Source organism: Brevibacterium yomogidense (genome assembly GCF_900163715.1).
Classification (GTDB): domain Bacteria; phylum Actinomycetota; class Actinomycetes; order Actinomycetales; family Brevibacteriaceae; genus Brevibacterium; species Brevibacterium yomogidense_A.
This window is the reverse complement of the sequence record NZ_FWFF01000017.1, coordinates 575,958-616,989: the sequence shown is the minus strand read 5'-3', so window position 1 is coordinate 616,989 and position 41,032 is coordinate 575,958. Positions and strand designations below refer to the sequence as shown.

At 69.6% G+C, this 41,032-nt stretch carries 39 protein-coding genes; 7 read left to right on the top strand and 32 right to left on the bottom strand.

What is annotated here, in order from left to right; genetic code table 11:
* Positions 1-386 precede the first annotated feature (386 nt).
* The 10 genes from FM105_RS11730 to argC all read right to left on the bottom strand — a co-directional run bounded on the left by FM105_RS11730 (position 387) and on the right by argC (position 11,698).
* The gene (locus FM105_RS11730) at positions 387-1,397 is read right to left on the bottom strand and encodes a CPBP family intramembrane glutamic endopeptidase (protein ID WP_087008348.1); all 1,011 of its coding nucleotides are present in this window, start codon (positions 1,395-1,397) and stop codon (positions 387-389) included.
* A gap of 12 nt (positions 1,398-1,409) precedes the next feature.
* Positions 1,410-2,699, bottom strand: coding sequence for a tyrosine--tRNA ligase (tyrS, locus tag FM105_RS11725; protein ID WP_087008346.1), 1,290 nt, complete (start codon positions 2,697-2,699; stop codon positions 1,410-1,412).
* A gap of 296 nt (positions 2,700-2,995) precedes the next feature.
* Positions 2,996-4,465 carry an argininosuccinate lyase gene (gene argH / locus FM105_RS11720; RefSeq protein WP_373404778.1) on the bottom strand — a complete coding sequence of 490 codons (1,470 nt, stop codon included), beginning with the start codon at positions 4,463-4,465 and terminating at the stop codon, positions 2,996-2,998.
* Entirely contained in the window at positions 4,462-5,676 is a 1,215-nt protein-coding gene (locus FM105_RS11715) for an argininosuccinate synthase (protein ID WP_087008344.1), read from the bottom strand. The genes argH and FM105_RS11715 overlap by 4 nt, the downstream gene beginning before the upstream one ends.
* Positions 5,677-5,775: 99 nt before the next feature.
* On the bottom strand, positions 5,776-6,312 hold the full coding sequence (gene argR / locus FM105_RS11710; RefSeq protein ID WP_087008342.1) for an arginine repressor: 537 nt from the start codon (positions 6,310-6,312) through the stop codon (positions 5,776-5,778).
* Positions 6,294-7,229 carry an ornithine carbamoyltransferase gene (argF, locus tag FM105_RS11705; protein ID WP_087008340.1) on the bottom strand — a complete coding sequence of 312 codons (936 nt, stop codon included), beginning with the start codon at positions 7,227-7,229 and terminating at the stop codon, positions 6,294-6,296. The genes argR and argF overlap by 19 nt, the downstream gene beginning before the upstream one ends.
* On the bottom strand, positions 7,226-8,473 hold the full coding sequence (locus tag FM105_RS11700; RefSeq protein WP_256970360.1) for an acetylornithine transaminase: 1,248 nt from the start codon (positions 8,471-8,473) through the stop codon (positions 7,226-7,228). Before FM105_RS11700 ends, argF begins: the two co-directional genes overlap by 4 nt.
* Positions 8,470-9,438, bottom strand: coding sequence for an acetylglutamate kinase (gene argB, locus FM105_RS11695; protein ID WP_087008338.1), 969 nt, complete (start codon positions 9,436-9,438; stop codon positions 8,470-8,472). The genes FM105_RS11700 and argB overlap by 4 nt, the downstream gene beginning before the upstream one ends.
* Positions 9,435-10,607, bottom strand: coding sequence for a bifunctional glutamate N-acetyltransferase/amino-acid acetyltransferase ArgJ (argJ, locus tag FM105_RS11690; protein WP_087008336.1), 1,173 nt, complete (start codon positions 10,605-10,607; stop codon positions 9,435-9,437). Before argJ ends, argB begins: the two co-directional genes overlap by 4 nt.
* Entirely contained in the window at positions 10,604-11,698 is a 1,095-nt protein-coding gene (gene argC / locus FM105_RS11685) for an N-acetyl-gamma-glutamyl-phosphate reductase (protein ID WP_087008334.1), read from the bottom strand. Before argC ends, argJ begins: the two co-directional genes overlap by 4 nt.
* A gap of 204 nt (positions 11,699-11,902) precedes the next feature.
* Between argC and FM105_RS11680 the strand changes: the two genes are divergently transcribed.
* From FM105_RS11680 to FM105_RS11665, 4 genes are all read left to right on the top strand, one after another.
* Positions 11,903-12,883 (top strand): quinone oxidoreductase family protein, encoded by a 981-nt coding sequence (locus FM105_RS11680; RefSeq protein WP_087008333.1) that lies wholly within the window; start codon positions 11,903-11,905, stop codon positions 12,881-12,883.
* Positions 12,884-13,064: 181 nt separating this feature from the next.
* The gene (locus tag FM105_RS11675) at positions 13,065-14,030 is read left to right on the top strand and encodes a methionine ABC transporter ATP-binding protein (protein WP_087008331.1); all 966 of its coding nucleotides are present in this window, start codon (positions 13,065-13,067) and stop codon (positions 14,028-14,030) included.
* Positions 14,027-14,710, top strand: coding sequence for a methionine ABC transporter permease (locus FM105_RS11670; RefSeq protein WP_087008330.1), 684 nt, complete (start codon positions 14,027-14,029; stop codon positions 14,708-14,710). Before FM105_RS11675 ends, FM105_RS11670 begins: the two co-directional genes overlap by 4 nt.
* Before the next feature lie 58 nt (positions 14,711-14,768).
* Positions 14,769-15,611, top strand: coding sequence for a MetQ/NlpA family ABC transporter substrate-binding protein (locus FM105_RS11665; protein WP_087008328.1), 843 nt, complete (start codon positions 14,769-14,771; stop codon positions 15,609-15,611).
* Positions 15,612-15,726: 115 nt separating this feature from the next.
* On the opposite strand, the gene FM105_RS11660 is transcribed toward FM105_RS11665, so the two are convergent.
* The 8 genes from FM105_RS11660 to infC all read right to left on the bottom strand — a co-directional run bounded on the left by FM105_RS11660 (position 15,727) and on the right by infC (position 25,031).
* Complete coding sequence (locus FM105_RS11660) at positions 15,727-17,748, bottom strand: ABC1 kinase family protein (protein ID WP_087008326.1); 2,022 nt, start codon at positions 17,746-17,748, stop codon at positions 15,727-15,729.
* A 68-nt stretch (positions 17,749-17,816) separates the two neighbouring features.
* A complete protein-coding gene (locus tag FM105_RS11655; protein ID WP_087008324.1) occupies positions 17,817-18,710 on the bottom strand; it encodes an SDR family oxidoreductase in 894 nt (297 codons plus the stop codon).
* Positions 18,707-21,241, bottom strand: a complete 2,535-nt coding sequence (gene pheT, locus FM105_RS11650; RefSeq protein WP_087008322.1) for a phenylalanine--tRNA ligase subunit beta — start codon at positions 21,239-21,241, stop codon at positions 18,707-18,709. The genes FM105_RS11655 and pheT overlap by 4 nt, the downstream gene beginning before the upstream one ends.
* A complete protein-coding gene (gene pheS / locus FM105_RS11645) occupies positions 21,241-22,305 on the bottom strand; it encodes a phenylalanine--tRNA ligase subunit alpha (RefSeq protein ID WP_087008320.1) in 1,065 nt (354 codons plus the stop codon). Before pheS ends, pheT begins: the two co-directional genes overlap by 1 nt.
* Before the next feature lie 219 nt (positions 22,306-22,524).
* Complete coding sequence (locus FM105_RS11640; RefSeq protein WP_087008319.1) at positions 22,525-23,427, bottom strand: TrmH family RNA methyltransferase; 903 nt, start codon at positions 23,425-23,427, stop codon at positions 22,525-22,527.
* Between the two features lie 130 nt (positions 23,428-23,557).
* Positions 23,558-23,947, bottom strand: coding sequence for a 50S ribosomal protein L20 (rplT, locus tag FM105_RS11635; RefSeq protein WP_087008317.1), 390 nt, complete (start codon positions 23,945-23,947; stop codon positions 23,558-23,560).
* Positions 23,948-24,051: 104 nt separating this feature from the next.
* Positions 24,052-24,249 (bottom strand): 50S ribosomal protein L35, encoded by a 198-nt coding sequence (rpmI, locus tag FM105_RS11630; RefSeq protein WP_087008466.1) that lies wholly within the window; start codon positions 24,247-24,249, stop codon positions 24,052-24,054.
* 41 nt (positions 24,250-24,290) lie between these two features.
* Positions 24,291-25,031: a translation initiation factor IF-3 gene (infC, locus tag FM105_RS11625; RefSeq protein WP_373404783.1), complete on the bottom strand. Its 741-nt coding sequence runs from the start codon at positions 25,029-25,031 to the stop codon at positions 24,291-24,293.
* 184 nt (positions 25,032-25,215) lie between these two features.
* Here infC and FM105_RS11620 point away from each other — a divergent pair, with 184 nt between their 5' ends.
* A complete protein-coding gene (locus FM105_RS11620; protein ID WP_087008315.1) occupies positions 25,216-25,659 on the top strand; it encodes a DUF1844 domain-containing protein in 444 nt (147 codons plus the stop codon).
* A gap of 164 nt (positions 25,660-25,823) precedes the next feature.
* On the opposite strand, the gene FM105_RS11615 is transcribed toward FM105_RS11620, so the two are convergent.
* Genes FM105_RS11615 through FM105_RS11585 form a run of 7 tightly spaced genes read right to left on the bottom strand, consistent with a single transcriptional unit; the run spans position 25,824 to position 30,890 of the window.
* Positions 25,824-26,651 (bottom strand): SseB family protein, encoded by an 828-nt coding sequence (locus FM105_RS11615; RefSeq protein ID WP_087008313.1) that lies wholly within the window; start codon positions 26,649-26,651, stop codon positions 25,824-25,826.
* Position 26,652: 1 nt separating this feature from the next.
* Entirely contained in the window at positions 26,653-27,396 is a 744-nt protein-coding gene (gene priA / locus FM105_RS11610) for a bifunctional 1-(5-phosphoribosyl)-5-((5-phosphoribosylamino)methylideneamino)imidazole-4-carboxamide isomerase/phosphoribosylanthranilate isomerase PriA (protein WP_087008311.1), read from the bottom strand.
* Positions 27,393-28,046 carry an imidazole glycerol phosphate synthase subunit HisH gene (hisH, locus tag FM105_RS11605; RefSeq protein WP_087008310.1) on the bottom strand — a complete coding sequence of 218 codons (654 nt, stop codon included), beginning with the start codon at positions 28,044-28,046 and terminating at the stop codon, positions 27,393-27,395. Before hisH ends, priA begins: the two co-directional genes overlap by 4 nt.
* On the bottom strand, positions 28,043-28,645 hold the full coding sequence (locus FM105_RS11600; RefSeq protein WP_087008308.1) for a hypothetical protein: 603 nt from the start codon (positions 28,643-28,645) through the stop codon (positions 28,043-28,045). Before FM105_RS11600 ends, hisH begins: the two co-directional genes overlap by 4 nt.
* Positions 28,642-29,244: an imidazoleglycerol-phosphate dehydratase HisB gene (gene hisB, locus FM105_RS11595; RefSeq protein ID WP_087008306.1), complete on the bottom strand. Its 603-nt coding sequence runs from the start codon at positions 29,242-29,244 to the stop codon at positions 28,642-28,644. Before hisB ends, FM105_RS11600 begins: the two co-directional genes overlap by 4 nt.
* A complete protein-coding gene (locus tag FM105_RS11590; protein ID WP_087008304.1) occupies positions 29,241-30,401 on the bottom strand; it encodes a histidinol-phosphate transaminase in 1,161 nt (386 codons plus the stop codon). Before FM105_RS11590 ends, hisB begins: the two co-directional genes overlap by 4 nt.
* A gap of 9 nt (positions 30,402-30,410) precedes the next feature.
* Positions 30,411-30,890, bottom strand: a complete 480-nt coding sequence (locus FM105_RS11585) for a hypothetical protein (RefSeq protein ID WP_087008302.1) — start codon at positions 30,888-30,890, stop codon at positions 30,411-30,413.
* 352 nt (positions 30,891-31,242) lie between these two features.
* On the opposite strand from FM105_RS11585, the gene lexA reads away from it, so the two are divergent.
* Positions 31,243-31,902 carry a transcriptional repressor LexA gene (gene lexA / locus FM105_RS11580; protein WP_087008462.1) on the top strand — a complete coding sequence of 220 codons (660 nt, stop codon included), beginning with the start codon at positions 31,243-31,245 and terminating at the stop codon, positions 31,900-31,902.
* A 57-nt stretch (positions 31,903-31,959) separates the two neighbouring features.
* On the opposite strand, the gene FM105_RS11575 is transcribed toward lexA, so the two are convergent.
* Both FM105_RS11575 and hflX read right to left on the bottom strand, forming a co-directional pair.
* Positions 31,960-33,951, bottom strand: coding sequence for an ATP-dependent DNA helicase (locus tag FM105_RS11575; protein ID WP_087008300.1), 1,992 nt, complete (start codon positions 33,949-33,951; stop codon positions 31,960-31,962).
* On the bottom strand, positions 33,948-35,534 hold the full coding sequence (gene hflX, locus FM105_RS11570) for a GTPase HflX (RefSeq protein WP_087008298.1): 1,587 nt from the start codon (positions 35,532-35,534) through the stop codon (positions 33,948-33,950). The genes FM105_RS11575 and hflX overlap by 4 nt, the downstream gene beginning before the upstream one ends.
* 54 nt (positions 35,535-35,588) lie before the next feature.
* On the opposite strand from hflX, the gene FM105_RS11565 reads away from it, so the two are divergent.
* Positions 35,589-36,206: a class I SAM-dependent methyltransferase gene (locus FM105_RS11565; protein ID WP_087008296.1), complete on the top strand. Its 618-nt coding sequence runs from the start codon at positions 35,589-35,591 to the stop codon at positions 36,204-36,206.
* Between the two features lie 50 nt (positions 36,207-36,256).
* Here the strand turns inward: FM105_RS11565 and dapF are convergent, their stop codons facing one another.
* The 5 genes from dapF to FM105_RS11540 form a co-directional block, all read right to left on the bottom strand.
* Entirely contained in the window at positions 36,257-37,180 is a 924-nt protein-coding gene (gene dapF / locus FM105_RS11560; RefSeq protein ID WP_256970359.1) for a diaminopimelate epimerase, read from the bottom strand.
* Between the two features lie 9 nt (positions 37,181-37,189).
* A complete protein-coding gene (gene miaA / locus FM105_RS11555) occupies positions 37,190-38,089 on the bottom strand; it encodes a tRNA (adenosine(37)-N6)-dimethylallyltransferase MiaA (protein WP_087008292.1) in 900 nt (299 codons plus the stop codon).
* Positions 38,086-38,883 (bottom strand): hypothetical protein, encoded by a 798-nt coding sequence (locus FM105_RS11550; RefSeq protein ID WP_087008290.1) that lies wholly within the window; start codon positions 38,881-38,883, stop codon positions 38,086-38,088. The genes miaA and FM105_RS11550 overlap by 4 nt, the downstream gene beginning before the upstream one ends.
* On the bottom strand, positions 38,864-40,372 hold the full coding sequence (miaB, locus tag FM105_RS11545) for a tRNA (N6-isopentenyl adenosine(37)-C2)-methylthiotransferase MiaB (protein WP_087008288.1): 1,509 nt from the start codon (positions 40,370-40,372) through the stop codon (positions 38,864-38,866). The genes FM105_RS11550 and miaB overlap by 20 nt, the downstream gene beginning before the upstream one ends.
* A 73-nt stretch (positions 40,373-40,445) precedes the next feature.
* The gene (locus FM105_RS11540; protein WP_087008286.1) at positions 40,446-41,012 is read right to left on the bottom strand and encodes a hypothetical protein; all 567 of its coding nucleotides are present in this window, start codon (positions 41,010-41,012) and stop codon (positions 40,446-40,448) included.
* Between the last annotated feature and the right edge of the window lie 20 nt (positions 41,013-41,032).

The following is a 41,032-nucleotide window of genomic DNA, read 5'->3' as shown; positions in this document are numbered from 1 at the left end:
AAACCGATCCAACCAGACACAAACAACGCCCAGCCCTCACCGAAAGGTGCTCTCCATATAATCGTTACAACCAAACCGCTCACCCGGATATTCACGCACCGTTTCCGCTGCGTTCTCCCTGACGAACGAGTTGTAACTCTATCCCCACCCGAACCAGCTCCGCAAATCACCTTTACGTGATCCGCGTCACACCCCCGGAGACGCTGCGAAACCGCCGCGATCCAGAACCTCGAGTGGATGTTGCCGACTGCCGTTCCAGTGGTACCAGGCGACTGCGGTTCGTATGCGACCGGCCATCCTGTTCTCTTCGGTGTTCCCGTCGAGCAACAGATGTAAATCTATGCCACGACCAGCGGACAGCGCAACTCGGAACGCGGTGTCACCGGTCACACCTGCGTCTTCAGGCGCCGGGAGCGCATCAGAGTCCCGCACAGGACCGCGCCGGCGAGCCCGAAGACGACCCATCCCGCGACGCCCAACGGACCAGCAGTCGCACCGTCGACGTCAGGACTGGCAGACACGAGCAGGTACAGGCCGGCCGCCGCATTCAGCGCGCCGTGCGCGACGATCGCAGGCCAGACGGAGCCTCCGCGGATCCGCAGCCAGGAGAACCAGGCGCCGACGCAGATGCTGCCGGTGATCATGAGGAGCAGTCCGTCGATCCCTGGACGCGAGAAGTTGTAACCCAGGAGGATGACAGGAGCGTGCCACAGTCCCCAGACCGCGCCGGACAGGGCGACTGCGGCGGGGATCCCGGTCAGCCGGACGAGACGGGGAAGCATGTATCCGCGCCACCCGATCTCCTCCCCTGCCGCGAACAGACCGTTCGGCATGACGGCGGCGACCGGTATCGCCACCACCTGGATGAGGACCAGCACCGCTGCCGGAATGCCTGCCGCGGTCGCGGACTCCGCGAGCAGGGGGAAGGACCAGTCCGGTTCGAGCAGGCCGAAGAGGATCGCGACCGCCACGCTGAGCATCACGAGCAGCACGGTCACGACGATCGCCGCGGCGCTCCAGAGGAGAGCGGTGACGGCAGGGTGTCGCCTCTGCTCCGCTCCCCGCCGCGGGGCGAGTCCGAGCTCCGCGAACATCGGCCGGAAGCGGATCCCGTCGACCCACCGCACTGCGATCCACGCAGCGAGCGCCGGGGTGAGCATCATCGCGGACGGGAAGACCTGGAGCATGAGCTGCCGCATGAGCTGCTCCGGCGAGGGAGCAGCGGTGGGGTCCGCCCCGAGCGAGTCCGACCCTGCGGCCTCACCGGCAGTGCGGGAACCGTAGACGGGTTCTCCGCCGACGACGATCCACAACGGGATCATCACGGCCCACCCGAGTACCAGAGCCGTGGTCGTGAAGACGAGGAGTCCGCGCAGGTCGGTCCTCTTCGACGCCACCGTCGACTCCGCTCAGCTGTTGACGATCGACAGCGCGCCCAGCGTCTTCTTGCCGCGGCGCAGGACGATGACGCCGGAGCCGCCGGCGTCAAGGACATCAGCCTGGGTGACGACGGCGTCCTCGCCCTCCACCTTCGCGTTGTTGACGTAGGCCCCGCCCTCACGCACGGCACGGCGTCCGTCCGACTTGGACTTGACGATCCCTGCCAGTGCCAGAGCGTCCGCGACGGGCACTCCGTCTTCCAGCTGCGCCGCCGTCACCTCTCCGCGCGGCAGCTCCGCCGTCGCCGCGGCCAGCGCCGATCCGTCGATGCCGCGCAGCTCACCGCCGCGGAACAGCGCGTCTGCGGCGGCGAATGCCTGCTTCGCCTGCTCGTCACCGTGGACCATCGCCGTGATCTCTTCAGCGAGTGCCTTCTGGGCGATCCGAGTGTGCGGTGCCTCCTCGAAGCGGACACGGATGTCCTCGATCTCCTCGAGCGACCGGAAGGAGAACACATGGAGGTACTTCACGACGTCGCGGTCATCCGCGTTGAGCCAGAACTGGCTGAACGCGTACGGGCTGGTGAGTGCCGGGTCCAGCCACACGGTGCCGGATTCGGTCTTGCCGAACTTGGTGCCGTCCGCCTTCGTGATGAGGGGCGTCGCCAGTGCATGGACGGTCTTGTGCTCCACGCGGCGGATCAGATCCGCGCCGGATGTCAGGTTGCCCCACTGGTCCGATCCGCCAGTCTGCAGTGTGATGCCGTGGCGGCGGTTCAGCTCGAGGAAGTCATTGCCCTGGAGGATCTGGTAGGAGAACTCCGTGAAGGAGATCCCGTGCTCGCTGTTCAGCCGGGTGGCGACCGTCTCCTTGGCCAGCATCCGGTTGAGCGAGAAGTGCTTGCCGATGTCCCGGAGGAAGTCCAGCGCCGTGAGGCTGCCGGTCCAGTCCAGGTTGTTGACCATCTGCGCGGCGACCGGGCCGTCGAAGTCGAGGAACCGTTCGATCTGCCCGCGGATGCTGTCGACCCAGCCGTCGACGACCTCGCGCGGGTTGAGCGTCCGCTCCCCCGACATCCGCGGGTCGCCGATGAGTCCCGTCGCGCCGCCCACCAGCGCGAACGGCTGATGTCCGGCCTCCTGCAGGCGCTTCGCGGTGAGGATCTGGACGAGATTGCCCATGTGCAGGCTGGGGGCGGTGGGATCGAAGCCCACATAGAACCGGACCGTCTCCTCGGTGAGCGCCCTGCGCAGCGCGTCTTCGTCGGTGGACAGCGCCACGAGATTCCTGGCCTGCAGCTCGCTGAGGATGTCAGTCACAGCATTCCTTCCTTCACAGTCGCCTTCCGCCCCTGCAGCCGATTCCCGGCCGGGTCGCAGTCGCGCGCCGCCCAACAGTGTAACCGTCCCGCACGCATCCGCCGGTCACCATCCTGCCCCTCGCCGTGCGGCCCGGCGCAGGCGAACGAAGCAGGCGAACGGCGCAGACGAACGAGGCTGCCGTCGAGGGCAGACGGACGAGGGCCGACCACGGCCGAGGTCGTCGTCACCGCTGCGGTGCGATCCCCGGCCGTGGTCGGCCCCGTGCCTGCCACCAGGCGGACGCTGCTCCCTGCTCAGCGGAGTCGCTGACCGGCGAACTCCCGCAGGCGAGCCGCCTCGGTCCGCGCGTTCTCCAGCTGACGGGCGACGGCGCTGCGAGCCGTCCCGCCCTTGGCGCTGCGGGAGTCGATCGAGCCGTGCGTCGTGAGCACATCGCGCACTGCCGGGGTGAAGTGCTCGGAGATCCCCGCGTAGTCGTCGTCGGTGAGATCCCACAGCTCGACCCCGCGGCCCTCCGCGAGGCGGACGGCCTCGCCGGACAGCTCGTGCGCGACGCGGAACGGCACGCCCTCGCGGACCAGCCACTCTGCCACATCGGTCGCGAGCGCGAATCCCCGCGGCGCCAGATGCTCCATCCGCTCGACGTCGAACACCAGGGTGGAGACCATCCCGGTGAACGCGGGCAGGAGCAGTTCGAGCGTGTCCGTCGCGTCGAACACCGGCTCCTTGTCCTCCTGGAGATCCCGGTTGTAGGCCAGCGGCATCGCCTTGAGCGTCGCGAGCAGGCCCGTGAGATCACCGATGAGGCGACCCGACTTCCCTCGCGTGAGCTCCGCGACGTCGGGGTTCTTCTTCTGCGGCATGATCGACGAGCCCGTGGAGAAGGCGTCGTCGAGGGTGACGAACGAGAACTCCTTCGTCGCCCACAGGATGATCTCCTCGCTCAGGCGCGACAGGTCGACGCCGATCATCGCGGCGACGAACGCATACTCCGCGAACACGTCGCGGGAGGCCGTCCCGTCGATCGAGTTCTCGACCGAGTCGACGAAGCCCAGCTCCTCCGCGACCGCCTGCGGGTCGAGGCCCAGCGACGACCCGGCGAGCGCTCCCGACCCGTACGGAGACACGGCGAGGCGCTGATCGAGGTCGACCAGTCGGGCGACGTCCCGCAGCAGCGGCCACGCATGCGCGAGCAGGTGGTGGGCCAGCAGGACCGGCTGTGCGTGCTGGAGGTGCGTCCGGCCGGGCATGGACGCCTCGGGGTGTGACGCGGCCTGCGCGATCAGGGCCTCGACCGTGTCCAGGAGCAGTCCCGCGACGACCCGCGAGTGGTCGCGCAGGTACATCCGCCCGAACGTCGCGATCTGGTCGTTGCGCGATCGGCCCGCACGCAGGCGACCGCCCAGCTCCGGCCCCGCGATCTCCATGAGACCGCGCTCCATCGCGGAGTGCACGTCCTCGTCGTCCTGCGCGGGCAGGAACTCACCCGCGACGACCCGGCGCTCGAGCTCGTCGAGCGCCTCGATCATCCCGGTGAGGTCCCCCTCGCCCAGCAGCCCCGCGCGGGACAGCACGCGGGCGTGGGCGCGGGAGGCGGCGAGGTCGTAGCGGGCCAGCCGCCAGTCGAAGTCCGTCGACTTCGACAGCTGGGCCAGTGCATCCGCAGGCCCGGTCGCGAACCGGCCGCCCCACAGGGCGACCCGTTCGCCGTCGCCCTGCCCCGCACCGGCGCCGGTGTGCGAGACGTTCTGCTCCTCGCTCACTTCAGCTTGTCCTGGCCGAACCGCACGTCGCGGGCCGCAGCCTGCTTGGACGAGAGGCCGTAGATGTCGATGAAGCCGCGGGCCGCGGACTGGTCGAAGGTCTGGCCCTCGTCGTAGGTGGCGAGGCCGAAGTCGTAGAGCGACGAATCGGAGCGGCGGCCCTCGACGGTCGCGCGACCGCCGTGCAGCACCATCCGGATCTCTCCGCTGACGTACTGCTGCGAGTCCTCGATGAACGAGTCGAGGTTCTGCTTGAGCGGGGAGAACCACTGGCCGTCGTACACCAGCTCGGTCCACCGCTGCTCGACCGTCTTCTTGAAGCGGGCCTGCTCGCGCTCGAGCGTGATGTTCTCCAGCTCGCGGTGCGCGGCGATGAGGGTCATCGCGCCCGGGGCCTCGTACACCTCGCGCGACTTGATGCCCACGAGGCGGTCCTCGACGATGTCGATGCGTCCGATGCCCTGTGCGCCTGCGCGCTGGTTCAGTTCCACGATCGCCTCGAGCGGCGTGACCGCGCGGCCGTCGATCTTCACCGGGATGCCCTTCTCGAAGGTGATCGTCACCTCGTCCGCCGGCGGCGGGAAGGCCGGGTCGTCGGTGTACTCGTAGACGTCCTTCGTGGGGCTGTTCCAGATGTCCTCGAGGAAGCCGGTCTCCACGGCGCGTCCCCACACGTTCTGGTCGACGGAGAAGGGGTTCGTCTTGGTCGTGACGATCGGCAGCTGGTTGCGCTCCGCGTACTCGATCGCGGCTTCGCGCGTGAGCGCCAGGTCGCGGACCGGGGCGATGCACTTGAGGTCCGGGGCGAGCGAGGTCAGGGAGACCTCGAAGCGGACCTGGTCGTTGCCCTTGCCCGTGCAGCCGTGGGCCACGGTCGTGGCACCGAACTGGCGGGCTGCGCGGACCAGGTGCTTCGCGATGATCGGGCGGGACAGCGCGGACACGTTGGGGTAGGCGTCCATGTACAGCGTGTTGGCCTTGAGGCCCGCCATGCAGTACTCCTCCGCGAACTCATCGCGGGCGTCCGCCACGTACGCCTCGACGGCACCGCAGTCCAGGGCGCGCTGGCGGATGGTCTCGAGGTCCTCTCCGTCCTGGCCGACGTCGACGGCCATGGCCACGACCTCGGCGCCGGTGGCTTCGTGGATCCAGCCGATCGCGACAGAGGTGTCGAGTCCGCCCGAGTAGGCGAGGACGATCCGTTCGGTCATGAGGGTTCTCCTTGTGTCTCGTGTGCGCCGCCCGCGGGCGGCGTGCTGTGGTTGAAGTCTGCGGCATCGTGGGCGCGTGCGCGCGCCCGGGTGGTCAGTTCAGTGTGCCTGGGTCGCGGCGGGTCCCGCGACCTCGTGCCCGGCCAGTTCGAGGAAGAGCCGGGCGATCCGCTCTCCGCCCGCCTCCGCGGATGCGATGACGAGCACGGTGTCGTCCCCCGCGATCGTCCCGAGGACGCCCGTGAGGACGGATCGGTCGATGGCACTCGCCAGGTACTGGGCCGCGCCGGGAGGCGTGCGGAGGACGACGAGGCTGTCTGAGTGGACGGCACTCACGAGCACCTCCTCCAGCAGCCGCTGCAGGCGGGCGTCGAAGACGTCCTCCCCCTGCGCGGAGAAGAGGGTGCCCCTGTCGCCGCCTTCGCCGGGCACGGCGTACACCGCGCCCGAGGCCCCCCGCACCTTGACGGCCCCGATCTCCCCCAGGTCGCGGGAGAGGGTGGCCTGCGTGACCGTCACGCCCATCGCGGCCAGGCGGGTGGCGAGCTCGGACTGCGACGCGATCGTCTGCCGCTCGATGAGCGAGACGATGAGCTGCTGGCGCGCAGTCTTCGTGGTCAGTTGCTCAGCAGCCACGTGAGCAGCGCCTTCTGTGCGTGGAGCCGGTTCTCGGCCTCATCGAACACGACGGAGGCCGGTCCGTCGATCACGGACGCCGCGACCTCCTTGCCCCGGTAGGCCGGCAGGCAGTGGAGGAAGATCGGGTCGCGGCCCAGGCTCATGAGCTCATCCGTCACCTGGAACCGTGCAAACGGCGAACCGCTGTCGTCGCGCCCGGTGGAATCCTGTCCCATCGACACCCAGGTGTCGGTGACCAGGACGTCCGCATCCTGAGCGGCGGCGAGCGGGTCCTCCGTGACCGTGAGCGTCCCGCCCGTGCGCCGGCCCAGGGCCCGGGCCTCGGCGACGACGTGGTCCGCCGGCTGGTAGCCGGCGGGGGCGGCGATGCGCACGTGCATGCCCGCATTCACACCGCCCAGCGCATACGAGTTGGCCATGTTGTTCGCGCCGTCCCCGTAGTAGCTCATCGTCAGGCCTGCGAGTCCGTTGCCCTCTCCCGTGCCGCGGTGCTCGCGGATGGTCACGAGGTCGGCCAGGATCTGGCAGGGGTGGTAGTCGTCGGACAGGGCGTTGATGACGGGCACCGACGCGTGCTCAGCCATCTGCTCGAGGCCGGACTGCGCGAACGTGCGCCACACGATCGCGGACACCATGCGGTCGAGCACGCGTGCGGTGTCCGGGATGGACTCCTTGTGCCCCAGCTGGCTCTCCCCGGGGTTGATGATGAGCGGGGACCCTCCCAGCTGGCTCACGCCCGCCGCGAAGCTCACCCGGGTGCGGGTCGAGGTCTTGTCGAAGAACACCGCGACGGTCTGCGGACCCTCGAGGGGCCGCATCGAGTACGGAGCGGCCTTGAGCTCCTCCGCGAGGTCGAGGACCTCGGTGAGCTCGTCCGGCGAGAGGTCCGTGTCCTTGAGGAAGTGGCGGGTCATGCTGCTCCTTCGGCACCCGCGCCGCTGTGGGCGGCGGAGGCGATGATGCCGGGCAGCGCGTCCGCGAAGCCCAGCAGCTGGTCGTCGGTGATGATGAGGGGCGGTGCGAGGCGCAGGCGGGTCGGGGTCACGGGATTCACGATCCAGCCCGCTTCCAGCGCCGCGTCTGCGACGGCCTTCGCGTTCCCGTCGCGCAGCTCCATGCCGATGAGCAGGCCCGCGCCCGTCACCTCGGTGATCTGGGGCAGTGCGGCGAGCGCGCTCCGCGCCCGTGCTCCCAGGTCCGCCGCGTGTGCGAGCAGTTCCTGCTCCTGGACGGTGGTGAGGACTGCCAGGCCGACCGCGGTGGCGAGCGGGTTGCCGGAGAATGTCGAGCCGTGCTGCCCGGGCTGCAGGAGCTGGGTGATCCGCTCCCCGAACGTGAGTGTCGCACCGATCGGCATGCCGCCGCCCAGGCCCTTGGCGAGCGTGACGACATCGGGGGTGATGCCCTCGCCGATCTCCGACTGCTGGAAGGCGAACCACGATCCGGTCCGTCCGATCCCCGTCTGCACCTCGTCGAGCACGAGCAGCGCGCCGACGGCGTCCGTCGCCTCACGCGCGGCGCGCATGTACCCCGCAGGGTGGCGGCGCACGCCCGACTCCCCCTGGATCGGCTCGAGGACGACGGCCGCCGTGTCCGCGTCGACCGCCGCGCGCAGTGCCGCCTCGTCGCCGAACGGGACGTGGACGACGCCGGGCACCCCGGGGTCGAACGGTTCGCGGTAGGCGGCCTTCGCCGTGAGCGCGAGAGCGCCCATCGTCCGGCCGTGGAACGACCCCTCGACCGCGACGATCTTCGACCGCCCGGTGCGCCGGGTGATCTTGAGTGCCGCTTCGTTCGCCTCGGCTCCCGAGTTGGAGAAGTAGACGCTCGAGCCCGACGGGGCCTGCGCGAGTGCGAGGACCCGTTCGGCCAGCGCGATCTGGGGCGGGGACGCGAAGAAGTTCGAGATGTGCCCCAGCGTGGACGCCTGGTCGGTGAGTGCCCCGACGACAGCGGAGTGCGCATGGCCGAGCGCATTCACGGCGATGCCGGCGAGCAGGTCGACGTACTCCCTGCCCGCCTCGTCCCAGACGCGGACGCCCTCTCCGCGGACCAGCAGCCGCTGGGGCCTCCCCAGTGCGGGGAGGATCGCCGCTTCGTGGTGCGAGCGCCACTCGCTCGTGTCGGTCATCATGCCCGTGCCCTTCGTCTCAGTCATGCGTGGCCTCCGATGGACTTCTCCAGTGCGTCCAGATCCGCGCTCACCATCGTGCCGATCCCCTCGGTCGTGAAGACCTCGAGGAGGATCGAGTGCGCGACCCGGCCGTCGACGATGTGGGCGTGTCCCACACCGGCCTCCACGGCTTCGAGCGCTGCGGTCATCTTGGGGATCATCCCGGAGTCCAGGCGGGGCAGCAGGTCCCGCAGCTCGTCGGTCGAGATCTGCGAGATGAGGCTGTCCGTGTCCGGCCAGTTCCGGTAGAGGCCCGCCACGTCGGTGAGCATGACGAGCTTGTCAGCCTGCATGTGCCGGGCGATGGCGGCCGCGGCGAGGTCCGCGTTGATGTTGAGCGGCTTCCCCGGCTCTCCCCCCACCTCACCGGCGATCGAGCACACGACGGGCACCCGTCCGGCATCGAGCAGCTCGTGGAGGAGATCGGTCGATACCTTCTCGATCGTCCCGACCCGGCCCAGCTCGACGGGTTCGCCGTCGATGAGCACCTGCGCGGGCCGGGCGAGCAGGAGGTCCCCGTCCTCACCGGACAGCCCGACGGCCGAGCTGCCGTTCTGGTTGATGCGCGCGACGATGTCGCGGTTCACGTGCCCCGACAGGACCATGCGCGCCACGTGGGCGGCCTCGTCGCTGGTGACCCGCTGGCCGGCGCGGAACTCGCTCTCGATGCCCAGTCGGTCGAGCATCGCGGAGATCTGCGGGCCCCCGCCGTGGACGACGATCGGACGGAGCCCGGCGAACCGCAGGAACGCGATGTCGTCGGCGAAGGCCTGCTGCAGCTCCGGGCTGACCATGGCGTTGCCGCCGTACTTGATGACGATCGTCGCACCCGCGAACGTCTTGATCCAGGGCAGCGCCTCTGTGAGCACGTCGGCCTTGGCCTGCGCCTGGGCGAGCCGCTGTGCGGGTGTGGTGCTCGGTGCGGTGGGTTCCGGTGTCGTATCGCTCATGTCGAGTATGCGCTGTTCTCTTCGACGTAGTCGTGGGTGAGGTCGGAGGTCCACACGGTTCCCGTGTGGGGGCCGGACTTCAGGTCGATGTCGACGCTCACCTCGCGGGTGAAGACGACAGAGTCCGGATCCGCGTCCGGTGTCGAGTCGGTGCAGACCCGCACGCCGTTGATGGTCACATCGATGCGTGCGGGGTCGAACTCCGCATCGGTCGTCCCCACCTGGGCGACGACACGACCCCAGTTGGGGTCCTCACCGAAGATCGCGGCCTTGAAGAGGTTGGACCGGGCGACGGAGCGGCTCACGGTGACGGCGTCGGCCACACTCGCCGCGCCGCTCGTCGTGATCGCGATGTCGTGGTGGGCCCCCTCCGCGTCGACGTGCAGCTGACGCATGAGATCAAGGCACGCATCGGTGAGGAGCGCGGTGAAGGACTCCTCGTCCGGCGTCACCCCCGATGCACCGGAGCCCATGAGGACGACGGTGTCGTTCGTCGACATGCAGCCATCCGTGTCCAGGCGGTCGAAGCTGTGCGCGGTCGCGTGGCGCAGTGCGCGGTCGAGCACGGACGCAGGCAGGTCGGCATCGGTCGTGAGGATCACCAGCATCGTCGCGAGACCGGGCGCGAGCATGCCCGCGCCCTTCGCCATGCCGCCCAGGCGGTACTCCCCCGCACCGGCGGCCGCGGTCCGCTCGATGGTCTTCGCCACGGTGTCGGTGGTCATGATCGCCTCTGCGGCAGCGCGTCCGTCGTCAACGCCAGCGTGCGCCGCCTCGACGAGTGCCGGGAGACCGTCGACGATCCGATCGCGGAAGTCCTGTCCGCCCACTCCGATCAGTCCGGTCGAGCAGATGAGCACGTCCTCGGGGGTCGTCTCGAGCAGCTCGCCCGTCCGCTCTGCGGTGAGGCGGGACGTCTCGAATCCGAATGCTCCCGTGTAGCAGTTCGCGCCTCCGGAGTTCAGCACGACGGCGCGTGCGCGACCGTCGGCACTCGCCTGCTGCGACCAGAGGACGGGGTTCGCCTTGCAGCGGTTCGACGTGTAGACAGCGGCCACAGCATCGGAGGGACCGTCGTTCACGACGAGCGACAGATCGGGCCTGCCGGAGTCCTTGAGTCCGACTGTGAGGCCTGCGGCACGGAAGCCGGATGCGTGGGTGACGGTCATGGTGCGACTCCATTCATGGGGAGGGCGAGAGCTTCATCGAGGCCGAGCGCGAGGTGAGCGGACTGGAGCGCCTGGCCCGCCGTGCCGCGCACGAGGTTGTCGAGGGCCACCGACACGAGGACGCTTCCCGCCCGCTCGTCGAACGCCCACTGGACGTGGGCACTGTTCGAGCCGGTGACCGAGGAGGTGCGGGGCCACTGGCCGGCGGGCAGCACGGTGATGAATGGTTCGTCGGCGTAGGCGGATTCGAAGGCCCGCCCGATGGCGGCAGGGATGTCGGCGACGGGTGCAGCCGAAGCCAGAGGCGCGGAGAGGGTCGCGTGGATGCCGCGCACGACGGGGACGAGAGTGGGGGTGAACGCGATGCGGACGCCGCCGGCGTGCTGGTCCTCTGCGCCGATGCCGAGCACTCCCGCGAGGTTCTGCTCGATCTCCGGCACGTGTCGATGAGTCCCGGCCTGACCGTACGAGCTCACGTCGCCGATGGTCTCGCCGCCCAGGAGGTGCGGCTTCATCGCCTTCCCGGCTCCGGACACGCCGTTCGCCAGCGTCGCCGTGAGCCGGGCTGAATCGATGAGTCCCGCCTGCACGAGCGGCTGGAAGCCCAGCGTGACCGCGGTGACGTTGCACCCGGGCACGGCGATGCGCGTCGCATCGCGAAGGACCTCCCGCTGCTTCGACCCGTCCGCGAGCAGGAGTTCCGGCAGCCCGTAGCTCCAGCTGCCCTGGTGCTCACTGCCGTAGAACTCCTCCCATGCCGCGGCATCCGTGAGGCGGTGGTCGGCTGCGAGGTCGAGGATCAGGGTCCCCGGGCTGGTCGCCTCCAGTTCGGCTGCGATCGCACCGGACGCGCCGTGCGGCAGCGCGAGGACGACGACGTCGTGACCGGCGAGCACCTCGGCCGTGGACGCCTGGATCTCCATCTGCGCGTAGGAGCCGAGATGCGGCTGGTGGCGTCCCAGAAGATCACCCGCAGTCGAATGGCCCGCGACCGTCGTCACACGCAGCTGCGGATGGCCGGTCAGCAGCCGGAGGACCTCGCCGCCGGCGTAGCCGGTCGCACCGGAGACCGCGACAGTGTATTCACTCATGCGAATAATCATACGCCCTCGGGTGGCATGCTGCACAGCCCTCGCCCCATCTTCACAGAAGGCGCCATTCCAGTCGATCGTCCGGTTGGCGGATGCCCGGACTCAGGCACGTCCCCGCGCGCTACGATCGCCGGGACAGAGCAGTCATGGTGCGCGCACGCGCACGAACGACCCGCGCGGACGACGCGCAGGAGGGGGACGACGATGGTCGCAGCGCACGGCGTGAGGGCGATGCAGGCAGGTGGACCCGAGGTCCTGGAATTCGGTGAGATCGAGGTCGCGGCCCCTGGCCCGGGGGAGATCCTCGTCGAGGTGAAGGCCGCCGGCATCAATTTCATCGACACCTACCGGCGCTCCGGCGTCTACCCCATGGAGTACCCCCACACGGTGGGCGTCGAGGGATCGGGCATCGTCGCCGAGGTCGGCGAGGGCGTGACCGCCTGGAGTGTGGGCGACCGAGTCGCCTGGCACGACGGGCCGGGCTCATATGCCACCCGGGCGATCGTGCGCGCCGATATGGCGATGCGCGTGCCGGAGGGGATCGACTTCGACGTCGCAGCCGCGATTCCGCTGCAGGGGCTCACCGCGCAGTACCTGGTGACCGACTCCCACCGGATCGAGGCTGGGCAGACCGCTCTCGTCCACGCCGCAGCCGGAGGCGTGGGCCTTCTCCTCATCCAGCTGATCAAGCATCTCGGCGGCCGTGTCATCGGCACCGTGTCGACGGAGGAGAAGGCAGAGCTCGCGCGCACCGCGGGAGCAGATGACGTGTTCCTCTACGGCGAGGGCGTCGACGTCGCCCAGACGGTGCTGGACCTGACGGACGGCCGCGGCGTGGACGTGGCCTACGACGGCGTCGGCAGGGACACGTTCGACGCGTCCCTCAGGGCGACGGCTGTGCGCGGCTCGCTCGTGCTGTTCGGCGGAGCCTCAGGCCAGGTGCCCCAGTTCGACATCCAGCGGCTCAACGGCGAGGGCGGAGTCTTCCTGTCCCGCCCCTCCCTCGTCTGGTTCGTCCGCACACCGGCTGAGCTCGCGAAGCGGTCGGAGATGCTGTTCGCAGGCCTGACCGACGGCTGGCTCGACTTCCGCGTCGGTGAGACCTTCGGCCTCGCGGAGGCGGAGGAGGCGCACCGTGCGCTCGAGGGCCGCCGGACCACGGGGAAGGTCGTCCTCACGACCTGAGGAACGAGAGAGCGGGACAGCGGCCGGGCGCGTGCAGGCACGTGTCCGGCCGCTGCGTGTGGGAGCTCACTGCCCCTGTGTTGCGCTTTATGACACCGGGTGACCTCGGACGTCTGCGGATCGTCCACAGTGTGGACGATCGTCGGCGACGCCGACACACTCCCGACCCCGCGAGGACCCCGTGATCGAATTGCAAGAGCTCCGCAAGGAGTTCGCAGGCAGCACAGCACTCGCAGGCATCTCCCTGTCCGTCGCAGAGGGCGAGATCCATGGGATCGTCGGCCGGTCCGGTGCGGGGAAGTCCACTCTCATCCGCTGCCTGACGGGGCTCGAGTCCGCCACATCCGGGCACGCTCGCATCGACGGGGTCGACATCACCGCCCTGAGCGGCGCCCGCCTGCGTGCCTCGCGCCGCAGCATCGGGATGGTCTTCCAGCACGCGAATCTCCTCGATTCGCGCACCGCGCTGGAGAACGTCGAGCATCCGCTGCAGGTGGCAGGTGTCCCGCGCGCTGCACGCCGCGCCCGAGCGCTCGAACTGCTCGAGCTCGTCGGGCTCACCGACCGCGCCGGCAACCACCCCGCCCAGCTGTCCGGCGGTCAGCAGCAGCGCGTGGGGATCGCCCGCGCCCTCGCGAGCGAGCCCAAGATCCTGCTCTGCGACGAACCCACCAGCGCACTCGACACGCAGACGACCGGGCAGATCCTCAGCCTCATCGCCTCTCTGCGCGACCGACTGGGCATCACGGTCCTCATCATCACCCACGAGATGTCCGTCGTCCGCGAGATCTGCGATTCCGCGACACTGCTTGAGCACGGTCGCGTGACGCAGACCGGAATGCTGGGCGAGATCCTCGCCGACCCCTCGTCGCCCCTCGCCAGAGACCTCGTTCCGCTCCCCCGCGCTTCCGACGATCCTCATCGGCGCACGCTTGAGGTCGCGCTCGCAGGAACGCCCCTCGGCACGGTCTTCGACATCGCGGAGAGCACCGGGACTCCGATCAGTGCGGTGGAGTCGGGAACGCTCGAGACGATCGACGGCACGCAGGTCGGCCGCCTGCGCCTCGTGTGCGCGGACACACTGCAGCGGGAACGCCTGAGCACAGCCCTCCGTGCGCGCGGAATCCACGTCGAGGAGGCCGCATGACCGCCGACCGTCCTCTCTGGTTCGACAACCCCGCGATCCGGATCGAACTGTGGCCCGCACTCGGCGAGACGCTGCTCATGACCGTCTTCGCGACGGCCTTCGCGATCATCGTCGGACTGCCGCTCGGTGTGTGGCTCTACATGACGGCGAAGGGCTCCCTCACCGACAACCGCATGGTCTACCGGATCGTGTCCACGGTCGTCGACATCGGTCGCTCGATCCCGTTCATCATCCTCATGATCGCCCTCATCCCGTTCGCCCGCTTCGTCACCGGGTCCGCACTGGGCTGGCAGGCGACCGTCGTCTCCCTGACGGTCAGCGCCATCCCGTTCTACGCGCGGCTGGTCGAAGCAGCGCTCCGCGAGGTCGCCGCCGGCAAGATCGAGGCGGTCCAGATGATGGGTGCCGACTCCTGGCAGCTCATCCGCCAGGTGCTCGTGCCGGAAGCGCTGCCGGGCCTGCTGTCGGGCGCCACGGTGACGGCGGTGGCGCTGGTGAGCTACACCGCGATGGCGGGCGCAGTGGGCGGCGGGGGCCTGGGGGCACTCGCGATCTCCTATGGATATCAGCGGTACCAGACCGACACCATGATCGCCTGCATCGTGCTGCTCGTCGCCTGTGTAGCGCTGCTGCAGCTCGCGGGCGACCTCCTCGCCCGCAGCGTCGACCACCGGCAGTGACGGCTCCGGTCGCCCTCTGACCACACTCATCAGCACGAAGCATCTCTGAAGGAGAACCATGCGCAAGACCCTCATCCTCTCGTCCGCAGTCGCAGCGACCGCCCTCACCCTGTCCGCGTGCGGCGCGGGCGGCGGCGAGGATCAGACCGTGGGCACTGAGGCGGACGGAGTCACCACACTCACCGTCGGCGTCTCCCCCGTACCGCACGGCGACATCCTCACGTTCGTGGACGAGAACCTCGCCGAAGACGCGGGGCTCGACCTGGAGATCACGGAGTACACGGACTACACCGCCCCCAACAAGGCACTCGTCGACGGGGACCTCGACGCGAACTACTTCCAGCACCTGCCGTACTTCGAGTCCGAGGTCGCGGGCCAGGGCTACGAGCTCGCACACTTCGAGGGGATCCACATCGAGCCGTTCGCGCTCTTCTCCGAGTCGATCGACAGCGTCGACGACCTGCCCGACGGTGCGGCGATCGGCATCAACAACGATCCGTCCAACCAGGGCCGAGCGCTCGATCTACTGGCCCAGGCAGGTGTCATCGGACTGAACGACGGTGTCGATGCGGCGTCTGCGACGATCCACGACGTCGCGGACAATCCGAAGAACCTCGAGTTCGTCGAGGCCGACGCAGCGCAGCTCGCCCGGACCCTGGCGGACGTCGACGCAGCCGTCATCAACGGGAACAACGCGCTGGAGGCAGGTCTCTCACCCACCGAGGACGGTATCCTCGTCGAAGACGGCGAGGGCAACCCCTACGCGAACTTCCTGGCCGTCCGCGCCGGCGATGAGACGAATGAGGCTCTCGTGGCCCTCGACGGGCTCCTGCGCTCCGATGAGGTCTCGCAGTACATCGAGGAGAACTGGTCGGACGGCGCCGTGCTGCCTGCCTTCTGACCGACGGACGCGCACCCGGGCGTGCACGCCTTCAGCACAGATCGCAACTCATCGCGGTTGCATATCAGATCGCAACCTGTGCAGTCGGCACACGTCCGGCTGCGGTCCGACTCCGTCAGAGCTCGGCCCGTCTGTCTCTCAGGGCCGGAGCCAGCACGATGGCGGCGAGCACCATGCCGCCCAGCAGCAGCCACGCGCCGAAGTACGTGAAGATCGTGAACCCCGTCGCCAGCGGCGGCCCGAAGTCGAACGCCATCATGATGACTCCCCCGAGCACCAGCGCGGTCGCCAGGACCACCTGGACCAGCTGGTCCACGACCGTGCGCACGAGGTTCCTGATGAGGTCGATGTTGAGCCCGCTCGTCCCGATGTCGAGCGTTCCGTCCTGCAGGTGCTTCACGACGCGGGACAGTTCGACGGGGAAGTTCGCGAGGACCGGTGCCGTCGCTCCCGCGTAGAGCGCGGCGTCCTGCGCGCTCCCGCGCACGTCACGGGTGCCGGCGAGCAGATCCCGGCCGTGCTCGCGGACGAGCCCCAGGAGGTCGGCGTGCGGATCGAGTCGACGCAGGCTGTCCTCCAGCGTCGTGATCGCCCGGAACGCCTGGGCGACGGCGGACGGCATCGTGAACCCGTGGGACAGGATGAATGACAGCAGCTCGCGGAAGAACCCCGATGCCGCACCGCCGAAGCCGTCCGCCGTGCCGGCCGCTGCCGACGCCACTCCCCCGTCGTAGCGCAGCATGATCTGCCCGATCTCCCGCTGCACCTGGCGCAGGTCGAGCCCAGGCGGCATGCCGAAGAGGTCGATGACCGCGTTCGTGGCCGCCAGTGAGTTCTGGCGCTCGAAGGCCAGCAGCAGCTGGAGGACGTCGCGACGGTCCCGCGAGTCCAGGCGACCCACCGCGCCGAAGTCGATGAGGCCCACGCGCGCTGCGTCCGACACCATGATGTTGCCGGCGTGGAGGTCCGCGTGGAAGACCCCGGACTCGAGCATCTGCCGCGCGACGACGACGAACAGCTGCTCCGCCGCCTCGCGACGGGCGATCATCGACAGGCCGCCGAGGACGTCCTCGCCCCGGGTGAGGGGGCGGCCCGGCATCCGCTCCATCACGATGATCTGCCGCCCCGACAGTTCGACGAACACCTCCGGGATGCGCACCAGCGAACCCGGCTGTGCGCCCAGGTCCTCCCGCATGGCGAGCGTCTGCCGGATCTCTCCGCGGTAGTCGAGCTCCTCCGACAGCGAGTCGAGGAAGCCGCGGGCGATGTCGGTGAGGCCGATCGTCTGCGCCCAGGACGCCGTCTTCTCGAACCGCTCCGCCAACGACATGATGATGTCGGAGTCCGCGCGGACCTGCCGGCGCAGGTTGGGCCGCTGCACCTTGACGACGACTTCCTCCCCCGAACGCAGCACCGCACGATGGACCTGCGCCACGGAGGCGGCGGCGAGCGGCTTCTCGTCGAACTCGCGGCAGACGTCCTCGATCGGACGTCCCCACTGGCGTTCGATCTCCGGCCGGATCTCCGCGAACGCGACAGCTGGCACCTCTGACTGCAGTCGCGAGAACTCCTCGACGAACTCAGCGGGGATCATGTCCGCCCGCGTCGCGACGAACTGGCCCAGCTTGACGAAGGTGACGCCGGCCGCCGCGAGCGCCTGGGCGGCCGCCTGCGCGATCTCCGTCATCGACACTCGCAGGCTGGGGATGCGGGGACGCAGGTAGCGGCGCAGGCCGAAGCGGATGAGGAGGTTCTGGATCTCTCCGATCCTCCGCAGGCGGCGATACCAGGTGGGCAGTCGCGACACGGTGCGCGCCGCCTGCGAGAACGATCCGGACGGCAGGACCAGTTCGATCGCCAGCATGACGAACAGCTGGATCGCGACGAACCAGGCGAAGATGAGCAGGAACACCATGACGGCGGGGAAGCTCATCCCCAGGAACGGGACGTCGCCGCGCTGCACGATCTCGAGCATCTCGAACGCCTGGAGCGACACGGGCCAGATCGACAGGCCCATGACGAGGGAGACCAGCGTGTTGCGCAGCGCCCCCGTGCCCACGTTGATGAGTCGACGCACGAACACGCCGACGATGACGGCATTGACGAGGCCGAGCACGATCGTCCACAGGACGTCCACGGTGCCCCCTTCCCCAGGGTCGGTCCACTCCCTGCCCGGTGCCCGCGTCCGAGGCACCGGCGGCAACGCTACTGCATGCGCACGGCCAGCGTGCGGAAGCCGTCGCCGAGGTCCCCCGGCGTCAGCGTGTCCGCGGCACTCTCGAGCGACTCGGGTGTGTCGACACCCGCCCGGACGTAGCGTCCGGTCCACGCGTCGAGGCGTCCCGACGCGAGGGCGAGGGCGAGCTGAACCACTGCCTGCGGCGGGGTCCAGTCGTCCCCTGTCCGGTGATCGTGCATCGGCATCGATCTCGTCATGTCGGATGCGACGACCCCGGGCGCCATCTCGAAGACGCGCAGGCCCCGGTCGTGGCCGTGGTCGACGAGCGACTGGGCCAGCCGGAACAGTCCGGCCTTGGACGCCGAGTACGCGGCGTGCGCCGTCGTGCCGGAAGCGCCCGAACCGGAGTTCAGGTCGATGATCCGCACGGGCTCGCCCGACTGCGCGGCGCTCTCCAGGAGCGTGGGCACGAGCGCACGGACCACGCGGAAGACCCCGATGAGGTTCGTCTCGATGACCGATGCCATGTCCTCTGCATCGACCTCCCAGATCGGACCTTCGCTCGCCTCCACAGTGCCGGCGTTGTTCACCAGCGTGCGCAGGGGCGCGTCCCATTCAGCGGCGACGCGGGAGACCTCGTCGGTGAAGGCGGCCACCGAGTCGGGCGCTGTGACGTCGAGCGCGATGCCCCGCACGCGCGGGGTCACCTCTGCGCCGTCGACGTGCACGCAGGATCTGTCGACGATCCCCACTGCCGCGGCCCGTGCGGAGTCTGCGGAGCGCGCGGTGACGAGGACCGGGTGCCCCGCGGCGGCGAACCCCTCCGCGAGCGCTCGTCCGATCCCGCGCGACGCGCCGGTCACGACGACGAGGCTCGAGGTGGGATCGACCGCCGGAGCGTGCTCGGTCGGTGCGGTCACGAGCGGACCTCCGCGCTGTGCTTCGTCGCCGCCGCCGTCGTCGCCGCCTCGCGCAGTCGGGAGGCCTCGTCCGCCGTCAGAGTGCGGTCCGTCGCACGGAACGTCATGCGCAGCGCCAGTGACTTGGCACCAGCGGGCACCTGGTCGCCGGTGTACACGTCGAAGACTTCGAGCGACTCGAGCTCCTCACCGGCGGCCGAGCGCAGGGTGTCCATGAGCTCAGCTGCCGGCAGTGCCTCGTCCACGACGAGCGCGACGTCCTGACGGGACACGGGGTATGTCGACAGTGCGCCCGTCCAGTCCCGTTCGTCGGGCTGGGCGAGCAGCGCATCGAGGTCGATCTCGAAGGCCACGGTCCGCACCGGCAGACCGAGGTTCTCGCAGACCTTCGGGTGCAGTTCGCCGGCCCAGCCGAAGACCGATCCGTCGGCCAGGGTGAACCGCGCGCACCGGCCCGGATGCCACGGAGCCCGCGCGTCGGCCTCCGCCCGGACGGTCTGGCCGTTCACAGCTGCGATCCGGTGGACCAGGTCGATCGCGTCGTGGGCGTCTGCGCGCCGTCCCCCGCCGAGCACACCGGGCAGCACGGCGTGACCGGCGATGACGCCCGCGATGTGGTGCGGCTGTGCGGGCACGGAGCCGCGGACCCGGTTCAGTTCGAGAGCGGTGGGGTGGTAGCCGGGGGCGAATCGCGGACCAGGCTCATCCGTGGGACGGCCCCCGTGCGTCACGAGGCCGGCTTCGAACACCGCCACGTCCTTGAAGCCGCGACCGGTGTTGCGCACCACTGCGTCGACGAGGGTGGAGAGGAGCGTCGACCGCATCAGCGGGCGATCCTCGCCGAGCGGATTGGCGAGCTTCACCAGCGTCCGCCGTTCGTCGTCCTCGGGATACAGCAGGTCGTCGGCTCGTGCCTGCGAGGTGAACGGGTAGGTGAGGACCTCGGTCAGTCCGCTCGCCGCGAGCATGTTCGAGACGCGGCGGCGCGCACGCTGGGACTCGGTGAGTCCGGCACCGCCGGGAGCCTGGGGCTCGACGGAGGGGATCCGTTCGTATCCCCCGGCCCGGGCGACCTCTTCGACGAGGTCGACCGCATGGGTGAGGTCTGAGCGCCAGGTCGGGACCGTGACGCGCAGCGTGGGCGCTTCGTCGGAGGTGTCCGAGGCACGCACGGCCTCTGCGCCCACCGCGGCGAGCAGCCGGGTGACGTCGTCGACCGAGTAGTCGACTCCCACCCGCGCGGAGGGCAGATCCGCTGCGAGTTCGATGACGCGCGGCTCCGGCGCATCCCCCGCCTGCGTGGTGTCCGTGCTGAGGACGCCTCCCGCCAGCTCGACCAGGAGGTCGGCGGCCCGACGTGCGGCCGCAGGGCCTACGGCGGGGTCGACCCCGCGCTCGAATCGCTTCGCCGCTTCGCTCGGCAGCCTGTGCCGGCGTGCCGTCCGCGCGATCGACACGGGGTCGAAATGGGCGGCCTCGAGGATGACCTCGCGCGTCGTATCGGTGACCTCCAGCTCTGCCGAGCCCATGACGCCGGCGAGGCCGACGATTCGGCTGCCCTCTGCGCCGTCGCCGGCATCGGTGATGAGGAGGTCCTCCGGGTCGAGTGTCCGCGTCGCGTCGTCCAGCGTCACGAGCGTCTCCCCCGCTCTCGCCCTGCGCACGGTGAGGGGCGCCGTGAGCTTCTGCGCGTCATACGCGTGGAGCGGCTGGCCGAGCTCAAGCATCACGTAGTTCGTGATGTCCACCGTGAGGCTGATCGGCCGCATCCCGGCCTCGAGCAGGCGGCGGGCCATCCAGAACGGGGTGCGCGCCGTCGGGTCGATGCCCGTGACGGTGAGCGCCGTGAAGCGGCTGCACCCGGGTTCTCCGTGGATCGGCGACGAGTCGTCCAGGACGACGGGGAAGCCCCTGTCCGTCGGCGCATCCGTCGGGATGTCTGCGGGGTCCGTGAACGCCTGGTCCTTGAGCATCGCGTACTCGCGTGCGATCCCGCGCATGCTCAGCTGATAGCCGCGGTCCGGAGTCACGTTGACGTCGAGGGTCACCCGGTCGAGTCCCAGCAGCGCGATCGCGTCGTCTCCGGGCGCCCCGTCGAGTCCGAGCTCGGACAGCACGATGATGCCGTCGTGGTCATCGCCCAGCCCCAGTTCCCGGGATGAGCAGATCATGCCGTCGGACACGTGGCCGTACGTCTTGCGCGCCGCGATGGCGAAGTCTCCCGGGAGGACCGCACCCGGCAGCGCGGCGACGACGAGGTCGCCGGGACCGAAGTTGTGAGCGCCGCACACGATCCCCTGCGGCTGGGGCCTCCCGACGTCGACCGTGCACCAGTTGACGGTCTTGCCGTTCGAGTGCTCCTCCGGTTCGGCGGTCAGCACACGGCCCACGACCAGCGGCCCGGTCACGGACGGACCGATGTACTCCTCCTCCTCGAGCCCGATCCCGGCGAACTCGGCCGCGAGCTCGTGCGGATCGTCGACCACGGAGAGGTCGACGTGGTCGGACAGCCATTCGAGTGGAACGCGCATCAGGCATCCACCCCGAACCGTGCGGAGAAGCGGAGATCGCCCTCGACCATGTCGTGCATATCGTTGATGCCCTCCCTGAGCATGAGTGTGCGTTCGATGCCCATCCCGAAGGCGAAGCCCTGGTACTCGTCGGGGTCGATGCCCGCCGCCGCCAGCACGTTCGGATGCACCATGCCGCAGCCGCCCCACTCGATCCAGCCGGGACCGCCGACCTTCTGCGGGAACCAGAAGTCCATCTCTGCGCTGGGCTCCGTGAACGGGAAGAACGAGGGACGCAGGCGGGTCCGCGAATCCGGGCCGAACATCGCGCGCGCGAACGCATCGAGCGTGCCCTTCAGATGCGCCATCGTGAGGCCCTTGTCGATCGCGATGCCCTCGACCTGATGGAACACGGGCGTGTGCGTCGCATCCAGCTCATCGGTGCGGAAGACCTTGCCGGGGCAGACGACGTAGAGCGGGACCCCCCGCTCCAGCAGGCTGCGCGACTGGACCGGTGAGGTGTGCGTGCGCAGGACGAGGCCCGCATCGGGAGGGTCCACGAAGAAGGTGTCCTGCATCTGCCGCGCGGGGTGGTCGGGACCGAAGTTGAGTGAGTCGAAGTTGAGCCATTCGGCCTCGATCTCCGGTCCTTCGGCCACTTCCCATCCGTGCCCCACGAAGTGATCCGCGATCTGCTCCTGCAGCAGCTGGAGCGGATGACGGGCGCCCTGGGAGGTCCGAGCGGACGGGAGCGTGACGTCGATGGCCTCAGCGACCAGCACCTCGGCCTCGCGCTTCGCCTCGAGCTGCGACTGACGTTCTGCGAGCGCGCGGGACACGCGCCCGCGGGACTGACCCACGAGCTTGCCGGCGACCGCCTTGTCCGCCTTGTCCAGGGCGCCGATCCCCCGGTTGGCGAGGGCAAGCGGAGACTTGTCCCCCGTGTGCGCGATCTTCGCCGTCTTGAGCTCCTCGAGGTCACCGGCGGCGCGAAACGCCTGGAGCGCGGCGTCGACGGCCGCGGTGACCGCGGCCTCGTCGCGGGGGTCGATGGTGGTCGGATCGACGGCACTGGGCTCGGACATCGGCCTTCTCTCATGAGTGCGTGACGGACAGGACGGGCGCACACGACGCCGTGGAACAGTCTAGCCCCGCAGGTCAGTGCGCAGCACGGGGACCGGGTCTGCTCCGGTGGGGTCCCCGCAGAGGTGCCGGCGCGGTTCCCGCAGAGGTGCGGGCGCGGCCCCCACAGAGACCGCAGGAGCGTGCCTCAGAGGTGGGCGTGGCTCAGAGATGTGCGTGTCTCAGAGATGGATTGTGCGGGCGGACTCGTAGATGCAGATGCTCGCGGCGGATGCGAGGTTGAGGCTCTCCGCCCGTCCGTAGAGCGGGATGGCCACGGCTGCGTCGCACTCCGCCCGATCAGCCTCCGGCAGGCCCCACGCCTCGTTGCCGAACACCCACGCAGTGGGACGCGACATGTCGAGTCCCGTGTCCCAGGGCGCGTGCAGATCGTGCGCGGGCGGATGGGCGTCGGCGGCCAGGACCTGCAGGCCCCGTGCGCGTGCGAGCTCCGCGACCTCCGGCAGGCCGACCCCCGTCACCACGGGGACGTGGAACAGCGAGCCGGCCGTCGATCGGACGGTCTTCGGGTTGTACAGATCCACGCTGGACGAGGTGACCACCACGGCGTCCGCCCCCGCCGCATCCGCCACTCGGAGCACGGTGCCCGCGTTGCCCGGGTCGCGCACCTGGGACAGCACGACGATCAGGCGGGCATCACGGTTCACGACATCCGTCAGCGACACGTCGAGGCGCTCGACCACGGCCACCACGCCCTGCGAGACGACGGTGTCCGTGAGGATCCCCAGGACCTCGGCGGTGGCCTGGCGGATGCGGACTCCCGCAGTGCGAGCGGCATCGAGGAGGTCCTCGTTGCGGTCTGCCGCCTCTGCGGTGGCCCAGACGTCCAGGATCGCGCCCGCAGGCACCAGCTGGGGTAAGTCCTCGTGCGACGGCAGCGTCGCCGGTGCGGGCCTCAACTCGCCGTGCCTGACCAGCGCCTCCCGCAGCGCCTGCGGCCCCTCCACGAGGAACCGACCGGCCTTCGTCCTCCAGGATCGCTTCGAGAGCTTCGCCGCCTCCTTGATCCGCGGAGCATCGGGACGGGTGACGACGGGGCCGGTCAGGCGCGGGTGAAGGTCCATACAGGAAGAGTACCCAGCCACGGCCACCTGCGGCACGCTGCGTCACTGCGCCCGCACAGCACGAACGGGACCGAAGACCCGGTGGGTCTTCGGCCCCGTTCGTGGGACGTCCCTCAGAGAGGGAAGCGGCTCAGGCCGCTGAAGTCTTCGGCGCGTTGACGTCCGAGGGGAGCGCGTCCTTGGCGACCTTGACGAGCGTGGCGAACGTCGCCTGGTCGTTGACGGCGAGCTCAGCCAGCATGCGACGGTCGACCTCGACGCCTGCGGCCTTGAGACCCTGGATGAAGCGGTTGTAGGTCATGCCGTTCGCGCGCGCACCGGCGTTGATGCGCTGGATCCAGAGGCGACGGAAGTCACCCTTCCGGGCGCGACGGTCGCGGTAGCTGTAGACCAGCGAGTGGATGACCTGTTCCTTGGCCTTGCGGTACAGACGCGAACGCTGTCCGCGGTATCCGCTCGCCCGGTCGAGGATGACCCGGCGCTTCTTCTTGGCGTTGAGCGCCCTCTTCACACGTGCCACGTGTACTCCTTGTGAATATCGCCACTGCGGCGGCAGTGGTCGCGCGCATCCGTCAGACCATCGGTCTGCTCGTGATGCGCAGTGCTGTCTGCGTTGTCAGGGACTCAGCGCTTGCCGAGGAGCTTCAGGCCCTTGGCCCGATCGCCCTTCGTGAGCACCTGGTCCATCGAGATCCGGCGCTTGCGCCGCGAGGACTTGTGCTCCGCGAGGTGGCGCTTGTTGACGCCCTCACGCATGACCTTGCCGCTGCCTGTGAGGCGCAGACGCTTCTTGGCGCCGCTGTGGGTCTTCTGCTTCGGCATGGTGCCGTTCTCCTTCACATCTCGTTATCGGCGTCGGCGGGTCAGGATTCCGCTGCGGAGGGCTTCTCCGAGCGAGCCTCAGCCTTGGCCTGTGCTTCGCGGTCGCGGCGGGACTTGACCTCCGCCTGCGATCCCTTCGATCCAGCGGTCGACTTGCGCGATTCCGCCTTCGCATCGGACTTGGACTTCGCCGGAGCGATGACCATGACCATGTTTCGCCCGTCCACGCGGGGCGAGGACTCGACCGAACCGAGTTCGGACACATCCTCCGCGAGCCGGTTGAGGAGCCTGACGCCCATCTCCGGTCGCGACTGCTCACGGCCGCGGAACATGATCATGACCTTGACCTTGTCCCCGCCGTCGAGGAACCGCGTGACGTGCCCCTTCTTGGTCTCATAATCGTGTTCGTCGATCTTGAGTCGGAAGCGGATCTCCTTCAGAGCCGTATTGGCCTGATTCTTCCGTGCCTCACGTGCCTTCTGAGCGGACTCGTACTTGAATTTGCCGTAGTCCATGAGCTTGGCGACAGGGGGCTTGGCCTGCGGCGCCACCTCGACCAGATCGAGGTCCGCTTCACGGGCGAGATCGAGGGCCTTCCGCATTGCGACGATGCCCACCTGCTCCCCGTTCGGTCCGACGAGGCGGACTTCCGGGACTCTGATCTTGTCGTTGATACGCGGCTCGCTGATGTGCTGCTCCTTCTCGGCTCTGAAGACGACTCTCCGACGGTCGGGAATGCAAAAGGCCCCGACTGCCGATGCAGAGGGGGCCTGAAGATACACCACAGGGACGCACGGCAAGAGCCTGCGTAACTGTAAAGTACGACCAGAAGGCCGTACTGGAGTACCCGATCACCAGAAGCGATCCAGGTGGGAGCCCGAAGCCCCGCTTTGCACTCCCACCACGATACTCCACTTCCGGCAGGAGTGCACATCGACCCGCGCGGGCGTGTGGGAGACTGGTCCTATGACCCAGTCGCACTCCTTCAGCTTCGACGCATCCGCCGGCGCACAGACCACGGCCGATGCCACTACTCCATCCTCCTCCTCGGATCAGCACGCTGCGGATGCCGCCGCCCAGGCTGTCCGCGACATCGCAGAGGTGCCCGCAGTGGAAGTGATCTCCACTGCCGCCGTCCACCTCATGAGCGCATCGGCGGTCAAGCTCGGCCTCAGCGAGGACACGGACGCGGAGAAGGCTGCGGATCTCGTCGACCTCGACGAGGCGCGCAAGCTCATCACGGCGCTCGCCGGACTGGTCACCGCCGGCGCGACGGAGATCGGGGATCACCATGCGCGACCGCTGCGCGACGGCCTCCGCTCTCTTCAGCTGGCGTTCCGCGAGGCCTCCTCAGTCCCGGATGAGCCGGGGAAGGGACCCGGGGAGAAGTACACCGGTCCAGTGCGCTAGCCGCGGCAGCCGCACTCCTGCGGCACGGCAGGCAAAGGCCGCCCGATGACTCTCAGCGTCCCCTTCCCGCGCATGGTGCCCGGCACCGCGCGTCGACGCTGAGGAAAGGGCCGGGGCCCGGAGCAGATGCTCCGGGCCCCGGTCCTTTCCGCTGGGTGCTCTCGTCAGCGCCGCACGAAGCCGAGCGTGAGGGAGTCGATGCGATCGGTCACTGTGGGATCCGCGGCCAGGGCCCGGCGGAACGCCGTCCTGTCGTCGTCGGTGGATGCTCCGTCCACTTCGTCCACCCGCACCTCGACCCGGACCTCCGGCCCCTCCGCGTGCACCGCTGGGGTCGCGGGCCCCATGCCCACTCCCCCGATCCAGGCGAAGTCCGTCGCGACGGAGCGCAGCGCTGATGCCACGACGGCATCTGCCCAGGCCGGCAGCCAGGGCTTCCGCTGGAGGAACGACCACAGCGCGGGTCGCCTCAGGAGGAATGTGTGCGGGGTGCCCGGATCGACCACGACCAGCTGGGCTCCCTCCTCGACCGCGGCGGCGCCCAGCCGCTCCGCTTCGATCGGCACGGGGCGGGCTTCCCGGTGCCAAGCGGTCAGCGACGGGATGTCGGTGAAGGCGGGCGTCGCCTCGCGCCCGTCGCCGGAGCGCAGCCGCACCATCGACATCTCAGACGAGTTGTCGTGGATGAGGCCCCGCTCGTCGACGGACTGCGTGAGCACCGACGGCAGGACCGGCGCATAGAGCCGCGCGTCCACGAGGGCCTCGACGACCGCGCGGTGACGCTGCGGATCGAGGGGCTCTGCGGCCACGGCCACCAGTGCCTCGCGCAGTGCGGGCTCGGCCTCGCCCGAATCGCCGGCGAAGGGATTCGAATGGAGTTCCCGCCCGCCCCAGGGCACACCGGCAGAGTCGGCCGGGCCGCCGATCGCGCCCCGCAGGTGTGCGGGGATCTGCGGCTCGCCCGGCACGCGGTCCTCCGATGAGTCCGGCATGTCAGCGTCCTGCGACGTCCAGCGCCTCGGCGAGGGTGAAGCGACCCGCGTAGAGCGCCTTGCCCACGATCGCCGCATCGACGCCTTCCGGCACCAGCGCGCGGAGCGCGGCGATGTCGTCCAGGGTCGAGATCCCACCGGAGGCCACGATCGGACGGTCCGTGCGTGACGCCAGCTCGGCCAGCAGCTGCGTGTTCGGCCCCTTGAGGGTCCCGTCCTTCGTCACGTCCGTGACGACGTAGCGGGTGCAGCCTGCGGCCTCGAGTTGGTCGAAGACCTCGTAGAGGTCACCGCCGTCCTTCGTCCACCCGCGCGCTGCGAGGGTTTGTCCCCGCACGTCCAGGCCGATCGCGATCTTGTCGCCGTAGTGCGCGATGACCTCTGCTGTCCACTCCGGATTCTCCAGGGCCGCGGTGCCGATGTTGACGCGCTCCGCGCCGGTGTCCAGCGCGCGCTCGAGGCTCTCCGTGTCCCGGATCCCGCCGGACAGCTCGACCTTGATCGACAGCGACTTCGTGACCTTGCTGAGCAGGTCGTAGTTCGAACCGCGTCCGAATGCGGCGTCGAGGTCCACGAGGTGGATCCATTCGGCGCCCTGATCCTCGAATGATCCGGCCGCCTCGAGCGGCGAGCCGTACATCGTCTCCGTGCCGGCCTCGCCCTGGACGAGCCTCACTGCCTGTCCGTCTGACACATCGACGGCCGGCAGCAGGGTGAGTGCGGGGGTCTCCACTAGCGGGGTCATTGCTGTTCCTCCGAGTTCGGATGAGTGTGTGATCGAGTCTTCAGCGTGCGCAGCCAGTTCTCCAGCAGGGCCCGGCCCGCGTCCCCGGACTTCTCCGGGTGGAACTGGGTCGCCCAGGTCGCACCGTCTTCGACGGCCGCGACGAAGGGTGCGCCGTGGTCGGAGACAGTGGTGAGTGCGTGGTCGGGCCCGTGCGGCGCGGCGTACGAATGGACGAAGTAGAAGTGCTGGTCGCGGATCCCCTCGAACATGCGGGAACCCTCCGGCGTCCTGACCCGCGACCATCCCATGTGCGGAACGATCGGGGCGTCGAGGCGCGTCACCTCCCCCGCCCACAGCCCGATGCCGTCGGTCCGTTCACCGTGCTCGGAACCGGCGGCGAACAGCACCTGCAGGCCGACGCAGATGCCCAGTGTCGGGAGTCCCGCCGCGTGGCGCTCCCGGACGAGCGCACCGCCGTCGACGGTGTCCAGCCCCTCCACAACGGAGGCGAACGCACCCACTCCGGGGACCACGAGACCGTCGGCTTCCGCGATCACCGCATGGTCGTCGGTGAGGCTCACGCGAGCGCCCGCATGCTCGAGCGCGCGGACGACCGAGTGGATGTTGCCGGACCCGTAGTCCAGGACGGCCACGAGCGGTGCGGTCACCGCGCCGCCCCGGGATTGAGCACGCGTCGCACCCGCAGCAGGGACGCGCCCAGGACGAGCGCACCGAACACGGCCACGACCCAGCCCATCACGGATCCGCCGACGCCCTGCACGACGCCGAAGACCACGACCACCAGTGCGAGGAGGGCGGCGATCAGCCACAGCATCGCGGTCCGGGCCAGGGCGGCCCGCTGCGGGGTCATCGTGGCGCGCGATGCCTCGAGCTTCGACATGGATGAGGTGTCGATCCACCCGTCGACGTCACGCGGGTCCGTCACCTCGAGGAGGAGCTGCTCGAGCTCGCTCGGCAGGTTCGACAGCGCGAGCCCGGCCGGGACGTCCGCCTCCCGGTCGCCGCCGCGGTAGTGGGCAGCGTCGATCTGCTCCTCGCTGCGCACCATGAGGAGCACTTCGTGCTTCCCCGTCAGCTTCGAGATCGCGGCCGCCGCGCGGTTGCCCGCCTCGATGTCCGTCCCGCTCTGCACGATCGCGGAGAAGTCGCCGATCGGCACGACGTCGCCGGGGATCTCCGACAGCACGCACGCGGCCGCCAGCTGATCGGGACGGCCGAACGGCGTGACGATGACGGTCCTGCTCACAGAGCCCCCTTCGTCGACGGCACGCCGTGCGCCCGCGGATCAGGCTCCACCGCAGTGCGGAGCGCCCGCGCGAACGCCTTGAACTGGGCTTCGGCGATGTGATGCGCATCGCGACCGGCCAGCAGTCTCAGGTGCACGGTGAGACCGGCCTGGAAGGCCAGCGATTCGAGTGCGTGCCCCGTCATGGAGCCGGTGAAGTGCCCACCGATGAGGTGGTAGCGCTGCGCATCGGATTCGCCCTCGTGGACGAAGTACGGGCGTCCCGAGATGTCCACGACGGCCTGCGCGAGCGCTTCGTCGAGCGGGACCATCGCGTCACCGTATCGACGGATCCCGGCCTTGTCGCCGAGTGCGTCCCTCAGCGCCCATCCGAGGGTGATCGCAGTGTCCTCGACCGTGTGGTGCACGTCGATGTGGACGTCCCCCTGCGCGCGTATCTCCATGTCGATGAGCGAATGCTTCGACAGGGCCGTGAGCATGTGGTCGTAGAACGGGACACCGGTGTCGATCGTCGATGCGCCGGTCCCGTCCAGGTCGATCGAGACGGAGACGTCGGATTCGCTCGTCGTCCGCTGCGCGCTCGCGGTGCGTTGCGTCACTGCGGGCTCCTTCCAAGGGTGTCGGGGTGGGTGGAGAGGATCTCTGCCATGGCGGTGAGGAACGCGGTCGTCTCCGCGTCCGTCCCCGCGTTCACGCGGAGGGATCCGGGGATGCCGACATCGCGGATGAGGACCCCCTTCTCGACGAGGCGCGTCCAGAGAAGCGCGGGGTCTGCGACTCCTCGGAACAGGACGAAGTTCGCGTCGGACGCCACCACGTCGAACCCGTGCTCGCGCAGGCCCGCGACCATGCGATCGCGCTGGCGGGACAGCTCCTGGACTCCTGCGAGCAGGGAGTCCGGGTGCGCGAGCGCGGCCTCTGCCGCGGCCTGCGTGAGTGACGAGAGGTGATACGGCATGCGGACCAGCCGCAGACCGTCCACGAGTCCAGGGTCGGCGGCCGCGTATCCCAGACGGGCTCCGGCGAACGCGAATGCCTTGCTCATCGTGCGCGACACGACGAGGCGGGGTCGCCCGGGCAGCAGGCTCAGGGCCGTCCGGAAGTCAGGGCCCGCGAACTCCGCGTACGCCTCGTCGACGATGACGATCCCGTCTGTCGCGTCGTACACGGCCTCGATGACCTCGAGCGGAGTGCTGTTGCCCGTCGGGTTGTTGGGAGTGCAGAGGAAGACGACATCGGGCGAGTGCGTCCGCACCGCGTCCACCGCATGGTCGACCGTGATCGCGAAGTCCGCACCGCGGGGGACTTCGATCCAGTCCGCACCGGTGGACTGCGCGATGAGGGGGTGCATCGAATAGCTGGGCCCGAAGCCCAGGGCCGAGCGACCGGGCCCCGCATACGCCTGCAGGATGTGGAACAGGACTTCGTTCGAGCCGTTGGCGGCCCAGATCATGTCCGGGGAGATCGAGGAGGGCACCGGAGCCTGCAGAGCAGTGGGCCGACCCTCACGCCGCAGAACGCCGCTCAGGTAGTCGGCGAGCAGATTCCGCAGCGCGGTGAATTCCCGATCGGGATAGCGATTCAGGGTCGAGCTGATCGCCGCGACCCGTTCCTGCAAGGCCGCTGTGACGTCCGCAGGGACGTCGAACGCATTCTCATTGACGTTGAGGCGGACGGGCACATCGATGACGGGTGCACCGTAAGGAGAGCGCCCGCGGAGGTCGTCCCGCAGCGGGAGGGAGCCGAGTGAAGTCACGCATGGAGTTTAGCGCGCGGGGAGTACGAGCCTCTGCCCGGGGTGGACCACGCTCGACTCCATGCCGTTGAGGGTGTGGACCTCATCGATCACGACCCGCGGGTCGCGGTCGTACGCGCGGTCCCCGACCACGGACCAGAGGCTCTCGCCCTCCGACACCACGACCGTGACGGTGCCGGCTGCGGCCCCCTCATCGTCGGCCGCCGCACTGGGCGACCACGCGGCCGCGAACACACCGGCGAGCACCGCGATGAGCACGATGCCCAGCAGCACCGTCCGCGCGAGCCGGACGCGCCGCGGCACCCCGGCGCTGCGCGGGACCTCACGGGTCGTCGTGGACGACGACGTCCGCGACGCGACCTGACGCGAGCGTGCACCGGTGCCCCCGGCGCCGATGGCTGCCGCGCCGCCTTCGAGGACACGCAGCAGATCGCGCGGGACGACAGCAGGGACACGGTCTGTCGAGCGGGTGAGAGCGGGAGCGCTCATGTCTGCACCTCCGTGGGGGATCCGGTCCGGCTGACGCCCGACCACATGCTTTCGAACACGTGTACTATTGAACACGCCGTTCGAAGATTTGTCCAGCCTGTATCGAACGGATATGCGATGATGGGAATCGAACGTCGATGGTGCGGTCATGTGGATGAGTCGATCACGAGGCACGGACACAGCCCCGCAGCACAGCGTTCATGCAGGTGAGAAGCGAATGATTACGGCAGCCGTCAGGCTCGGGAGGGGAACGCCGATGACTCCGGAACAGCAGCAGCGTCGCAGGGGGCGTCCGCGCAAGAGCGGACTCGACGAAGAGATCGAAGTGGTGCGCAGGGCGCAGAGCGAAGAGGTGGAGCTGCCGGGCGGCTCAGCGGCGGAGGGCGACAGCCGGCTCACGCAGCGCCAGCGCCTGGTGCTCGAGACGATCGAGCGTGCCGTGTACGTCAACGGCTATCCGCCGAGCATGCGGGAGATCGGAAAGGCCGTGGGACTCGCGTCCCTGTCGTCGGTCGCCCATCAGCTCTCCCAGCTCGAGCGGCTCGGATATCTCCGCCGGGACCCCAAGCGCCCGCGGGCGATCGAGGTCGTCACTCCACCGGAAGAGGTGCGCAAGGGCATCGATCCGTCCCCCAACACCGCGATGGTGCCCGTCGTCGGACGCATCGCCGCGGGCGGTCCCATCCTCGCGGAGCAGGACGTGGACGATGTCTTCGCCCTCCCCCGCCAGGTCGTCGGGTCCGGAGAGCTGTTCCTCCTGAATGTCGTCGGCGACTCGATGCAGGACGCCGCGATCTGCGATGGCGACTTCGTCGTCGTCCGCCGGCAGCCGGATGCGGAGAACGGACAGATCGTCGCCGCCCTGCTGGACGATGAGGCGACCGTCAAGACCCTCAAGCGCGTCGACGGGAAGCAGTGGCTCCTGCCGCAGAACCGCTTCTACGATCCGATCGACGGCGACTTCGCCTCGATCATGGGCGTGGTCGTCGCAGTGATCCGCAAGGTGGACTGATCCGCACCGGGAGCCGCACCGCAGTGACGCGGGGCGGCTCCTGACGGCGCGCCTCCGTCAGGCGTCGGTTCGACGGAGGCGCTCGAGGGCCCCGCGCACCAGCGCGGGGTCCTCCGTCTTCCACATGGGCGGAAGGGAGGCGAGCAGGAATCCGCTGTAGCGCGCGTTCCTCAGCCGTTCGTCGAGGACGGCCACGACTCCCCGGTCCGCCGTCGAGCGGACCAGTCGTCCGGCACCCTGAGCCAGCAGGAGGGCCGCGTGCGTGGCGCTGACGGACATGAAGCCGTTGGCCCCCGCCCGCTGCGCGGATTCCGTCCGTGCCCGCACGAGTGGATCATCGGGGCGCGGGAACGGGATCCGGTCGATCACGACGAGCCGGCACGTGCGCCCCGGAACGTCGACGCCCTGCCACAGGGAGAGGGTCCCGAACAGCGACGATTCGTCGTCGGAGGCGAACCGGGAGACGAGAGAGCCCAGCCCGTCCTCTCCCTGCAGGAGTATCGGCAGGTCTGTGCGCGCCCGCATCTCCTCGGCAGCCCGAGTCGCGGCGGCTCGAGACGAGAAGAGGCAGAGCGCGCCGCCGCCCGATGCCCGCAGCAGCTGCTCCAGCTCGTCCAGCGATTCCTCGCTGGCACCGCTCCGACCGGGCCGCGGCAGGTGCGATGCGACGTAGAGGATCCCCTGACGCGTGTAGTCGAACGGTGAGCCCACGTCGATCGCGTCATAGCGCGGAGCACTGGGTCCGCCCAGCCCCAGCGCTCCTGCGACGGTCTCGAACCGTCCGCCCAGCGCCAGGGTGGCGGACGTAGCGACGACGGTCGACTTCTCGAAGATCCCCGACCGCATCGTCCCGGCCACCGACAGCGGAGCGACGACGAGCGAGGTCGTGGTCCGTTCGCGGAAGGTCGAGCGCGAGACCCACGCGACGTCGTTGTCCGCATCGTCGGCGAGACGCGACGCGACCTCGAACACCTCGAGCGCACGCGCCCGTGCGAGCTGCCGACCCGCGTCGGGGTCCGCATCACCGCCGGATGCACCGGAGCCGAGGTCGGCGATGAGCTGGCGAGACGCGTCGCGCACCTGGGCCACGCCCACGGCGAGGGCCTCCGGCCACCGCTCGATGAGTCCCTCCTCGGCCACCTCCAGTGCCTTCTCCAGCCGTGTGCCCGCTGACTCGAGCAGGCCGATCACACCGTCCTGCACGAGACCGCTCCTCCGCACCGACGAGGCGGCGTGGTCGATCATCGCGGCGGTGAGGGTCCCGGACAGCGCGTTCGTCACACGATCCCGCAGTTCGTGCGCCTCATCCACGATGACGGCTGAGTGCTCCGGGAGCACTGCGTGGTCCCCGAACGCGTCGATCGCCAGCAGCGCGTGGTTCGTGACGACGACGTCAGCGCCCCCCGCGCGGATCTTCGCCATCTCCGCGAAGCACTCCTCGAACGCCGGACACTTCGATCCGAGGCAGTCGAAGGCGTTGACCGATGCCTGCGACCATGCGCGGTCGGAGACCCCCGGGGTCAGGTCGTCCCGGTCACCCGTCTCCGTCGTGCGCACCCACGAGCGGATGCGCTGGATCTCCTCCCCCAGCGCACTCGCAGAGGCGCTCCCGTCGCCGGCGCGCCGCGAGGCCGCCTCGTCGGCGCCGAAGTCGAAGAGCATCCCCGCCCCGTCCTCCGGATAGCCGCCGTCCAGCTTGTGCCGGCAGGCGTAGTTCCGACGGCCTTTGAGGACTGCGAACGAGGGCTTCCTGGTGAGCTCGTCCTTGACCGCGCGGACCAGTCGGGGCAGGTCCCGATCGACGATCTGCGCCTGCAGCGCGAGAGTCGCCGTGGAGACGATCACCCGATCGCCGGTGCGGGTCGCGTGGTCGAGCGCCGGCACCAGGTACGCGAGGGATTTGCCCGTGCCCGTCCCCGCCTGCACCAGCAGGTGGCTGCCGCGGTCCAGGGAGCTCGCGACGGCCTCGGCCATGGTCCTCTGACCTTCGCGCTCACTGCCGCCCACCGCGTGGACGGCGGATGCGAGAAGGTCCGGAGTGTCGCTCACCCCTCGTCTTCCTGCGTCGTGCTCCGCTCTCCGTCGTCCTCCGGCTGCGGAGCGGTACCCCCACCCGCGTACATGTCGGGCTGGAGGTACGGCTCGAGCTCCGCTGCGAGTGCCTCGTCGACCCGGGCCTGCAGCAGAGTGCCCTCCGGGAGGAACCGTTCGTCGAGGACGGTGCCCCGGTCGTAGACGCGGCTCACCAGCTCTCCGCGGTCGAACGGCACGAGGACGGTGAGCTCGTGCGCCATCGCCGGGAGCATCCGCGCGATCGCCGCACGCAGCTCGTCCAGTCCGGCTCCCGTCTGCGCCGACACTGCGAGCGACCCCGGGTGATCCAGCAGCAGCCCCGCCAGCGCGGCGGGCTCCGCGGCGTCGGCCTTGTTGAAGACGAGGAGCTCCGGCAGCTCTGCGGCAGACGCGTCCGCGAGCACTTCGCGCACGGCTGAGATCTGCCCGCCGGGGTCCGGGTGCGATCCGTCCACGATGTGCACGACCAGGTCCGCGCCGGCCGCTTCCTCGAGTGTCGAGCGGAATGCCTCGACGAGCTGGTGCGGGAGGTTCCGCACGAACCCGACGGTGTCCGTGAGCGTGTACACGCGGCCTTCGTCCGTCTCCGCTCTGCGGACTGTGGGGTCGAGGGTCGCGAAGAGCTGGTTCTGCACCATCACGCCCGCGTCCGTGAGGCGGTTGAGCAGTGAGGACTTGCCCGCGTTGGTGTAGCCGACGATGGCGACCGACGGGATGGAGTGCCGGGTGCGGTCAGCGCGCTTTGTCTCCCGCGCAGGCGCCATCGCCCGGATCTGCTTGCGCAGCCTGGACATCCGCGTGCGGATGCGACGGCGATCGAGCTCGATCTTCGTCTCGCCGGGACCGCGCGAGCCGATGCCCTCGCCGCCGGCGACACGACCGCCCGCCTGCCGCGACATCGATTCGCCCCAGCCGCGCAGGCGCGGCAGGAGGTACTCGAGCTGGGCCAGTTCGACCTGTGCCTTGCCCTCGCGCGACTTCGCATGCTGCGCGAAGATGTCGAGGATGAGGGCGACCCGATCGATGACCTTGACCTTCACGACGTCCTCGAGGCCGCGTCGCTGGCTGGGCGCGAGCTCCGTGTCCACGACGACCGTGTCCGCCCCGACCGCTTCGACGATGTCGCGCAGCTCGCGGGCCTTGCCGCTGCCCAGGTAGGTCCCGGGATCGGGCTTGTCGCGCTTCTGCAGGACGCCGTCGAGGACTGTGGAGCCTGCGGTCTCCGCCAGCGCGGCGAGTTCGCGGAGGCTCGTCTCCGCATGCGCGGATCGCCCCTGACCGTAGAGTCCTGCGAGCACGACCTGCTCGAGGCGCAGCTGTCGGTACTCGACTTCGGTGACGTCCTCGAGCTCGGTCGACAGGCCGCTCACCCTCGTGAGCGCGGATCTGTCGAGGACGTCCAGCTGCGACGCCTCATCGTGCGAGACGCCTCCCGCGTCCAGCGCCGAGGCCCGGCCGAGGATGCGGTCGATCACTCGGTCCCCGCCCTCGTCGCTCCGACCGGTGGAGTCCGGTTCGGCCGCGTCGGGGTGGGTCGCCCCGTCATCGATCTGCGTCATGTACTCCCTCTCTGCAATGGATGACCATTCTCCCACAGCGCCTACACTTCCCCCATGGCCGATCACTACTTCTCCGCGGCACCCGCCAGTGCAGCCGAACGCCGGGACCGCTCCGTGCGGCTGGGAGGTCGTGACGTCGACGTCACGACCGCCGGCGGAGTCTTCTCTCCCGAGCACGTGGACACCGGCACGCGTGTCCTGCTGGATCACGTCCCGGAGCCGCCGAGCGGTGATCTGCTCGATCTGGGATGCGGCTGGGGTCCCATCTCCCTGGACGCCGCTCTCCGAGCGCGCGAGGCCGGTACGGCTGTGCGGGTGTGGGCGCTCGACGTCAACGAGCGGGCGCTCGGGCTCACCGCCGACAACGCGGCTGCGCTGGGTCTCACGAACGTGAACGCGGTGACGGACGCCGATGTTCCCGCAGACCTCGGCTTCTCCGCGATCTGGTCGAATCCCCCCATCAGGGTGGGCAAGGCGGCGCTGCACGACATGCTCCTGACGTGGCTGCCACGTCTGCTCCCGGATGCGAGCGCCCACCTCGTCGTCGCGAAGAAGCTTGGCGCCGATTCGCTCCTGCGGTGGCTGGACACCGAACCGGGAGCGGAGTTCTCAGCCGAGCGGATCGCCACGGCGAAGGGATTCCGCGTCCTCCGCGTCGATCGTTCCGCCTGAACCGCGCGTCACTCGAGCCGGTCCGCCCGTCGCGTCACGCGACAGAGAGCTCAGTCCAGCAGGGTCACGTCGGCAACGAGGACTGCGGGCCCGGACAGGAACACCCGGTCGGCTTCGATCTCGACCCGCACGGGTCCACCCGGCTGGTCCACCGTCCAGTCGACGGGTCCGTCGTGACCTGCCCAGAAGCGGGCGGCCAGCGCGGCGGCGCACGCACCCGTGCCGCATGCCATCGTCTCCCCCACTCCGCGCTCGTGCACCCGCATCCGGAGGCGACCGGTGCGCGGATCGTCGTCGCCATCGGCGTCGACGACGATGAACTCGACGTTCGTCCCGTGCGGCGGGACGGGGTCCACGTCCGGGACGGCTCCCAGATCGGCGCTGATCAGTTCGTGCAGGGAGGGCAGGGCCACCACGGTATGGGGATTCCCCATGTCGACGCTCACCGCGGGGCGGGCGACGTCCGTGCCGCGGGTCGTGACGATCGAGTCCGCGCCGCGCTCCACATCCCCCGTCCGCGCCGCGGGCAGGTCCCAGGCTCCCATGTCGACCCGGTACCAGGGTGCGGGTCCGCCGGCGGGATCCGGAACGACGGTGACGGTCTTCACGCCGCCGCGCGTGCCCACGAGGATGGGCGCAGAGGCGTCGACGAGCCCGTTCTCCACGAGGTAGTGCGCGAAGACGCGGACACCGTTCCCGCACATCTCCGCGATCGACCCGTCGGCGTTCCGGTAGTCCATGAACCACTCCGCCCCGGCAGCAGCGGCATCACCGGCACGATGCGCGGTCTGGTCGCCGTGCATGAGCGCGCTCGACCGGACGACGCGGATGAGCCCGTCACCACCGATCCCCCGTCGCCGGTCGGTCAGCTCGCGCACGGCTTCCGCGTCGAGCCGCTCGCCGGCGTCCGGATCGTCGATGAGGACGAAATCGTTGGCTGTTCCGTGTCCCTTGGTCACCCTGGCTGTGCTCACGCGCGCAGTCTACGACGTGAGGCTCAGGGCTCGCTCCACGAGGTCGGGGGCGTCTGCGGGCAGGAGGTGGACGCGGGCATCACGGCGGAACCACGTCACCTGGCGCTTCGCGAACTGCCGCGTGCGGATGATGGTCCGGTCGATCGCCTCCGCGCGCGTCATGGTGCCGTCGAGGTGTGCCGCGATCTCCGCATAGCCGATCGCCTGACCGGCCGTCGATGAGGCGCGCAGCCCCAGGGCGCGGAGCCCGACGACCTCGTCGACCCACCCCGCTTCCCACATGCGATGCACGCGATCCTCGATCCGGCGGTGCAGGACATCCCGGTCGAGGACGAGCCCGATCTGCACTGTGGGGCGCACATACGTGTAGTCCGGGAGGTGGGCGGTGAACGGCGAACCGGTGATCTCGATGACTTCGAGTGCGCGGACGATCCTGCGCGAGTCCCCCGGCGCGATCGTGTCCGCAGCCGGCGGATCGAGCGCGCGCAGCCGGCTGTGGAGGGAGGCGGCTCCCTGCGACGCGACCTCCGCCTCCAGACGCGCGCGCACGTCCGGATCGGTCCCGGGGAAGCGGATGTCGTCGGTGACCGCACGGACGTACAGTCCGGAGCCGCCGACCATCACCGGCTGTCCGCTCCGTGCCTCGATGTCGCCGATCGCCTCCCGCGCGAGCCGCTGGAACTCCGAGACGCTCGCCGATTCGTGGATGTCCAGGACATCGATGAGGCGATGGGTGATCCCGCCGCGCTCGTGAGGCGGGAGCTTCGCCGTGCCGATGTCCATCCCGCGGTACAGCTGCAGTGCATCGGCATTCACGATCTCTCCGCCGAGCTGCCGGCTGAGTGCGATCGCGAGGTCGGACTTCCCCGTTGCCGTCGGGCCGACCACCGTGATGAGAGGACGGGTCATGCGCGCTGCTTCGCGGACTGCGCCATCCGGCCCACCCGCGTACCGGAGGCTTCCGGGACCGCCTCTGCGGGGTCCACTGCGATGAGTCGATACCGCACGTGGTGCACGTCGACGGCCGCGACAGCCGTCCCGTGCGCGCCTGCGAGGTCCACCGCCGCCAGCGCGTCCGTGCACGCAGCCGCAGCGTCAGTCTCGCCGTGGAGTATCGCCAGGACGGAAGTGTCGATGGGCCCGGTCAGCGCGCGCTCCAGCCGGTCGTCGAACTCCGCTGCTCCGGGGCGACGCTCCAGCGGGGCGTCGGGGTGGGCCGCCCCGGAGAAGTCGATGGGGACGAGCAGCGGCTCCGTCTGACCCGCTGTCAGGGGCAAGCGGGCTGGGGACGTCGGCACGAGGCGTACGGTGCGCGACGCCTCCAGCGCGACGAGCACGGCGACCGCGACACCGATCGGGATCTCGCAGTCACGGGCTGCCGCGGTGGACCCGTCCGCGCGCAGCCTCCGGACCTCGACGGCGAGGTCCTCGCCCGTCAGAACGGACGAGGGGTCCACGACGCATCCGCCTTCGGTGCGGTCGATTCGGACTCCGACCCCGATCCCGAGGCCGCCCAGGCTCAGCAGTGGCGGAACCGGGCCGTTGGGAACCGCGACCCGCCACGTCTGCGCGCGGCCGAGCCGGCGGTGCAGCGCCGTGCGGAACTCCCGCATCGCGGTCGGTTCGCGATGGTCGACGCCCTCCAGCAGGAGGGCGGTGCCGGGGATCACGAGCACGGTCAGGTCACCCGTCCAGGCCCGCACGCAGAGTCGGCATCCCGAGTGCGGTGGTCGCGGGGGCCTGTCCCGGACCCGCTGCGGGGGCACCGCAGGAATCCGCCTGCGCACGGTCGTATGCATCGCCCGCACCGGTCCTCCGGAGCGCATACCCGGAGTCGCTTAAGAGGAAGTAGGGCTTGGCGTCGTCGATGACGACGGAGACCACGTCGCCGGGACGGGGCACGGGTGCGCCCTCCGACACTCCGACGTGCACGAGGCGGTGGTCCTCGGCACGGCCGGAGAACCGCCCGTGCTGCGCATCGGGCAGCGAGTGCACCAGCACGTCCTGCCGGGTGCCGATGAGCTCTCGGTTCAGGTCGTGGGAGATCTCATCCTGCAGCGCGACGAGTCTCTCGAACCGCTCCTGCACGATCTCCTTGGGCACCTGATCGGGCATGGTGGCCGCGGGGGTGCCCGGACGGATCGAGTACTGGAAGGTGAAGGCCTGGGAGAAGCGGGCGGCGCGCACGACGTCGAGTGTGGCGTCGAAGTCCTCCTCCGTCTCTCCGGGGAAGCCGACGATGATGTCCGTCGTGATGGCCGCGTGGGGGATGCGCTCCCGCACCTGCTCGAGGATGCGGAGGAACCGTGAGGAGCGGTACGACCGTCGCATCGACCTGAGGATCGTGTCGGAGCCGGACTGCAGGGGCATGTGCAGCTGCGGCATCACGGTGGGCGTCTCCGCCATCGCATCGATCACGTCGGTGGAGAAGGCGGCGGGGTGCGGACTGGTGAAGCGCACCCGCTCGATTCCCTTCACACGGCCGACCGCGCGCAGCAGCTTCGCGAACGCCCCCTTGTCGCGGAACTCCGCTCCGTAGGAGTTGACGTTCTGGCCCAGGAGGGTCACTTCGACCACGCCGTCCGCCGCGAGCGCCTCGACTTCGGCGAGGATGTCCCCCGGCCGCCGGTCCTTCTCCTTGCCCCGCAGCGATGGGACGATGCAGAACGTGCAGGTGTTGTTGCACCCCACGCTGATGGAGACCCACCCGGAGTGGGTCGACTCACGGCGGGTCGGGAGCGTCGAGGGGAACACATCGAGTGAGTCGAGGATCTCCACCTGCGCTTCCGCGTTGTGCCGGGCACGCTCGAGAAGAGCGGGCAGGGACCCCATGTTGTGGGTACCGAAGACGACATCGACCCACGGCGCCCGCTTCACGATCTCGTCGCGATCCTTCTGCGCCATGCACCCGCCCACGGCGATCTGCATGCCCGGTCGCTGCTCCTTCACGTGGGACAGCCTGCCGAGGTTGCCGTAGAGGCGGTTGTCCGCGTTCTCGCGCACCGCGCACGTGTTGAAGACGACGATGTCCGCCTGCTCTCCGACCACCGCAGGCTCATACCCTGCGCCATCGAGCAGGCCCGACAGTCGTTCAGAATCGTGGACGTTCATCTGACAGCCGTACGTCTTCACTTCGTACGTCTGCGGGTTCGCAGGAGCAGGTGCGAGGGCGGTGGGAGAGATCTCAGTCATGGCGGGACCATCCTACCGATGGAGGACGCAGGTGCTCGCGCGCACAGGTGCGGCGATCAGGCGGGGTGATCACTCACATGCCGAGGCAGCTCAAGCGCCCGCCGTCCGACCACCCGACCGCGGCGAGGACGTCATCCGCCACCGCGCGAGCCGCCGCGTGGTCGAGGGGGCCGTTGACACCTCTGAAGGCCACCGCGAGGGTCGCGGTGCCGTCGATCTTCACGAACCGCGTCACCGCACCGCCGATGAACAGCGATCCGGCGTCGACGATCGCGGAGTACGCATAGGTCCAGCCCGGGGAGTCGAGGGGCACGATGCGCACGCCGGGGTGGTCATACTCCTCACGGACGGCGTCCAGCGAGTGATCGCGCGGTTCCGTATCGGAGGAGACGACGGAGACGAACACGTGGTCTGCACGGCCGGTCCTCTGCTGGTGCGCGCCCCCTGCGGGGTCGGTCCCGAACGAGAGGATCGCGCCGCTGCCGTCGGCGTAGACGCTCACCTGTGTGACGAGCAGGGCAGACTCCGGCAGGCCGAAGTAGGCGGCTGCTCGGGGTGTGAGGAGCTCTGCGGAGTCAGGAGGCAGCAAGTCGTCGACGTGCCTGCGTGAGTGCGCGGCACGGACATGGTCTGCGGACATCGTCGTTCCTGTTCCTCGCG

Coding starts and splice junctions, on each gene's coding strand:
- priA (WP_087008311.1), bottom strand. CDS start 27,396: ATGACCCCGCTAGTGGAGACCCCCGCACTCACCCTGCTGCCGGCCGTC.
- rpmI (WP_087008466.1), bottom strand. CDS start 24,249: ATGCCGAAGCAGAAGACCCACAGCGGCGCCAAGAAGCGTCTGCGCCTC.
- FM105_RS11670 (WP_087008330.1), top strand. CDS start 14,027: ATGACCGCCGACCGTCCTCTCTGGTTCGACAACCCCGCGATCCGGATC.
- argF (WP_087008340.1), bottom strand. CDS start 7,229: ATGACCCGCCACTTCCTCAAGGACACGGACCTCTCGCCGGACGAGCTC.
- FM105_RS11680 (WP_087008333.1), top strand. CDS start 11,903: ATGGTCGCAGCGCACGGCGTGAGGGCGATGCAGGCAGGTGGACCCGAG.
- pheT (WP_087008322.1), bottom strand. CDS start 21,241: ATGCGCGTTCCACTCGAATGGCTGTCCGACCACGTCGACCTCTCCGTG.
- FM105_RS11540 (WP_087008286.1), bottom strand. CDS start 41,012: ATGTCCGCAGACCATGTCCGTGCCGCGCACTCACGCAGGCACGTCGAC.
- FM105_RS11585 (WP_087008302.1), bottom strand. CDS start 30,890: ATGAGCGCTCCCGCTCTCACCCGCTCGACAGACCGTGTCCCTGCTGTC.
- argB (WP_087008338.1), bottom strand. CDS start 9,438: ATGAGCGATACGACACCGGAACCCACCGCACCGAGCACCACACCCGCA.
- argC (WP_087008334.1), bottom strand. CDS start 11,698: ATGAGTGAATACACTGTCGCGGTCTCCGGTGCGACCGGCTACGCCGGC.
- miaB (WP_087008288.1), bottom strand. CDS start 40,372: ATGACTGAGATCTCTCCCACCGCCCTCGCACCTGCTCCTGCGAACCCG.
- pheS (WP_087008320.1), bottom strand. CDS start 22,305: ATGTCCGAGCCCAGTGCCGTCGATCCGACCACCATCGACCCCCGCGAC.
- miaA (WP_087008292.1), bottom strand. CDS start 38,089: ATGACCCGTCCTCTCATCACGGTGGTCGGCCCGACGGCAACGGGGAAG.
- FM105_RS11640 (WP_087008319.1), bottom strand. CDS start 23,427: ATGGACCTTCACCCGCGCCTGACCGGCCCCGTCGTCACCCGTCCCGAT.
- FM105_RS11565 (WP_087008296.1), top strand. CDS start 35,589: ATGGCCGATCACTACTTCTCCGCGGCACCCGCCAGTGCAGCCGAACGC.
- FM105_RS11700 (WP_256970360.1), bottom strand. CDS start 8,473: ATGACTGAGACGAAGGGCACGGGCATGATGACCGACACGAGCGAGTGG.
- hflX (WP_087008298.1), bottom strand. CDS start 35,534: ATGACGCAGATCGATGACGGGGCGACCCACCCCGACGCGGCCGAACCG.
- FM105_RS11615 (WP_087008313.1), bottom strand. CDS start 26,651: ATGCCGGACTCATCGGAGGACCGCGTGCCGGGCGAGCCGCAGATCCCC.
- FM105_RS11620 (WP_087008315.1), top strand. CDS start 25,216: ATGACCCAGTCGCACTCCTTCAGCTTCGACGCATCCGCCGGCGCACAG.
- FM105_RS11665 (WP_087008328.1), top strand. CDS start 14,769: ATGCGCAAGACCCTCATCCTCTCGTCCGCAGTCGCAGCGACCGCCCTC.
- argJ (WP_087008336.1), bottom strand. CDS start 10,607: ATGACCGTCACCCACGCATCCGGCTTCCGTGCCGCAGGCCTCACAGTC.
- FM105_RS11715 (WP_087008344.1), bottom strand. CDS start 5,676: ATGACCGAACGGATCGTCCTCGCCTACTCGGGCGGACTCGACACCTCT.